Below are 57671 nucleotides of genomic sequence, written 5' to 3'. Positions count from 1 at the left end.
CCTGACCCGGGAGGAGAGCATGAGCCGGAAGGAGCGGCGCGAAACGGGAGAAGCGGCGCGAAACCACACCCATACACAAAAAAACGGACTTCGGTCCGTTTTTTTGTTTGCCGTCCGGCGCAGTATTGCAGTCCGACAACCGTTTACAGGAAAACTTCACACCTAAACCACCAAACGACCCATGAAAAAATGGCTGCTTCTGCTGATGACGCCTCTCGTATTGGGCGCCTGCGACAAGGACAACACATCGCGCACTGAAATCTGGACCATTGCCCCCGAAAAGGGCGTGGCAGGCATCACCATGGGCTTCGGTTACATACCGGCCTACATCGTCCAAAAAGGGGCCAACGCCTCATGGGAGATCGTTCCCGGTCCCATCGAAGGCTTCTCGTTCGAGGAGGGCTGGCAGACGACCCTGCGCGTACGAATCGACCGGATCGCCAACCCGCCGGCCGACGGCAGCAGTGAACGCTACACGATGGAGGAGCAGCTCGCTCGCACAGAAACCACATCCCCCGTCGATCCGCTGACCTTCAGCCCCGAACTGGAGATCCGCGTCGCCTCGCGGCGGGCCGATGCGCAGATAGCCGCCTACTGGATCCAGGACCTGCGTTACGACACGCCGCAATGGCAGGCCTTTCCGTCGGAGATCGAGGGTTTCGACTTCAAGCCCGGACACGAATACCGCCTGCGCATCCAGCCTGTCGCCGTGTATGACGAAGCGAAAAGCGACTGGATCGACAACGATTCGTGGTCGGTGAAATACCGTTTGCGGGAGCTGCTCTCCGACGAGGTGAAGGAGTCCGAAGGGCTGCCGGAATAGAACCGGAATAGAAGGTCCGCAGGAATAGAAGCGCAGAACGAAAAGGGCCCGGAGCGCGGCCGACGGTTCCGGACGCGCCTCCTACCGGCGCAGCGTAGCAAACGAAAGGATGTGCCACGTCACCCCGACGGCCACGGCCAGCAGCAGGAGCTGCGCCCACCACAGCCGGTCGACCACCGTCACGATGCAATAGAGCAGCGTGGCCCAGAGCAGCGCAACGGAGATCACCTTGGCTCGGAGCGGAATGGCGCGGTACTCGCGGAACTGGCGGATGTAGGGTCCCAGCCGGCGATGCGAGACCAGCCAGCCGTAGAGCCGCGGCGAAGAGCGTACCCAGAGGGCTGCGGCCAACAGCAGAAAGGGGGTCGTCGGAAGCAGCGGAACAAAGATTCCGACCAGTCCCAACACAAGGGCCACGGCACCGAGGAGCATGAAAAGTGTCTTCACGCCGCAAAAATAGGCAAATCCGACGCTTTGAAACAAGGCCGAGACGAATATTTCGTTAACTTTGTCTTCCGAAACGAAGTCGGAGACGACAAAAACCTCAAAAACACAGGATACGATGACGAAAATCGGTATCGCCAGCGACCACGCCGGCTATGAAATGAAAGAATTTCTCGTAGGCTACCTCGACGCCATGGGTTACGAGGTGCTGGATTTCGGAACGGACTCTCCCGAGAGTGTCGACTATCCGGACTTTGCCCATCCGCTGGCCGAGGCTGTCGAGCAGGGAGAAGTGGCCTTCGGCGTAGGTCTCTGCGGCTCGGGCGAAGGGATGGCCATCACGCTCAACAAACACCAGGGTGTCCGGGCCGGGTTGTGCTGGGATCCGGAGATCGCCTCGCTGATCCGCCGTCACAACGACGCCAACATCATCGTCTTTCCGGCGCGCTTCATCACCAACGACGAGGCGGTGCAGATGCTCGACGCCTTCTTTGCGGCCGAGTTCGAGGGAGGCCGCCACGCAAAGCGGGTTGCCAAGATTCCGGTTCCTGCCGCCCAGAGCAGCCAGAGCGAAAAATAGCCCAAAGGGGCTGCAAGGGCCGGGAAAGGGGTCCGAAGGCTTCCGGGAGGCGCCGCAGAGGCCGTCAACCGGATGGGGGGGGGCGTAAAGGTCTCCCGGATTTCCGGAAGGCACTGCAGGACATCTGCCGGGAGCCGACGGGGCCGACAAGGCAAGACCGGGACAAGCGGATTCCCGGAAGGCCGGAGGGTTTCGGCTCCGACCGGATCAGAGTTGGAAGACAAAGGGCGAGAGAGCACGCAGCTCCTCGCCTTTTTCGTGCCCGGCGAAGAGGCCGAAGACGGCCGAACCGCTTCCCGACATCGAAGCGTAGAGCGCCCCCTCTGCAAGAAGCCGCTCCTTGACAGCGCGAATGGCGGGATGGGCGGCAAAGACCGACTCCTCGAAGTCGTTGGTCACCAGCCCCTGCCACTCGGTTACCGGGCGCCGCAACCGCTCGGCAAGCGGCACGTCCGGCACCCGCGGCCGCACGCCGGCATAGGCCTCGCGCGTCGAGACCCCCTCGTCGGGCTTCACCACCACGAGCGTCAGCCCCAACAGATCCAGCGGGAAGGGGATCATCACCTCACCGCGGCCCGTGCACAACTGCGGGGTGTTCCGCACGAAGAAGGCCGTATCGCTGCCCAGCTCGGCGGCCCGGTCGATGAGCTCCGCCTCCGAAAGACCGAGCGCAAAGAGCCGGTCGAGCGCCACAACCACCGCCGTGGCATCGGCCGATCCGCCCCCCAGCCCCGCGCCGAACGGCACGTGCTTCGCAAGACGGATCCGCACGCCGTCCACACCGTAGCGGTCGCGCATCAGGCGAAAGGCCTTCAGACAGAGGTTCGACTCGTCGGGGCAGTCCACCACAAGTCCCTCGGAGCGGAATGACGCGCCGGGAGCGTCGGTGCGTTCGACCTCCACCTCGTCGTAAAGCCCCCGCACGGGAAACATCACCGTCTCCAGATCGTGGTAACCGTCGGCCCGGCGGCGGAGGATGTCCAGGCCCAGATTTATTTTGCAGTTTGCGCGCAGTATCATGCAACAAAGATACGAAGGATTTTCGTATTTTTACGGCATGAAATTCCGCACCGAAATCGAACCCCTCCGCACCGACCTGACGATCGGCTACCGCAACCACATCCTGAGCCTCGGATCGTGCTTCGCCACACAGATGGCCGAACGGCTCGAAGCGGCGAAGTTCCACGTCGTGAAGAACCCCTCGGGCATCCTCTTCAACCCGCTGTCGATCGCCGGGGCCATCCGCAGCTACGCCGACCCCCGGCCCGTCACCGCCGACGAACTGGGCTTCGACGGCGAACTCTGGTACCACTTCGACTTCCACGGCGACCTCTCGGCCCCGACCCTCGACGAGGCTTTGCAGCGCATGAACCGCGCCCGGCAGCTGGGTGCCGAGGCGCTCCGCCGCTCCGACCGCGTGATCCTGACCCTCGGCACGGCCTGGGTCTACGAACACCGGGGACGCGTGGTGGCCAACTGCCACCGGCAGCCGGCATCGGAATTCATGAGACGGCGACTGAGCGTCGAGGAGATTGTCGGCACCCTTGCCGAACTCTTCGACGGACCGCTGGCCGGCAAGCGGATCCTGCTGACGGTGAGCCCCGTACGGCACCTGGGCGACGGACTCGCCGGAAATGCCGTCAGCAAGGCTACGCTGCGCGTGGCGGTCGAGGAGCTCACCGAACGCTTTCCGCAGGCGCTCTACTTCCCCGCCTTCGAGATCCTCACGGACGACCTGCGCGACTACCGCTTCTATGCCGACGATCTGGTCCACCCCGCGCCGAAGGCCGTCGACTACATCTGGGAACGTTTCACCGAGGCGCTGCTCGACGACGAGGCCCGGCGGCTGCTCCCCGAGGTCGAGTCGATCGTTGCGGCGGCGGCCCACCGTCCCCGCAACCCCCGCAGCGAAGCCCACCGCGCCTTCTGCCGCCGCCAGCTCGAACGGATTGCCGCCCTCCCCGGGCTCGATTTTCGGACCGAAAGCGCGCTTTTCAGACAATGTATCGAAATAAATTCGTAAATTTGCGCTCATACGAACCGCAACCATGAACAAGCGTCTTATTCTGCTCGCCATAGCCGCCCTGACGGCCTTCGCACCCGCCGCCGCACAGCCCCGTCTGATCGTTCAGATCGTCGTCGGATCGATGCGCGCCGGCGATCTGGACCGCTACGCCGTCAATTTCGACGAGGGCGGATTCCTCCGTCTTACGGAACGCGGCACGGTCTATTCGGATGCCCGCTACGACTACCTGCAGACCACGACCCCCGTCTCGCTGGCCACGCTCGTCACCGGAGCCATGCCCTCGACCCACGGCGTGATCGGCCCCCGCTGGGTCGACTACACCACCAACCGCACGGTCAGCCTGATCGACGGCCGCCGCGGCCCCGGAGCCTATCACCGCATCGCCCCGACGCTGGCCGAGACGCTCCTCGACCAGTCTCCCGAGAGCCAGGCCGTGACGATTGCCGCCGAAGCCATGTCGGCCGTCGTGATGGCCGGACGCGGCGGCGAAGTCTTCTGGCTCGACTCCACGCGCTGCGACTGGGTCTCGTCGCCCTATTACACCGAGCAGCTCCCCGAATGGATCGAGCGCAGCAACCGCGAACGCTACAACCTCTCCTACATCGGTCTCGAATGGCGGTCGCTGCTCGAAAAGAGTCGCTATCTGAACACCCGTCAGCACGACATCGTCCTCTTGGGCCGCAACAAAAAGGAGGACACCAACGGACAAGGGCGTCTGAAACTGACAAGCGACTACGAACGGCTGCTCTACACGCCGGCCGGGAATACCGCCGTGCTGGGGCTGGCCAAACAGGCTATCGCCCAATACCGTCTGGGCGCCGACCGGACGCCCGATCTGCTGAACATCTGCCTCGACTCGCCGCGCCGCATCGCCGAGGCCTACGGTCCCGAGTCGATCGAGGTCGAGGACATGTACTACCGGCTGGACCGCGATCTGGCCGACTTCCTGACCTTCCTCTTCGCACAGGTCAAGGATGGAAACGTGCTGGTGGTCGTCACCTCCGACCACGGCACAAGCCCTTCGTACGACGCCGGGCAGCAGGAGGTCGAACGCTTCAACAGCCGCCAGTTCGAGGTGATTGTCAACGGCTTTCTGAACGTCCGCTACGGCACGGGCGACTGGGTGGTGGCCTACGGCGACAAGTCGCTCTGGCTGAACCACAACCTCATCTACGAACGCGGACTGAATCTGGCCGAGGTGCAGAACGAGGTGGCCATCTTCGCCATGCAGTTCAGCGGCGTGTCGCACGCTCTGGCCGCCACGGCCATGCGCACGAGCTACTTCGGCAGCGGATACGCCCGCAAGATGCAGAACAGCTTCTACCCGCGCCGTTCGGGCGACGTGATTCTCAATCTGATGCCCGGCTGGATCGAGGAGCAGGAGCGCTGCTGGTCGATGTCGGGCTCGATGTACGGCTACGACACCGAGGTGCCGCTGATCTTCTACGGACAGGGGGCCGGACCGTTGCGCGTCAACCGCCGCGTGGAGATGACCGCCGTGACCCCGACACTGGCCCGCGTGGCCGGTGTGCGCGAACCCGCCGCCGCGGAGGGCACGGTCCTCGAAGAGATCGTCGACCTGTAGGGGCCGGCGTACGGATGGCTGCGAAAATGACGTTAAATACCATACGAACATGGACAAGATACAGGAGGAAATCATTGAGGAGTTCTCGGTTTTCGACGACTGGCTCGACAAATACGACTATCTGATCGGTCTGAGCGAAACGCTCCCCCCGATCGCCCCGGAACACCGCACCGAACAGTACCTCATTCAGGGGTGCCAGTCGCGGGTGTGGGTCGACGCCCGGCTGGAAAACGGCCGCGTCTACTACTCGGCCGACAGCGACGCCATAATAACCAAGGGGATTATCGCGTTACTGATCCGGGTGCTCAACGGCCGGACCCCGAAGGAGATCCTCGATACGGAGCTCTACTTCGTCGACCGCATCGGTCTGAGCGCCAACCTCTCGCCCACACGGGCCAACGGACTGGTGGCGATGATCAAGCAGATGAGACTCTACGCCCTGGCCTTCGAGACCAAGGTCGAGGCCGAAGAGAAAGAAGAGAAAACAAAAACGGAAAACAGCGGCAACGGGGCGAACTGACCGCCCCGGCCGGCTAAATGGCCCGGCCGGCAGGATGTGCAGGTGCGAAGAGGCCGATGCTGCCGCACGACCGGCACGAAACAGGATGGAAACACAGAAAACAATGACACCCGAAGAGATTCTTGAGGTTGAAAAGGAGATCGTCGCGACGCTCAAGAACATATACGACCCGGAAATCCCGGTCAACATCTACGATCTCGGTCTGGTCTACGAAATCGACTACACGCCCGACGGCGTGGCCACGATCCGCATGACCCTCACCGCCCCCAACTGCCCGATGGCCGACATGCTCGTCGAGGATGTCAACCAGCAGGTCGCCAAGGTCAAGGGCGTCAAGTCGGTGAACGTCATCCTCACGTTCGACCCCGTGTGGGACAAGAGCATGATGTCCGAGGAGGCGCTGCTGGAACTCAACATGCTGTAGGAATGGCGGAGGCTAAGGGTGCAAACACGGAGCAGAGGTCCCGCACGATCGAACGGCTCGAAGCCCGGGCCGGCGAACACGCCTGCGGCGGATTCTTCGCGGCACTCGACGATCTGCAGCGCACGGAGCTCTTCACGACGCTGATCTTCGACCGGCTGCAACGCAAGATGCGCACCGTCGAGGCTCTGCGCCGCGAGGCCGCCGACAACTGGAACCAGACCTTCTACCTGCTCTACTTCCGCACGCTGGGCGACCGCCGCAACCAGGAGGCCTATCTCGAACTGGCGCGGAGGGTCCCCTACCGTGTCGTGTTGCGCGAACGTCGGGTGCCCCACGCCATCGAGGCGATGCTCTTCGGCGCCTCGGGACTGCTCGACCTCTACCGCAACGACGAATATACGCTCAATCTGCGCCGCAACTTCGAACACCTGGCGGCCAAATACGATATCCGCCCGATGGAGGCCGCAGTGTGGGAACTCGCCGAAATCCGTCCGGCCAACCACCCCGTGCTGCGGCTGGCGCAGGCCGCGGAGTTCTTCGCCCAGGACGAATTCGTCATGGACCGCACGATGGCCTGCCGCAGCGAGGAGGATGTCCGCCGTCTGTTCGGTATCGAAGCCGCCGACTACTGGCGCACCCACTTCGTCCCCGCTGCCGAAAGCGACTCGCGGCCCAAGCGCATCGGCGCCTTCAAGGCCAACATCATCGGCATCAATCTGGTCGTCGTGCTGCAGTTCGCCTACGGCAGCTTCATGGCCAACGAACGATTGCGCGACAGCGCCCTCTCGCTGCTCGAAAGACTCCCGGCCGAGGACAACCGCTACATGCGTGACTGGGCGGCAGCCGGCGTGCGCCCGCGCAACGCCTTCGAAAGTCAGGCCCTGCTGCAACTCGCGACCGAATACTGTCCGGAGCGGCGCTGCGCGGAGTGTCCCGTCGGACGCCGGATCGCAAAATCGATCCCGGAAATGCAATAGCTCCCCAAAAAGAGTAACTTTGCCGGAAACCGCTCACAGCCCAAGAGCGCACAACCCTTCCCGCCATGGAAAACAGCTCCAAACGCCCCCTGATCAGCGTTGTCATGCCGCTCTACAACGCAGAGCGATTCGTCGGCGAAAGCATCGAAAGCCTGATGGCTCAGACGCTCTCCGATTTCGAACTGATCGTCATCGACGACTGCTCAACCGACGGCTCGGCGGCCGTGGTCGAGCAGCTCCAACGACGCGACCCGCGGATCGTCCTGCTGCGCAACGAACACAATGCCGGTGCGGCCGAAACCCGGAATCACGGAATGGATGCGGCCCGCGGCGAATTCATCGCCTTCCTCGATGCCGACGACATCTGCGTCCCGAGGCGTTTCGAAAAGCAGATCGCCTTTCTGAAAGCCCACCCCGAAGTGGATGTCTGCGGCAGCTACTATCTGATTTTCAACGACCGTGACGGTCGCAATCACGGCCATTACGGCCATCTTCCGCTCACCCCGGAGGAGATTCGCTGCCAGGTCTTCTTTTTCAATCCGCTGGGCATGTCCACCATCATGCTGCGGGCCAATGCCCTCCGGAAAACCGGAATTCGGTTCCGGAACTGCGTCTGCGAAGACTACAAGCTGTGGGCCGATCTCTCGGACCGGCTCGCCATGGCCAACATCCCCGAGTGTCTGATCCTCTACCGCCAATGGGAGGAGCAGACTTCAGCCCGGCACCAGCAGCGTCAGGTGGAGAGTGCCCTGGAGATTCAACGCGAACTGCTCGCTCGAAGAACGGGCATCGTCCTCTCGGACGACGAAGCCCGAAGGCTGTCCCGCTTCGTCCACCAGTCCGAACTGGTCGAACGCAGCGACCTCCCCTTCTTCCGGCAATTCCTGTTCCGCTTCCACCATGCCTACCGACAACGGGAACCCTACAGGCCGAAACACTTCGAACGGATGCTGCGCAACCGCTTCATCTACTTCTACCGGCGTTTCAACCCTTCGTGGAAGGTCTGGCTGCAAAAGCGCCTCTTCCGGATCGCTCTGCTGTTCCATTGATCCGCCAAGCGGCATTCATCCGCCCGAAAACACCCCTCGGCACCCGTTTCCGAAGGCCCGACACACCCGCCAATCCCCATCCCGTGGAAAAGTTCGCGGGTTTGGGCACCATTTTTTGCGTAATTCACGGAAAAATGCCTATCTTTGTAGGCTTTACAACCAAAACCCGAAAATCACGACAGACCGTATGGATATAGTTGCCAGCATCATCAAAGCCCTCTTCGGCTCGAAAGCCGACAAGGACCGCAAACTGATCGAGCCCTATCTGCAGAAGATCAAGGCCGTATACCCGTCGATCGAGGCCCTTTCGAACGACGAACTCCGCGCCCGCAGCGAGGATCTCAAAAAACAGATCGCCGACTACATCGCCCAGGACGAGGCCCGCATCGTCGAACTCAAGGCCCAGCTCGAAAAACCCGAAACGTCGCTCGAAGAGAAGGAGAAGATCTCCAAGGAGATCGACTCCACCACCAAGCGTATCGACGACCGCATCGAGGAGATCCTCGACCGCATCCTCCCCGAGGCCTTCGCCATCATGAAGGATACGGCACGACGCTTCGCCCAGAACGACACCGTCGTCGTCACGGCCAACGACTTCGACCGCGAACTCGCTGCTACGAAGGACTTCGTCACCATCGACGGCGACAAGGCCGTCTATGCCACCCACTGGATGGCCGGCGGCAACGACGTCAAGTGGGACATGATCCACTACGACGTCCAGCTCTTCGGCGGCGTGGTGCTCCATCAGGGCAAGATCGCCGAAATGGCAACGGGTGAAGGCAAAACCCTCGTGGCAACGCTCCCCGTATTCCTCAACGCCCTGGCCAAGAAGGGCGTGCACATGGTCACGGTGAACAACTACCTGGCCAAGCGTGACTCCGAATGGATGGGCCCGATGTACGAGTTCCACGGACTGTCGGTCGCCTGCATCGACGACACGCAGCCCAACTCCGAAGCCCGCCGCAAAGCCTACATGGCCGACATCACCTTCGGCACGAACAACGAGTACGGTTTCGACTACCTGCGCGACAACATGGCTTCGTCGCCCAAGGACCTCGTCCAGCGCAAGCACCACTTCGCCATCGTCGACGAGGTCGACTCCGTGCTGATCGACGACGCCCGTACGCCGCTCATCATCTCGGGCCCCGTTCCCAAGGGCGACGACCAGATGTTCGAGCAGTACAACCCCGCCATCGAGCACCTCTACAACCTGCAGAAAAACCTCGTCACGCAGCTGCTGGCCGAGGCCCGGCAGCTGATCTCGGCCGGCAAGACCGACGAGGGCGGCATCAAGCTCTACCGCGCGCACAAGGGCCTTCCGAAATACAAGCCGCTGATCAAGTACCTCTCCGAGCAGGGCGTCAAGGCGCTGATGCAGAAGACCGAGAACATCTACATGCAGGACAACAACCGCCGCATGCCCGAGATCACGGACGACCTCTTCTTCGTCATCGACGAGAAGCTCAATTCGGTCGAACTCACGGACAAGGGTCATGAGGTGCTCTCGAAATACTTCAACGAGGACGGTTTCTTCGTCCTGCCGGACATTGGCGCCGAGGTGGCCGAACTCGAAAAGAGCCAGCTCGAGCCCGATGAGAAGGCAAAAAAGCGCGACGAGGTGATCAACGACTACGCCATCAAGTCGGAGCGTGTCCACACGGTCAACCAGCTGCTCAAGGCCTATGCCATGTTCGAGAAGGACATCGAGTACGTGGTGATGGACAACAAGGTGAAGATCGTCGACGAGCAGACCGGCCGTATCCTCGAAGGTCGCCGCTATTCGGACGGCCTGCACCAGGCCATCGAGGCCAAGGAGCACGTCAAGGTCGAGGCCGCCACGCAGACCTTCGCCACCATCACGTTGCAGAACTACTTCCGCATGTACCACAAGCTGGCCGGTATGACCGGTACGGCCGAAACCGAGGCCTCGGAGTTCTGGAGCATCTACAAACTCGACGTGGTGGTGATCCCGACGAACCGTCCCGTCATCCGCGACGACCGCCAGGACCTCATCTACAAAACCAAGCGCGAAAAGTACAACGCCGTCATCGAAGAGATCGTCCGCCTGGTCGGCGAGGGCCGTCCGGTGCTGGTCGGCACGACGTCGGTCGAGATCTCCGAACTGCTAAGCCGCATGCTCAAGCTGCGCGGAATCAAGCACAACGTCCTCAACGCCAAGCAGCACGCCCTGGAGGCTCAGGTCGTGGCCGAAGCCGGACGTTCGGGTCAGGTGACCATCGCCACCAACATGGCCGGCCGTGGTACCGACATCAAGCTCACGCCCGAAGTGAAGGAGGCCGGCGGTCTGGCCATCATCGGTACGGAGCGCCACGAAAGCCGCCGCGTCGACCGTCAGCTGAGAGGTCGTGCCGGACGTCAGGGCGACCCCGGATCGTCGCAGTTCTTCGTCTCGCTCGAAGATGACCTGATGCGTCTGTTCGGTTCGGGGCGGATCGCCACGATGATGGACCGCATGGGTCTGAAGGACGGCGAGGTGATCCAGTCCAAGATGATGACCAAGGCCATCGAGCGCGCCCAGAAGAAGGTCGAGGAGAACAACTTCGGCATCCGCAAGCGGCTGCTCGAGTACGACGACGTGATGAACTCACAGCGCGAGGTGATCTACACGCGCCGCCGCCACGCCCTCTACGGCGAACGGATCGAAATCGACCTGAACAACATCATGTACGACTTCGCCGACAACTTCGTCGAGGAGAACCGCGGCATCGAATACGAGGATTTCCGCATGGAGCTGATCCGTCAGGTGGCCGTCGAGCTGCCGATGGACGAGGCAACGTACAAGAATGCAAAAACCGCCGAACTGGTCGAGGCCATCGTCAAGGCCCTCAAGGAGGCCTACGCCCGCCGCGCCAAGGCTGTGGCCGACACCGTGCGTCCCGTCATGGAGCGCATCTATGAGGATCGCAAGGACCAGCTCGACTCGAACATCTACTTCCCGATCACGGACGGCCACCTCGGATACAACGTCCCGGTCAACCTGCGCCGGTGCAAGGAGTCGGACGGAGCCGAAATCTACAAGGTCTTCTCGAAGATCGTCATGTTCACGACCATCGACGATGCCTGGCGGGAGCATCTGCGCGAGATGGACGACCTGCGCCAGAGCGTGCAGAACGCTACCTACGAGCAGAAGGACCCGTTGCTGATCTACAAGTTCGAATCCTTCGGGCTCTTCTCGAAGATGCTCATCAAGGTCAACCGCGAGGTGCTCTCGATCCTCGACCGCGCCTACATCCCCGTGCGCGAGCAGAGCGCCGAAGAGGCCCAGCGGCTGCAGCAGGAGCGGGAACGCCGGGCCAAGGTCGATGTCAACAAGCTGCAGGCTTCGCGCATGCAGGCTGCCGCCCAGGCCGGCCAGCAGGAGCGTCAGAAGCCCATGCCGCTGCACGTCGAAAAGAAGGTCGGCCGCAACGATCCCTGCCCCTGCGGTTCGGGCAAGAAGTACAAGAACTGCCACGGCAAAGGGCTCTAAGGGTTTTAAGAAAGCCCTCTATGGGGGGGGTCGGTGGAGAGCAACGGCAGCTGCCCTGCAACCCGAGGACTCCGGAAGTTCTCCCTTGGGAGATGGCAGTAGCTTGGAGAGGATCCGACCCGGACACTGCCCTGCCAAGGAACCTCAAGCCTCCCTATGAAGGACGGCTACCGGGACGGGATTTAGACCCGGCTGCGGCCCTTCAACCCAGGCAAGTACGGTCCGGAATGTCTCGGTAAACGGCACATTCCGGGCCTCTTCATAAAAACGACAAACCGAACACCATGGGCTATCAGGAAGAAAAACAGCACCAACTCGATCTGCGCTATCTGCGCATGGCACGTATCTGGGCCGAAAATTCCTACTGCGTACGACGCAAGGTCGGGGCACTGATCGTCAAGGACAAGATGATCATTTCGGACGGCTACAACGGAACCCCCTCGGGTTTCGAGAACATCTGCGAGGATGAAAACGGGAAGACCAAGTCCTACGTCCTCCATGCCGAAGCCAATGCCATCACGAAGGTCGCCAAGTCGGCCAACAACTGCGACGGTTCGACCCTCTACATCACGGCGGCCCCCTGCATCGAATGTTCGAAACTCATCATTCAGGCCGGTATCAAACGCGTCGTCTACTCCGAAGATTACCGTTCGGAAGAAGGGCTCGATCTGCTGCGCCGCGTCGGCATCGAATGTGTCCAATACAAATTCGAGGAGATCGGGGTGATCGGTTAGCCCCGGTGCGCAAACCCGGCAGGAGGTCGTACACTGCCGCCGAAAAACCCTGAAAAACGAAGTGTGAGATGAAACGCATCGTCATCGTCGGAGCCACCTCGGGCATAGGGTTCGCGACCGCCCGAGCCTGCATCCGCGAAGGGTGGCGCTTAGGGGCTGCCGGGCGTCGGCTGGAAGCCCTCGAAGCCCTGCGGGCCGAAGCCCCCGAACAGGTCGAGATCGAACCGCTGGATGTCACACGCGACGATGCCCCGGAACACCTCGACAGACTCATCCAACGTCTCGGAGGCATGGACACCTACCTTCATGTCTCGGGCATCGGAAGCCGCAACTTCGAACTGAAGCCCGACATCGAGGTGGAGACCCTGCGCACCAATGGCGAAGGGTTCGTCCGCATGGTGACCGCGGCCTACGCCTGCTTCCGCAAACAAGGTGGCGGACATCTGGCCGTCATCAGTTCGATTGCCGGCACACGCGGACTCGGCGCCGCACCCGCCTACTCGGCCACCAAACGCATGCAGAACACCTACATCGACGCCCTCGCCCAGCTGGCCCGCATGGAGGGACACGACCGAATTCGCTTCACGGACATCCGCCCGGGATTCATCGCCACCCCGCTGCTGGCCCGCGAGCCCCGCTATCCGATGCTGATGCAGACCGAAAAGGTAGTGCGCCGCATCATGCAGGTGCTGCGCAACCCCCGCCGAAGGGTCGTCATCGACCGTCGTTACGCCCTGCTGGTGCTCCTCTGGAGGCTGATTCCGCAGGGGATATGGGAACGCCTGAAAATCCGACCCCGCGAAAAATAGATGCAACGCAAGAGACATACCTCGCGCGAACGGCTGTTCGTCACGGGCGGCGTGCTGCTTCTGCTGCTGGCCGCCGGAGTCATTGTCTCCGGACGCATCATCAACCGCCGGGCCGCTCAGATGAGCGACCGCATCGTCACGCAGATCAGCGAATCGCACTGCCTGCTGCTGCAGAACGAAGTCGATCGCACCGAGGGGATTCTCACCGCGGCAACTCGCTTCCTGCAGCGGCACGACACCCCCTCCGGACCGGAGTTGCAGACACTGGCAACTACGCTGCTGGATGTCGACTCGAAGGCCCGCGAGATCTGGTTCTCACGAGAGGGGGATGCGAAGAGAAGACGTTGTCTGCGCAACGGCACGCTGCTCATGGAGCCAACAGCGGCCATCTGCCCGGCCAAAGAGGACTCGGTCGTGAGTACGATCGTCTCTGAAGAGGGTACGCCCGTCTGGGTGCTCGCCTGCACGGTCCGCGATCCGGCCGGCAAGCGTTGTCTCTGCGGCATCGACTATCCGCTGCCGGAGCTCTACACCTACATGAGCGAGCAGAATCCACACAGCCGCAGTTCGGCCATCCTGCTCAACCCCGAAGGGGTGATCGTCTACCACCCCGACAGTCTGAAACTGGGACAGCGGATCGGATCGGAACACGGCTCAGACGGCAAGAGCGGAGACTTCACTGGCTCCGAGACCGAGGCCTTCCGGCGGGTCCTTGCCACAGGGCAGAGCGTCATCATGGAGACCTTCTCCGACTACCTCGGCATGGAGGAGCAACGCATCTACTATCCGATCCAGCTGGCCGGGCAGCGATGGGTCGCCGGAATCGGAATCCCGCGGCTGGTGATCGAGCAGGAGATCGACGACTTCCACCTCTACACGATTCTGACGGCGGCCATCTCGGTGCTGCTCTTCGCCACGCTGCTCGTTGCGGCCCAACGGCGCTGGCGCCGCGAATACGCCCTGAGGCGTCTCTCCGAACGCGAATCGGCCCAGTTGCAACTGCAGCAGGTGATCGATCAGATCGACCCCCACTTCCTCTTCAATTCGCTCAACTCGCTCTACGCCCTGATCCGCTGCAACCCGGAGCAGGCCCGTGAATTCACACTCACCCTCTCGCGCGTCTACCGCCGTGTGCTCGAACGCCGCAAGCAGATCCTCGCCTCGCTGGCCGAAGAGATCGACTTCACGTGGCAGTACCACACGTTGCAGCAGATCCGCTTCGGCGAGAACCTGACGCTCACCACAACCATCGACACCTCGCTGCGCCGACACCGCATTCCGGCCATGAGTCTGCAGACGCTGGTCGAGAATGCCGTCAAGCACAACCGCGTCTCGACACGCACCCCCCTGCATATCGACATCCGCACCGAGGGCGACTCGCTCGTGATCGAGAACAACCGCACACCCCACGAAAACGAAAACACCGAGTCGCTGGGCGTCGGACTGGAACGCATCCGTTCGATCTACCGCTTCTACACCGACCGCAACCTCGAAATCACGATCGACCCGATGACTTTCCGCTGCTCGCTACCGCTGCTTCCGCCCGAAAAATAATCCGCCTTTTTCCGCCATTCATACCCCCGATTCGGGCATTCGTTCCCGATGGTTTCCCTGAGTTCCCAAAAAAATTTATTATTGCATCGTGCGGGATTCCGTACCCGCACGAAAAAAGACAATAAAAGATGAGAAATACGAAAGGATTCATCGGGTCGGCACTCCTGGCCGCAGCACTCCTGCTGGCGGCACCATCGGCCGAAGCCCGGAAGCGCCCTTCGCGCAAGGCAAAAGAGGCCGCTGCCGTCGAACAGACGGATTCGACCCGGAACGCGACGAAGGCATACGACAAAATCCTCGACGGTGCATCGGCCGACGAGGGATTCTTCCGCGTCCTGCGCAAGGGAACCGACCTCTGGTTCGAGATCCCCGATTCGCTGCTCGACCGCGACATGCTGGTCGTCAACAAGATATCGGGGGTTCCCTATGCACTCAACGATGCCGGGATCAACAAGGGAATGGGATTCGGCGAGAAACTCATCCGCTTCCACAAGGATACGCTTTATAAAAAGGTGTGGGTCACAACCCGTGATCCGCGCATCTCTGCCCCGGCGACCGACCGGATCGCCCGTTCGGTGAAGGACAACTACCGCGAAACGGTCATCGAACAGTTCCCGATCGAGGCCTACAATGCCGATTCAACCACGGCCGTCATTCGCGTCAACAAGGTCTTCGACGGCAGCGAAAAGAGCTTCAACAACCTCTTCGGCGAACTCCGCTCGGGAAGCGTCAACCGCAGCCTCTCGAAGATCGGGCAGGTGAAGGCCTTCCCGCGCAACATCCTCGTCAAGTCGCTCCTCTCGGGGAGCCGTTCGGGCGAGGAGGGCGGCGCAACACCCCTGACGGTCGAGATCACCTCGAACCTCGTGCTGCTCGACCGGGAACCGATGCGTCCGCGTTTCTCCGACGATCGCGTCGGGTATTTCGAGATCGGCCACCTCTACTTCAACGACACGCAGCAGAAGGCCGAAGAGCGAGGGCTGATCAACCGCTGGCGTCTGGAGCCCCGCCCCGAAGACCGCGAACGCTACCTGCGCGGTGAACTCGTCGTGCCGGCCAAACCCATCGTGCTGTGGATCGACCCCGCGACGCCGCCCGTCTGGGTCCCCTACATCAAAAAGGGAATCGAGGAGTGGCAGGAGGCCTTCGAGGCCGCCGGTTTCAAGCAGGCGATCGTCGCCCGCGAGGTCGGACCCGACGACGAGGCCGACTTCGACATCGACGACGTCCGCTACTCGGTGGTCACCTACGCCGCCTCGGAGCTGGCCAACGCCATGGGCCCTTCGGTCATCGATCCCCGCAGCGGCGAGATCATCGAGGCCGACATCATCTGGTGGCACAACGTGATGAGCATCCTCCACTCGTGGATCCGTCTGCAGACCGGCGCCGTCGATCCGGCGGCCCGCGCCAACGTCCTGCCCACAGAGCTGATGGGCAACGCCGTGCGCTTCGTCTCGTCGCACGAGCTGGGCCACAGCCTCGGGCTGAAGCACAACTTCGCCGCCTCGTACTCCGTACCGGTCGACTCGCTGCGCTCGAAGCACTACACCGACCGCCACGGCACGGCCAGCTCGATCATGGACTACGCCCGCTTCAACTATGTCGCACAACCCGGGGACGGCGTTACGCAGCTCACCCCCAAGATCGGAGCCTACGACCTCCACGCCATCCGCTGGGGCTACCGCTGGCTCGACGTCAAGGATCCCCACGAAGAGCTGCCGACGCTGAATAGCTGGCTGCGCGAACACGAGGACGATCCCGTCTACCGCTACGGCGAGCAGACGCGCGAGGGTGTCGACCCCCGGGCACAGTCGGAGGATCTGGGCGATGACGCCGTGCGCGCCGGCCGCTACGGGTTGGCCAACCTGCGGCGGATCATCCCCTACGTCGAGGAGTGGACCGACCAGGAGGGCGAGCTGCAGTACGAAGCCGGACGCTTCCTGATGTCGATCCTCTTCCAGTGGCTGACCTATGCCGACCACGTAAAGACCAACGTCGGCGGTTTCTACCTCAACCAGGTCGTCGCCGGCCACCGGATCGACCGCTACATCCCCGTCCCGGCCGAGATGCAGCGCCGCAGCGTCGACTTCCTGATCGAGGAGGTCTTCCAGCTGCCCGAGTGGCTCTTCGGCGCCGAGGCCTGGAAGCGGAGCTACCCCCACCGCACGTCGCCCGTCGGGCAGATGGAGTACTCGCCCTACAACTTCGCCCGCGAACTCCAGTACAAGGTCTACTACGAACTGCTCGACGACCGCCGCATGGTCCGCATGTACGAGGTCGAGGCCCGGCAGGGACGCGGCGAAGAGACCTTCTCGCCTGAGGAGATGCTCGACCGCATTACGCGTGCCGTGTTCATCCGTCCGGGCAGCTGCACCCTCTCGCTCTACGAGCGGATGAGTCAGAAGAACTACGTCGACGCGCTGATCGTCTCGTCGAACATCACCATGGTCAAGACCACCAAGATGGGCGCAGCGCTGCACGACCACGCGGCGCATCTTGCCGGCGGCTGCAGCTGTCAGCTGATGCACGAGGCCCCGGAGCTCAACCTCGAACCGCTGCCCCGCCCCGAGGATCTGAAGCTGCAGACACAGCGCAACTACGAACTGATGCAGCGCGTGAGCGAGACGCCGTCGGCCAAGCGCGCCGAGATGAGGCGGCTGCTCACGATCGTCCAGGGCCGCCTCCAAAGCGGCGACACAGCCACCCGGAACCACTACCGGGATCTCGAACTCCGGCTCAGGGAGGCCCTGAGGATGTTGTAGAACAAAAGCCGCAAAGCCGTCTTCCACCCGCTGGAAAGACGGCTTTGCCCGACTTCAGGGGTCGTCCCGACCGCTTACAATCCGAAACCGAAAACCCGAAATCGATTTCGAATCCAAACCGAATCACAACACATACTTATAGTTTCACAAGCCATGAACAGATTCCTTACGTTACTGCTGCTGATCGCCCCGGCGCTGGTTTTCGCCCAGACGACCCGCAGGATCACGGGCCAGGTGCTCGATCGGGCCACCGGTGAACCGCTCGTCGGCGCTACCGTCTTCATCGCCCCCGAGGAGACCCAGGCCAAAGACTACAATCCGCAGGGAACCATCGCCTACGACGAGGGGCGTTTCGAATTCACCCTCCCGACCTCGGTCCGTCGTGTGGTCGTCAGCTACCTCGGCTATGAGGCCCAGACCGTCGACATCGAGGGCAAAAGCCTCTTTACGATCCGTCTCGACGCTTCGTCGAACCAGGTCGATGCCGTCGTCGTGACGGGATACCAGCGCATCGAGAAGCGAAAGCTCACCTCCTCGATCGCAAGCGTCAAGATGGCCGACATCTCGCGCGACGGTGTGGCCAGCGTCGACGGCATGCTCTCGGGCTCGATCGCCGGTCTGACCTCCACGCCCACCTCCGGAGCCCCGGGCGGCGCCAACAAGATCAAGATCCGAAGCACGGTCACGCTGAACGGAAACACCGATCCGCTGTGGGTGCTCGACGGCATTCCGCTCGAGGGCAACGATATCCCCTCCGACTGGTCGTCGAAGGAGAACATCGACAACCTCTACAACATGTCGATCGCCGGTCTGAACCCCGCCGACATCGAGGATATCACCGTGCTGAAGGATGCCGCCGCCACGGCCATCTACGGCGCACGGGCCGCCAACGGCGTGATCGTCATCACCACCAAGAAGGGGGCCCGTAACCAGCCGACGCGCGTCAACGTCACGGCGTCGCTCTTCGTCACGGACCGTCCCGATCTCGGAAAACTCAATCTGATGAACGCCTCGCAGAAGGTCGACTTCGAGCTGGCGCTGGCCGCAAACGGCCGCCTGAACTACCTCTCGGGGATGGGCGGCGTAGCCCGCATTCTGGACCGGGCCGGCGAGCGCAGTGCGCTGGTCAGCGGCGGGCTGGCGGCCCTCAGCCCCGAAACCCGCACGGCGATCGACGCCCTGCGGCAGGATGCCACCGACTGGGGCCGCGAGATCTACCGCGTAGCCCTCAACCAGCAGTACAGCTTCAGCGTCTCGGGCGGCGGAAACCGCGCCAGCTACTACCTCTCGGGCGGTTACTACAACGAACAGGGTACGACCGTCGGCACCGGGTTCGAGCGTCTGAACCTCACGATGAAGACCGACTACGATCTGCTGAAGAACCTCCGCTTCGGGGCTTCGCTCTTCGTCGGCCAGAACCGCAACGACTCCTACGTTTCGGACACCGACGTCTTTGCCAACCCCTCGCGCTACACACGCACCGTCAACCCCTACTTCGAGGCCCGGAACCCCGACGGCAGCTACGCCTACGACCCCGACATGAACACCTATCAGGGCAACAACGACAACGTCCTCGACTTCAACATCCTCGAGGAGCGCGCCAACACGGATTACATGTTGCGCACGCGGTCGATGAAGACGATCTTCGACCTCGACTACCGTCCCGTCAGGGGGCTGCGCCTCTACACGCAGTTCGGTCTGCAGGTCGACAACTCGGCCACCGAAAAGATGGCCTCCGAAGAGACCTACTTCACCCGCAAGTATGCCCTCTATTCGGTGGTCGACGGCGTGACCTACATGCCCAAGGGCGGCGTGATCCAGAACTGGAACGCCGACATGTCGCAGTACACCTGGAAGGCCCAGGCCGAGTATTCGGGCTCGTTCGCCGAGCGTCACGAGGTCGACCTGATGGCCGGTCTCGAGATGCGCGGGACGACCAACACCTCGATCCACACCAAGGGTTTCGGCTACGACCCCCGCACGATGACCAACGAACCGATGGTCTTCCCGGACGGCGACAGCGGATCGAATCTGGCCAACAGCCCCTACTTCACGCAGTATCAGAAGTCGTTCTACGAGAACCGCTACCTCTCCTACTTCCTCACCGCCTCGTACACCTTCGACAACCGCTACACGCTCTTCGGCTCGATGCGCTACGACGGCACGAACCTCTTCGGCGTCGATCCGAAGTACAAGTTCAACCCCATGTGGTCGATCTCCGGCGCCTGGAACATCAACCGCGAACGGGGGCTGCGTGACCTGCGCTGGCTCGACAACCTGCGCCTGCGCCTCTCCTACGGTGCGCAGGGCAACATCGACCGCACCACCTCGCCCTACATCCTCGGGTCGTGGGTCATCCGCAACCCGGGCGGCGTGAACGAGGACGGCATCAACGTCAGCTCGCCCCCCAACCAGAACCTCCGCTGGGAGACCACCTACACGTGGAACACCGCGCTGGATTTCGCCGCCCTGGACAACCGCATCGGCTTTACGTTCGAGATCTACGGCCGCCGCAGCAAGGACCTCATCACCACGCGCATGATCCCCACGGAGACCGGCTTCAACACCACGTCGAGCAACTACGGCGAGATATCGAGCCGCGGTATCGAGTTCTCGCTCAACACCGTCAACATCCGCACGCGCAACTTCCGCTGGGAGACCCAGTTCAACATCGCTCGAAACACCGACCGCGTCGAGCGCGTGCTGATCGACGAGAACGCCTGGACCCCCTCGCTCGAGGGACACTCCTCGGCCGGCATCTTCGCCCTGCGCACCGCCGGGCTGGACGAAAACGGCATCCCGATGTTCTGGAGCGGCGGCGAACGCGTCTCGCTGCAGCAGCTGGTCAACTTCCGCATCGAACAGACCGACCCCTGGGGACTCGGCATTCCCGAATATTTCGAGTACGGGCCCGTCATGGATCAGTCGCAGAGCGACGTGCGCAACCGCCTCTCCTACATCGGTTCACTCAATCCCGATCTGACGGGCGGGTTCAACAACCGCTTCCTCTTCAAGGGATTCGATCTGACCGTATCGTGCAACTTCGTCATCGGCCAGCTGGTCAAGGAGACCCCCTTCTACACCCCTCACAAGACCAGCCCCGGACAGAACACCACCACGGCCGTGCAGCAGATCTGGTCGCCGGAGAACCCCGCAGGCCTCTATCCCGCGCTGGCCGGAAGCCGTCAGGCCGACGGTTCGGAGTGGGGCGACTGGGATGCCAATCCCGACCCCTACCGCGTCTACTACTGGATCCTCGACCAGAGCGACGCGTGGGGCGCCAGCTCGCTCTTCGAGAACCTCGACATCTGGTACCACAAGATCAGCTACCTGCGCGTGAACAGCATCCGCCTGGGCTACACATTCCCCGAACGCATTGCGCGCAAACTCCGCATGGCGTCGCTGCGCCTGCACTTCGAGGCCCGCAACCCGCTGGTCCTCGCCTCGAACTACGACGGATACTTCGACCCCGAGACCTACGGAAACATCTACGCACAGCCGCTGTCCCGCAGTTACTCCGTCGGTCTGAACATCACCTTCTAACACGTTCCCCACGATGAAAAAACGAGCATATATCCTTCTGGCAGCCCTCGCCGCGAGCGGCTGCAACTACCTCGAGATCGAGCCCGTCGGGCAGGTCATCCCCCACAAGACCTCCGAGTTCCGGGCGCTGCTGACCAGCGGCTACAACGCCTACCCCTTCGGATCGGCCCGTTCGTTCACGGCGCTGCTCTCCGACGAGGTCGGAGCCATCGACGCCAGCGCCTTCTGGAACGCCAGCGAGGTCGTCCCGCTGGGCTACAACTACACGTGGCAGTACGGCGGGCAGATGCAGGAGTATCCCTACCAGTACTTCTACCAGTCGATCTTCTACGCCAACGCCGTCATCGAGAACATCGGCGCTGCCGATGTCGACGACGCCGGCGAACCGAGCGATCAGATTCTCGGCGAGGCCTACGCCCTGCGCGCCTACAACCACTTCGAGCTGGTGAACCTCTACGGCCGCCCCTACAACCCCGCCACGGCGTCGTCGGACCGCGGAATCGTCCTCTCCGACCACATCGACATCGAACAGCAGTACCGGCCCTCGACCGTCGAGGCCGCCTACCGCTCGATTCTCGACGACATCTCCCGTGCCGAAGCGTTGATGAGTGTCGAAAAACAGCCCGATGCCACGCACAACTACCGCTTCTCGCTCAATGCGCTGGCCGCCTTCAAGGCCCGCGTCCTGCTCTACACCCGGCAGTGGCAGCAGGCCTACGAGCTGGCCGTCGGGTTGTTGCCGAAGTATGAGCTGCTCGACCTGAACGCCCTCGGCGACGCAACCACGCGCCCCTGGAAGGCCGACTCTTCGGAGGCCATTCTGGCACTCGACCGTCCCTTCTCCTACTCGGGAGGCGATCTGGTGCGCGGAGCGCTCCTCTCCGAGAGTCTCCTTGCGCTCTTCGATCCGGCAAACGACTGCCGCCGCACCTACCTCAAGGAGATCAAGTCCGGAGAAGGCGAATCGGCTCTCTCGGGATACGGCGTCGACCGCACGTCGTCGGACCGCATCTCGATCCGTGTGGCCGAGATGTATCTCATCGCTGCCGAGGCCGGGTCGTACCTCCCCTCGGAACTGGAACAGGCCCGGAACCTGTTGCTCGAGCTGCAGTCCAAACGGATGAAGCACGAGGCCATGGAGGCCCAACGGGCCCGCGTCGAGTCGATGGATGCCGAGGCGCTGCGCCAGGAGGTGGCCGATGAACGGGCCCGCGAATTCCCGCTCGAAGGGCACCGCTGGTTCGACCTGCGGCGCACGACGCGTCCCGCGATCACCCACCGCTACGAAGGCTCTTCCTACACCCTGCAGGCCGGGGATTCGCGCTACACGCTCCCCTTCCCGCAGTCGGCAGTCAACAGCAACCCCGATCTGAACAACTGATCGGTGCGGTCCCGACACGAAAAAGAGTCCGGTTTTTGCTCCGGACTCTTTTTTTTGTAATTTTACGTCCCATGAAAGCCATCATCATCGAAGACGAGCCCCTGTCGGTTGCCGAACTGCGCAATACGCTCTCCGAAGTTGCCCCGCATATCGAAATTGTCGCTACGGCCTCCTCGGTGGCCGAAGCCGTGGAGTTGCTGCCCCGCATCGACCACGACCTGCTCTTCATGGACATCCATCTGGGCGACGGCAACGGATTCGACATCTTCCGCCGCACACCGGTCAACGTCCCGGTGATCTTCATCACCGCCTACGACACCTATGCCATGCGAGCCTTCGAAAACAAGGGGATCGACTACCTGCTCAAGCCCTTCGGCCGCGAGGATCTCCGACGCGCCATCGACAAGCTCGGGTTGCTGGCACGCGTCGGCGCAGGCCCGACGGCCGGCAGCTCCGATCCGGCCTCGGCGCCCGAGGAGGCCTGGCAGGAGCGTTTCCTCGTCCAGATCGGGGCCCGGATGCGCTCGGTAACCACCGCCGAGATCGCCTACTTCATGGCCGACGGAAAGTACCTCCATCTGGTGACACATGACGGCAAGGACTACCTCCTCGACCGTACGCTCACCGAGGTGGGCGAAAAGCTCTCGCCCCGGTATTTCTTCCGCATCAACCGCCGCCTGATCATCTCCTTCGAGTCGATCCGCGAGATGGTCCGCTACTCGGGAAGCCGCATCAAGGTGGTGCTCCAGCCTCCGCTGCCCGAAGGGGAGGAGGCGCTGGTCAGCACCGACCGCGTGCAGGAGTTCCGCCAGTGGCTCAACCGCTGACGCGCCCCGCAACCCGATAACACGCCCCCTACAACAGCAGGGACAGGCCCCGGGCCCCGGCAACAACAGGCACAGAATCCCGACCCCGGCAACAGCAGATCACAAGGCCCCGGGCCCGGCAGCAACGGGCACAAAATCCGGCCCCGGCATCGGACTCTGCACCGTTTCTATCGCCGTCGACAGCTCCCGTCCTCTCCACGGATCTGCCTCCACACACGAAAGCACCCCCGGACCGAAAGGGCCCGGGGGTGCTGATTTGCGGATCACGGCCGGCCGATCAGAACGGCAGATCGTCCGGATCATCGGCCGGAGCAGCCGGCGTCGAGGCTGCGGCCGGCTGCGGCTGCTGGTAGGAAGCGCCCGAAGAGGCCGGTTGCGAATATCCGCCCGTCGAGGCGCCCGCCTGATGCGAGCCGCCCTGCTGATACCCCCCTTGCTGGTAGCCGCCCTGCTGGTAGCCCGTCTGGGAGTTGTCGGTCGCCGGATTGTCCGAACGACGACCCAGCAGATTCATCACGTCGGCCAGAATCTCCGTCGTATAGCGTTTGTTGTTGTCCTTGTCCATCCATTCGCGCGTGCGCAGACGCCCCTCGATATAGATCTGTGAGCCCTTGCGCACGTAGCGGTCCACCACATCGGCCAGACCCCGCCACAGCGTGATCGTATGCCATTCGGTGTGCTCCTTCGTCTCGTTCGACTGACGGTCATAGAGCCGCTCGGTCGTGGCCAGGCGGATACGGGCCACCTTTGCGCCGCCCTCCAGCGTGCGCACCTCGGGGTCCATGCCCACGTTGCCGATCAGGATTACCTTGTTTACCATCTTCTTATTTCAGATTTTTGATCATGCGTTTAAACAGCAGCTCCATCCTCGCGCCGGCCTTCCGACCCTGAAGCTGCACATCCTCGTGGTCGCCCACTTCGTCCGAAAGGCCGCAGTTCGTAATCACCGAAACCCCGAAGACCGGAATCGACATATGTCGTGCCACGATTACCTCCGGGACGGTCGACATGCCCGCCGCATCGCCCCCGATGGCCTTATAGAAGCGGTACTCGGCCTGCGTCTCAAACGTCGGGCCCGTACCGCCCACATAGACGCCGTACTGCAGTTTGATGTGCTCCTCCTCGGCAATGCGCGTCGCCGCGGCCACCAGTTCGCGGTCGTAGCAGTTGTGCATGTCCGGGAAGCGGGGGCCCAGTTCGTCCAGATTGCGTCCGATGAGCGGATTGGGCAGCAGGTTGATGTGGTCCGTGATGACCATCAGGTCACCCACGCGGAACGTCGGGTTGATGCCCCCCGAGGCGTTCGACACGAAAAGCCAGCGGATGCCCAGCTGCTGCATCACCCGGATCGGGAAGGTCACCTGCTGCATCGTGTAGCCCTCGTAGTAGTGGAAGCGGCCCTGCATGGCCACCACCCGGCGACCCTCGACCTCACCGAAGATCAATCGTCCCTTGTGCCCCTCGACCGTCGAGACCGGGAAGCCCGGGATATCCTTGTATTCGAGCGTCCAGGCCGTGTCGATCGTGTCGGCGAAGCCGCCCAGACCCGTACCCAGGACAATGCCCACTTCGGGGGTGAAACCCTCCGTATGTGCCTTGATGAAGGCTGCGGTTTTCTTAATTTCCTCTAACATCTTGTTCCAGTTTTTGCAGAAAATCCGTTGCCGAATCCTCTATGAATGAAATATTGATCGGTTGGTAGTAGAGCGCCCGGCGAACTTCGGCGGGAACCTTCGCCCGGTTGGTCATCTTCACGGCATCCTTCTCGGTGGTGACGATCACCGCCCCGGGATGCTTCGCAAGCAGCGCCTGCAGCGCGTGCATGTCCCGCACGCGGTAGATGTGGTGGTCGTCGAGCGTCATCTCCTCGACCACTCGGTAGCGTTCGCGCAGCGACCGCACGAAGGGTCCCGGGTTGCCGATCCCCGACAGAGCGATCACCTCGCGGCCATGAGCCAGCGGCTCCGGATCGGCATCCTCCGTGTAGAGCGGCTGGGGCATGAAGCTCTCGAAACGCGTGAAATAGACCCGCTGGTAGGCCACCTGAATCAGCACCTTGCGCAGAATCCGACGGTCGATCGGCGCCATGTGTTCGGGGCACTTCGTGACGATGAAATAGTGGGCGCGGTGCAGCTCCTCCGGAAGGTCGCGCAGCGTCCCCGCGGGCAGCATCCGGTCGTGCTGGACCGGTCGCGTGGCGTCGATCATCACCACGTTGATCTTCGGCTCCACGTAACGGTGCTGGAAGCCGTCGTCCATGATGATCAGATCCACCTCGGGGTGTTCGGTCCGGATGCGGCGGATGGCGTCGGCCCGCTTCTCGCACACCACCACCAGCGTATCGGGAAACTTCAGCTTGATCTGCAGGGGTTCGTCCCCCACGTCGCGGTAGTGTGAATCGCACTGCACCTCGAGGTAGCCCCGCGTACGGCGGCCGTAGCCCCGCGACAACAGCGCCACGCGGTGCATCTGCGACATGTAGGCGATCAGCATCTCGGCCATCGGGGTCTTGCCCGTGCCGCCCACGGTGATGTTGCCGATGCAGATGATCGGGATGTCGAACTTCTCGCTCTTGAGGATGCCCCAGTCGAAGAGGCGGTGACGCAGGGTCACCCCCATTTTATAGAGGAAGGCTGCAGGTGCGAGCAGGCTTTTGAGCATCTTTCTACCGGTTTGAACAGACAACCTTCAAAGATAACAATTATTCTCCGGATCGCCAAACCCGGAGCCGCAATTCTGGCTTCACCCACCCAAATACGGGTCGAGCCCGCCGCTCCGGATACCAAAACCCCTCCGCAACCCGTTTGTATGAATCCGGCAAACGGTTTTTCGGCGAAGCGACCCGAAAAGCGGTCGAAACGGCGACTCCCGTACCGTTTTTTTTACTATCTTTGCTTCGATTATGAAGAATCTGAAAACACTCCTCTGTGCCCTGCTCCTGGTCGGGGCCACAGCCTGCGGCCGCCAGTCGGCCAATACCGGGGAGGCGGAGCCCGAAGCCCCCGAAAACCTTCTCTACGGTATCAACGTCGACGACTATCGCACCGAAACCGGTGAGGTCGGCAACGGCGAAACCATGGGCGGCATCCTCAACCGATACGGCATCTCGGCGCTGGTGGTCGACCGCCTGGACAAGGCCTCCAGGGAGGTCTTCCCCCTGCGGAACATCCGCGCCGGACACAAATACACGGCCTTCATCCACGAAGACTCGCTCTACGCCCCGCACCTCGACTGGCTCGTCTACGAGACTTCGGTCACCGACTACGTCGTCTTCGGATTCCACGACAACGACTCCGTCTCGGTGCGCAAGGACTGCAAGCAGTACACCCTGCGCCGTACGAAGAAGAGCGCCGTGATCAACTCCTCGCTCTGGGGTGCCATCATGGAGCAGAACCTCCCCTACGCCCTGGCCGCCGATCTGGAGGATATCTACCAGTGGACGGTCGATTTCTTCGGCATCCAGAAGGGCGACAGCTTCACGGTCATCTACGACGAACGATTCATCGACGATACGGTCTCGGCCGGCATCGGACGTATCTGGGGCGCCAAGTTCACCCAGAGCGGCAAGGAGTTCTATGCCATTCCGTTCCGCCAGGGCGGCAAGATCCAGTACTGGGAGGCCGACGGCGGAAGCCTGCGCAAACAGCTGCTCAAGGCCCCGCTCAAGTATTCGCGCATCAGTTCGCGCTTCACCTACGCCCGCAAGCACCCTATTTATAAGGTCTACCGTCCGCACACCGGCGTCGACTACGCCGCGCCGAAGGGTACGCCCGTACATGCTGTGGCCGACGGCGTGGTGATCTTCAAGGGCTGGGGCGGCGGTGGCGGAAACACCCTCAAGATCAAGCATGCCGGCAACCTGCAGACCGGGTATCTCCACCTGAGCCGCTTTGCCAAGGGCATCTCGAAGGGTTCACGCGTCTCGCAGGGACAGTTGATCGGATACGTCGGTTCGACGGGCGCCTCGACGGGGCCCCACCTCGACTACCGCATCTGGAAAAACGGCACGCCGATCGATCCGCTGAAGATCCCCTCGGAGCCCGCCGAGCCCATCTCGAAGGAGAACCGCGCCCTCTTCGAGTTCGTCCGTGACCGCATCATCGCCGAACTCAACGGCGACGTAAAACCCGAGGAGCGCATCACGCAGCTCGATTCGCTGCAGCTGCCAGCCGCAACGGCAGTCTCCGCCGCTCCCGCCACCGAAGAGAAGAAGAGCGAAAAATAACACCCCGAACCGGAAAATTCCGAACAGTCGGCCCGGCCGCAAGCCATCGCCGGCAGAAAACATCCGCAATCCATAACCATTTCGCAGCCAAAAGAGACACTTCCCATGGAACGCATCGGAGTCATTATCGTAGCCGGAGGAAGCGGCCGCCGCATGGGCGGCTCCATTCCCAAGCAGTTCCGGCTGCTGGGCGGACAGCCCGTACTGGCCCGCACGATCGGCAACTTCGCCGCCGCGTGGCCCGGAGCGGAGATCGTCGTCGTCCTCCCCGAGAGCCACATCGCCTTCTGGAAGGATTTCGCAGCCCGCTTCGAAGTGGCCCGCCACCAGGTTGTGGCCGGTGGCGCGGAACGGTTCGACTCGGTGCGCTGCGGACTCTCCGCCCTGCGGAGCGATCCCGATCTGATCGCCGTACAGGATGGCGTACGCCCTCTGGGATCGGTGGAGATGATCCGCCGCGTGGCCCAGACCGCCCTCCGGTACGGTGCCGCCATACCCGTCGTGGAGCCGGCTGATTCGTTCCGGGAGGTAGAAGCCGCCGAAACGGCAACGAATCCGACCAGTCCGGCCAACGCCAACAGCAACTCGGAGGATCCCCGATCACATCCCCTGGATCGCAGCCGGTTGCGCATCGTCCAGACCCCGCAGATCTTCCGCAGCTGGCTGCTGCGAGAAGCCTACGCGCAATCCTACCGGCGGGAGTTCACCGACGATGCCTCGGTGGTGGAGGCCGCCGGATATCCCGTTTCGCTGGCCCGGGGCGAACGCTCGAATCTCAAGCTCACCACCCCCGAGGATTTCATCATCGCCGAAGCGCTGCTCTCCGCCCGCGAAGAGGAAGAGGCCCAACGCAGGGAGGGGTCGACACAGCACGGGGAGGAGGCGGACGATCCGACAAGGGGTAAGGCTCCGACAGGAGAGGTCGACAGGAGCGATCCTCACCTCCGGACATAAACGGCCACGATACACCCACGCAGACAAACAGCAGCCCCCCCAAAAAAGACAATAAACCGACGACGCACTCCGTTCGAATCCCGTTTAGAACCGCAGAAATTAGAGCCGCAGAAAAGCGATGCAAAGCATCTACAAATACCGATTCTCCCGCCATACGATCTACGTTTCGATCGTCTATCTGATCGTATTCGTACTGCTCGGATGGGCCCTCTACCACCTCTACGAGGGCGGATATCTCTCGGCATGGTTCACTTCGTTCATCGTCGCACTGATTGCCCTGATGGCCCTCTCGATCCCGCGAAAGATCGTCGTCATGGACGACCGCGTCGAGATCCGCTGTCTGCTCGACATCACCGAGATCCGCCGCGACGAAATCGCCTCGGTGCGCCGCGTCGAAAACCGCCGCATGAAGTGGCTCATCCCAATCTTCGGAGGGTACGGTTTCTTCGGATACTACGGCCACTTCCTCGACCTGCGACGCCTGGACCGCGTGCGGATCTACGCCTCCGAATGGCGCAACTTCGTCGAGATCACCGACATCTACGAAGATCGGCTCTATGTCTCCTGCTCGGAGGCCGACCGGCTCGTCGCCGAGCTGATGCCCCCCGGTGGGAACCGGCTCGATGAGGAGGATGAGGAGGATGAGGAGGATGAGGGAGGCGCGGCGGCTGCAAACGAGAAGGCCCGCAACGAGACGGTCGGAGACCTGAAGCCATGGAACGGGGTCGCCGGAGCAGCTGAAACGGCCGGCTGTATCGAAAGAGCCAAAGGTGACACGCAGGACAAACAGCCGGAGTAGTTCCGGCAATCAATTTGCATATCAAACCTTTATTCACCCTAAAAAAAGACGAAGAAAAAGATGAAAAAGTATCGTTGTGAAGTCTGCGACTGGGTATATGACCCCGCAGTCGGCGATCCCGATGGCGGCATCGCCCCCGGAACCCCCTTTGAGGAGATTCCCGAAGATTGGGTTTGCCCCGTCTGTGGCGTCGGCAAGGACCAGTTCGTAGAGGTGGCCGAGTAATTCCTCGTGCCACAAGGCGAAGAGGCGCATCCCCGGTCGGGGTGCGCCTCTTCTGTTTGCCATCCGCCACCGGATTTCTGCAGGGAGGGGCCGCAGCTCCGTCCCGACTCTATGCCGCAACCCGACAACGCCACAAAAAAAGAGGGCAGACTCAAAGTCTGCCCTCTCACAATGTGTTCGTTGCCGGATCATGCGCCACGACCCGGAGTCCGAATCCAAGGTCAGTTGACGTTCGGCAGGAAGGAGTAGTTCTTCGAATAGTTGAGCATCTGCTCCACGTAGTTGGCCGGATAGCTGATCTTCACGTCGACCACCTTGCCCTCCTTCTCGACCAGCTTGTATTCGGGATTGACGAAGCCGCCGTAGGGTTCGATGTGCAGCGCCGCATAGCGCTCCAGCACCTCGTTGTGAAGCGTCGGATCGACCTGCACGCCGTAGCGCTCGACGAGCTCCCTGCCCGCTTCGTAGTCACCCTCCGACTTGATGCGCTGCACCTCGCGGAGCAGTTCGCCGAAGAGCGCGCGCAGCTTCCCGAAGTCGTTGACCACCACGTAGGTCTTGCCGTCCTGCCGGACCAGTTCGATCACGTTGTCGGCCTTGCCGTGCTCGTAGCACCACTCCGAAATCAGCTTGCGGTTGCGCATGTGCGACTCCTCGATGTTCTTGCCCGGCTCGATGCGCGCCAGCTGCGTCATCAGACCATTCATCACGTAGTTGGCATAACCGGCCTTCGCCACGTCGAACGACGGAACGAGCCCCAGTTCGACGAGCTTCTCATCGCCCAGGTAGTAGAGGCCGAACAGATCGGCACGCGCCTCCTCGAGCGTCGAGCCGTAGCTGCGCAGCTCGGAGCCCGTCACACCCGGTGCCAGCTGGCCCGAGCCGTGGCCCAGGCACTCGTGCAGGTCGGTATGCAGGTCGTCGGCCAGTTTGCCGTACTTGTCCATCCGCTCGCGGTCCTCGGCCCGCAGCACGAACTCCTCGTTGAAGCCGTTACCGTGTGCCGCCTGGTCGTAGGCGTAGGTGATGTTGTCGATCGTTACGGATTTCGAGCCATACTCCTTGCGGATCCAGTCGGCATTCGGCAAGTTGATACCGATGGGCGTCGCGGGGTAGCAGTCACCACCCAGCATCGCCACCGTAATGACCTTGGCCGAGACGCCCTTGACCTTTGCCTTGCGGTACTGCGGATCAACGGGCGAGTGGTCCTCGAACCACTGCGCGTTCGACGAGATGGCCTCCGTGCGGTGGCAGGCCGCCGAATCGACGAAATTCACGTTGGCCTCCCACGACGCCTTGAAACCCAGCGGGTCGCCGTAGGTCTCGATGAAGCCGTTGACGAAATCGACGTTCGAAACCGTATCGCGCACCCAGCCGATGTTGTAGCGGTCGAACTCCTTCAGGTCACCCGTGCGGTAGTAGGCGATCAGCGCCGCGATGTTCGACTTCTGCGGCTCGCGGGCTACGGCCTCGGCCTTCTCCAGCCAGTAGACGATCCGCTCGATGGCCGCCGAATACATGCCGCCGACCATCCACGTCCGCTCGAAGAGTTTCCCCTCGTCGTCCTTCGTCAGCTGGCTGTTCAGACCGTAGGAGACCGGTTCGGGATCCGCGGCATCGGCCGCCGCCATCCCGGCGTAGAAACTCTCGGCCTCGGCCTGCGAAACACCCTTATAATAGTTGCTCGACGAGGTGAGCAGCAGATCGTCGCCCGCGCGCTGGTTCAACCGCGTGGGATACATCGACGGATCGAAGATCGCCAGGCAGACATCCCGCCGCAGAGCGTTCAGCTCGCCGAACTTCTCCTCGGGGATCGTCTCGATGACGTCCAGCAGGTAGCCCTCCGAGAATTCGGGCGTGAACTTGTCGTTCGAATAGTGATGGTGGATGCCGTTGGCGAACCAGACTTTCTTGAGGTACTTCTCCAGCGCCTTCCACTCGGGCGTCGTACGGTCACCGGCGTAGTTCTCGTAGACCACCTCGAGGGTCCGCCGCACCGGCAGGTTCATCACGCAGTTCTGGTCGAAGAGAATGTCCCGACCGCACTTGGCCGCCTCCGAAAGGTAGTAGATCAGCTCCTTCTGCTCGAGCGGAAGCGTCTCGAAGCCCGGAACTTCATAACGAATGACCTTGATGTCGTCGAAACGGTCGACGATCCACGGTGCGGCAGCCTTCTGCGAGGCGTCGCCGCACGAGGTCATGACGGGTAGAACAACTGTCATGGATGCAATGGTAAAAAGCCTTTTCATGCGCTATATGGCGTTAGTTTCCGCCAAAGATAGTGCATTTTTTGAAATTTTCCTTCGTTATGTCTGCGGGAATTTCTACCTTTGCCCCGCAATCCGTTTCAGAGTGAAACGAATTCATTTTCTGAGTGAGACCATTCATTCGAAAGAGATGAAAGTATTTACCAGTGTCAAAGAGCTTCGCGCCGAACTCGATCGCACGGAGCAGTCCGGGATCGGATTCGTTCCCACGATGGGTGCCCTCCACGCAGGTCACCGCTCGCTGGTCGAACGAGCCCGGCGTGAAAACAAGACCGTTGTCGTCAGCGTTTTCGTCAACCCCACGCAGTTCAACGACAAAAACGATCTGAAACACTACCCCCGCACCCCGGAGGCCGACGAGGCGCTGCTGCGCGACGCAGGCGCCGACTTCGTCCTGATGCCCTCGGTCGAGGAGATCTACCCCGAACCCGATACCCGCCAGTTCGATTTCGGTCAGATCGACAAGGTCATGGAGGGCGCCACGCGTCCCGGACACTTCAACGGCGTGGCCCAGGTCGTCAGCCGCCTGTTCGACATCGTACGCCCGACCCGCGCCTACTTCGGCGAAAAGGACTTCCAGCAGATCGCCGTCATCCGCGCCATGGTCGAGCAGCTCCGTCTGCCCGTTCAGATCGTCGAGTGCCCCATCGTCCGCGGTGAGGACGGACTGGCCCTCTCGTCGCGCAACCAGCTGCTCGATGCCCCCCACCGCGCCGCGGCCCCCCATATCTACGCCACGCTCCGCAAGGCCGTCGAGATGTCGAAGACGCTCGACCCCCAGGCCCTCAAGGAGTGGGTCGTGCATGAGGTCGAGAGCAATCCCCTGCTCAAGGTCATCTACTACCAGTCGGTCGACGCCCGCACGATGCAGGAGGTCCACAGCTGGAACGACTGCGACCGCATTCAGGGCTGCATCGCCGTACAGGCCGGTGATATCCGTTTAATCGACAACATCCGTATCCGATAATGAAATTCCAGATCGAAGTCATCAAATCGAAGATCCACCGTGTGACGGTCACGCAGGCCGATCTCAACTACGTGGGCAGTATCACCATCGACGAGGCGCTGCTCGAGGCCGCCAACATGATCGAGGGTGAAAAGGTCCAGATCATGGACAACAACAACGGCGAACGATTCGAAACCTACATCATCAAGGGCCCCCGCAACAGCGGCTGCATCTGCCTGAACGGCGCCGCAGCCCGCCGCGTACAGGTCGGCGACATCATCATCATCGCCTCCTACGCCCTGATGGATTTCGAGGATGCCAAGCAGTTCCGTCCCTGGGTCATCTTCCCCGACACGGCAACCAACCGGCTCGTCGAATAGTCCGACATACGGCAAAACGGACTCCAGCGCCGCCAAAATTCGAAAAATCTCCCTCGAATGGGAGATTTTTCCATTTTTAGTCCTATCTTTGTCTCCATCGGACTACCCGCCTCCTACCATGGATATTACCTTGTCGATAAGCGCCTTCGTACTGGCCATCCTGGGCATCGCCGGATGTATCGTCCCGGCCCTGCCGGGAACCATCCTCTCCTACGCGGGGCTGCTCTGCGCCTACTTCACCTCCTGGTCGCAGATGGGGGCCGCCGCCATCTGGATCTGGCTCGCCGTCTGCGTGGCCGTCAGCGCGGCCGACTACTTCCTCCCCGCCTGGATGACCAAACGTTTCGGCGGTTCGCGCGCCGGATCGATCGGCGCCACGGTCGGCATCTTTGTCGGATTCTTCCTCCTGCCCCCCATCGGGATCATCCTCGGCCCCTTCCTCGGCGCCGTCGTCGGCGAGCTGATCAACGACCGCCGGGACTTCGCCAAGGCACTGGTCGTCGGCTGCGGGTCGTTCCTCTCGTTCATCGTCGGAACCGGGCTGAAGCTCATCGCCTCGATCGGCATCTTCATCCATATCCTGGTCGACACGTGGCCCACGCTGCGAAACTGGGTTGCTAACGCTTTCTAAATCAAATATTATGAAAAAACTACTGGCTCTGACCGTCGTCATCCTGACGCTGCTCGCCGCGTCGTGCAGCAAGTACAAGTACGAAACGGTCGAAGGAGATCCGATGAACACCCGGATCTACACCCTCCCCAACGGTCTGAAGGTCTACATGAGCGTCAACAAGGAGACGCCCCGTATCCAGACCTACATCGCCGTGCGCGTCGGCGGCAAGAACGACCCCGCCGAAACCACCGGTCTGGCCCACTACTTCGAACACCTCATGTTCAAGGGCACGCCCAACTTCGGAACCTCGGACTACGCCGCCGAGAAGCCGATGCTCGACGAGATCGAACAGCTCTTCGAGGTCTACCGCCAGACCGAGGACGAAGTCGAACGGGAGACCATCTACCGCCGCATCGACTCGATCAGCTACGAAGCCTCGAAACTCGCCATCCCGAACGAGTACGACAAGTTGATGGCCGCCATCGGCGCCAACGGAACCAACGCCTACACGTCGCAGGATATGACCGTCTACGTCGAGGATATCCCCTCGAACGAGGTCGAAAACTGGGCAAAGATCGAGGCCGACCGCTTCCGCAACCCCGTGATCCGCGGCTTCCACACCGAGCTGGAGACCATCTACGAGGAGAAGAACATGTCCCTGACGAAGGATAACCGCAAGGTCTGGGAGGCGCTCGATGCCGCATTGTTCCCCCACCATCCCTACGGTACGCAGACCGTGCTCGGTACGCAGGAGCACCTGAAGAACCCCTCGATCACCAACGTCAAGAATTACCACAAGACCTACTACGTCCCGAACAACATGGCGATCTGTCTGTCGGGTGATCTGAATCCCGACGAGGTGATCGCCACCATCGACAAGTACTTCGGCGACATGCAGCCCAACGAGAATCTGCCCAAGCTGGAGTTCCAGCCCGAAGAGCCCATTACGGAACCCATCGTGCGCGAGGTCTACGGGATGGAGGCGGCCAACGTCCTGATGGGTTGGCGGCTGCCGGGCACGTCGTCCGACCCGAACGACGTGGCCCAGATTGCCAGCGCCATTCTCAACAACGGACAGGCCGGCCTGATCGACCTGGATCTCAACCAGCAGCAGAAGGTCCTCTCCGCTTACGGCGGCTACTCGAGCCAGCCCGACTACAGTTCCTTCCTGCTCGGCGGAAGCCCCAAGGCCGGACAGTCACTCGAAGAGGTCCGCGACCTGCTGCTGGGCGAAGTGGCCAAGCTCCGCTCGGGCGATTTCGACGAGGAGCTCATCCAGGCCTCGATCAACAACTTCAAGCTCTACATGATGCGCGCCTTTGAGAACAACGACTCGCGCGCCGACATGTACGTACAGTCGTTCATCGCCGGGACCGACTGGGCCGACGAGGTGGCACAACTCGACCGCATGGCCCGGATCACCAAGCAGGACGTCGTCGACTGGGCCAACAAGTACCTCGGCCCCGAAAGCTATGCCATCGTCTACAAGCGTGAGGGCGAGGACAAGAGCGTACAGAAGATCGCCGCCCCGAAGATCACCCCCATCGTCACGAACCGTGACAAGCAGAGCGCCTTCCTGACCGAGATCCAGAATACCCCCGTGAAGCCCATCGAGCCGGTATTCGTCGACTATCAGAAGGAGATGTCGCAGTTCGACCTGCGCGAGGGAATCCACGTCCTCTACAAGAAGAACGAGTTGAACGATATCTTCGAACTGCAGTATGTCTTCAACAAGGGAACCGAGAACGATCCCGCCCTCGGACTGGCCTTCGACTACCTGAGCTACCTCGGAACCGAAGCCATGTCGGCCGAGCAGATCGCCTCAGAGATGTACGACATCGCCTGCTCCTTCAAGATGTACGCCGGCGGCAACCTGAGCACCATCACGATCGCTGGTCTGAGCGAAAACATGCCCAAGGCCATACAGATCGTCGAGGGGCTGATCGCCGGTGCCGAGGCCGACGAGGCCATCCTCGAGAACCTCAAGCAGGACATGATCAAGTCGCGCGCCGACGCCAAACTCAGCCAGTCGAAGAACTTCGCCGCCCTGCAGCGCTACATGTTCTACGGCAAGGAGTACATCCGCCGCACGACGCTGACCAACGAACAGTTGCAGGCCCTCAGCTCGGAGGAACTCATCGCCAGCGTTCAGGAGCTGTTGAACAAGAGCCACGAGATTCACTACTACGGCCCGATGACCGAGCCCGACACCAAAAAATGTCTGGCCGACTACCACAAGGCGGCCGACGTACTCGAGCCTCTAGAGGAGAACCACGCGCAGATGCTGCGTACGGACAAGAGCAGCGTCGTGCTGGCCCAGTACGATGCCAACCAGCTCTACTACCTGCAGTACTCGAACCGCGGCGAGGCCTTCGACGTGAAGACCGATCCCGAGATCACGCTCTACAATGAATATTTCGGCGGCAGCATGAACTCGATCTGCTTCCAGGAGATGCGCGAAGCCCGCGGTCTGGCCTACACGGCCCAGGCTTTCCTCTCGACGCCCGCTTTCGCCGACGCGAGCTACAACTACATCGCCTTCATCGCCACGCAGAACGACAAGATGAAGACCGCCATCGAGGCCTTCGACGAGATCATCAACCAGATGCCCGAATCGCAGGCCGCCTTCCAGATCGCCAAGGATGCCATCCTGACCCGTCTGCGCACCGATCGCACCACGGGGGGCCATGTGCTGAACTCCTACGTTGCCCTGCGCCGTCTGGGACTTACGGAGGACCGCAACCGGCAGATCTTCGAGAAGGTGCAGTCGATGACGCTCGACGACGTGAAGGCTGCCCAGCAGAAGTGGGTCAAGGATCGCCCCTACACCTACGGCATTCTGGGCAACATTCAGGATCTCGACCTGAACTTCCTCAAGACGCTCGGCCCCATCACCACCGTTTCGCAGGAGGAGCTCTTCGGATATTGATCCGCAGGGCATCATTCCGACGGCCGGCACCAAGCCGCTCCGTCACCAACTTACGGAAAATCCCCGAAGGCTGCAGCCTCCGGGGATTTTTCATCTCCCGTTCGGAACAGAAAACGGCGCAAACCCTGTCTGAGGATCTGCGCCGTCCCGTATGCTGCGGATCGCTCCGCCGCCACATCAATAGCGGTAGTGCTCGGCCTTGTAGGGGCCCTCGACCGGTACGCCGATGTAGTCGGCCTGCTTCTGCGTCAGGTGGGTCAGCTCGACTCCCAGGTTGTCCAGGTGGAGGCGCGCCACCTCCTCGTCGAGGTGTTTCGGCAGGCGGTAGACATCCACCTTCAGATCCTCCTGCCACAGCTCCATCTGGGCCAGGCACTGGTTCGTGAAGGAGTTCGACATGACGAACGACGGGTGCCCCGTGGCGCAACCCAGGTTGACCAGTCGTCCCTCGGCCAGGATGAAGATCGAGTGGCCGTCGGGGAAGGTGTACTTGTCGACCTGCGGCTTGATGTTCATCTTCACGGCATCGGACTTCTCCAGTCGCGCCATCTGGATCTCGTTGTCGAAGTGGCCGATGTTGCAGACGATCGCCTGGTCACGCATCCGCTCCATGTGTTCGAGCGTGATGATGTCGCAGTTGCCCGTGCAGGTGACGTAGATGTTGCCCTCGGCCAGGGCGCTCTCGACGGTCTTCACCTCGAAGCCCTCCATGGCGGCCTGCAGTGCGCAGATCGGGTCGATCTCCGTGACGATTACCCGTGCGCCGTACGAGCGCATCGAGCGTGCGCAACCCTTGCCCACGTCGCCGTAGCCACACACGACTACCACCTTGCCGGCGATCATGACGTCCGTGGCGCGCTTGATGCCGTCGGCCAGCGATTCACGGCAGCCATAGAGGTTGTCGAACTTCGACTTGGTGCACGAATCGTTGACGTTGATGGCCGGAACAAGCAGTTCGCCGGCAGCCTGCATCTGGTAGAGGCGGTGTACACCCGTCGTGGTCTCCTCGCTCACGCCCTTCCACTCGGCCACCGTGCGGTGCCATTTCTGCGGATCCTCGGCCAGTACCTGCCGGAGCGTCGAGAGGATCACCTCCTCCTCATAGGACGAGGGGGCACAGTCAAGCGTCGAGGCGTCGTTTTCGGCCTTGAAGCCCTTGTGGATCAGCAGCGTGGCATCGCCTCCGTCGTCGACAACCAGCTGCGGGCCCTTGCCGCCCGGGAACGACATCGCCATGGCCGTGCACCACCAGTACTCGGGCAAGGTCTCGCCCTTCCAGGCGAAGACCGGAATCCCCTCCTTGGCGATGGCCGCCGCGGCGTGGTCCTGCGTCGAGAAGATGTTGCACGAGCACCAGCGCACCTCGGCGCCCAGTTCGACGAGCGTCTCGATCAGCACCGCCGTCTGGATCGTCATGTGTAGCGAGCCCATGATGCGGACCCCTTTCAGCGGTTTCTTGGGGCCATATTTGCGTCGTACGGCCATCAGGCCCGGCATTTCGTGCTCGGAGATCTCGATCTCCTTGCGTCCCCACTCGGCCAGCGACAGGTCGGCTACCTTATAGGGAAGCGTTGTGTCCAAAAACATATCGTTTCAATTTTAAGTGTTGTATCCGTTTCGGTCGCCGTACCGCAGCCTCCGCCGCAGTCGCAACCGCATTATTTCTCCTTCGTCTCCACCCCGCAGCGGCTATTCAACTTCTTCGGTCATCCCCCACGGCAGCCCCCAGGCGGCCATTCAAACCCTCTCGGCGGCCCCCTCGGCGGCGATCAGCTCGCGGATCCGCTCCCGGTCGCGGGCGATCTGTTCGCGGAGCTCCTCCACCGTGGCAAAACGCCGTTCGTCGCGGATCTTCTCCACGAGTTCGACCCGCAGGCGGCGTCCGTAGAGCGACTCCGTCAGGTCGAAGACATGGGTCTCGAGGCGGCGTTCCGATCCCCCCACCGAAGGGTTGCAGCCCAGGTTCGACATGGCGTCGTACCAGCGGCCGTCGATCTCGACCCGCGAGCGATAGACCCCATCCGTCAGCGGAAGGTCCGCCGCCACGGCCAGATTGGCCGTCGGAAAGCCCAACTCCCGGCCCAGGCGCCGTCCATGCTCCACCACCCCCTCGATCACCACCCGTTCCATCAGATCTTTTCGGTCAGTTTGCGCACCAGGCTGAACTGCGAGAAGAACTCCTTGGCGAAGACCCGCAGCACCGTATACGAGGGGATGGCCAGCAGCATGCCCAGAATCCCGGCCAGCGATCCGGCGATCAGGATCACCAGAAAGACCTCCAGCGGATGGGCCTTGACCCGTTTCGAGTAGAGCGTCGGCTGGAGGATGAAGTCATCCATTCCCTTGATGACCAGCAGCGTGCAGACAATCACCAGCACCGTATGCCCGACGGGCATCCCCTCGATCGGTGTCACGATACCCACCAGTACCGACAGGATGCCGCCGATCAGCGGTCCGGCGTAGGGCACGACATTCATCACCCCCATGATCAGCCCGATGAAGGCCGCATCGGCCGTCGTCATCCCAAAGGCCATCATCACCAGCGAGACGGCGATCATCAGCAACAGGCTCTCCGTAAGGATACCCGTGAAGTAACGGCCCAGCAGCAGCGTCACCGAATCCAGTGCGCGGGTGATGTTTTCGTGGTAGTGTTCGGGGAAGACCGCCGTGACCATGGCGTAGAAGAGTCCCTCCTCCTTGAGGAAGAAGAAGGTGATGAACGAGATCGAGAAGATGGCGATGACCGACGAGACCACCACGCCGATGACCGACGAGAAGAGACGGTTCAACGAATCGAGGTCGATGATCTGACGCATGGCCGTCGTCAGCTCCTCGGAGAGCGAGAAGGTGCTCTCGGGCAAGGCGAAGAGGCGTTGCAAATCATGCTGTGCCCGCGCTACGGGTTCGCTGATGCTCGACATGACGGCCGTGAAGTCCACATGGGCAAACTGGTTGATCTTGTTGAAGACCAGCGGCACGAAGAGCGAAAAGCAGGCCGCGAAGATCGCCCAGATCACCACGAGCGTCACCAGCGCCGCCAGCCAGCGCGGAACCCGCCAGCCCCGGATGTGAAGATCCGACAGCCGCTTCACCAGCGGTCGCCCCATGACGGCCAGAACGGCCGATACCAGAATGTAGACGACGATCGACGAGAAGTACCACACCAGAAAGAGCACGGCCGTGGCGATGGCCGCACCCACGATGAACTTCAGAACCGTCTGTGGCGTCGTCTTCATGGCTCTACTCCTCCACCTTGCGCAGACGGGCGATCGGCGTCTGCGAACCGATTGTCGGATCGCCGATCTCCACCAGCAGTTCGCTGTCCTTCGGAACCAGCACGTCGATGCGCGATCCGAACTTGATGAAGCCGCAGACGCTGTTCTGCTCCACCTGATGGCCCACCTTCATGTAGGAGACGATCCGCCGTGCGATGAGCCCCGCAATCTGGCGGAACAGCACCCGCTGGCCCGAGGGCATCCGCACCACCGTGGTCGTCCGTTCGTTCTCGGTCGACGACTTCGGGTGCCACGCCACCAGAAAACGGCCCGGATGGTATTTGAAATACTCCACCTCGCCCCCGACGGGCACCCAGTTCATGTGGACATTGGTGATCGACATGAAGATCGAGATCTGCATCATCTCCTCCTGGAGGTACTCGTTCTCGCGCACCACCTCGGTCACCACCACACGGCCGTCGCACGGTGCGAAGACCAGATCGTTGTCGTGGATGCGGACCCGACGCGGCTCGCGGAAAAAGGCCACGATGAAGAACCAGAAGAGCAGCAGGAAGATCGTTCCGCCCCACAGCAGAGCCGTGCCCGACTCGTTGACCAGCATCCGGTAGAAGAGCCACCAGATCAGCAGGCACACGGCGCCCGAAACTCCGATGATCTTGTATCCTTCCTTGTTGATTCTCATATTTCGGTACGATTTGGAGTTACATCACATAAAGCATATAGACGAAGACGAACGGCGCCGAAAGCAGTTCGGCATCGAAACGGTCGAGCACACCGCCGTGGCCGGGGATCAGCCGACCGGAATCCTTGACGCCGGCCGCCCGCTTGAACATCGACTCCACCAGATCGCCCAATACGCCGGTGATCGAGGCCACGAAGGCCAGTCCTGCCCATGCCGCATAGTTGCCCTTGAGCGCCCATGCGGCAACCAGTCCCATAGCCACGGCACCGATGACTCCACCGAAGAAGCCTTCCCACGACTTCTTGGGCGAGAGGCGTTCGCAAAGCCGGTGACGTCCCAGACTCATCCCCACCAGATAGGCGAAGACGTCGTTGGCCCAGATGATGAAGATGTAGAACATCATCACGCCGGGACTCCACTCCTCGCTGGCGATGATCGGGAAGTAGCACATCAGCGAGAAGGGAAGCGCCACGTAGATCACCCCCAGCAATGTGGTGGCGATATTGACCGCGGGATTCTCCCGGCGGCGGAAGAGTTCGCAGATGAACATCACCGGAAGCAGCAACAGCAGAAAGGCCATGCCGAAGGCAAAGGTCCGGTTGGCACTCCCCAGAATCTGGATGTCGTCGCACACGACGGCGAAATTCAGCGCCAGCAGCACCAACCCCACAACCAGACCGACGATCCGTTGCGGAGCCGCTCCCCGCGCCTCGGTCAGGGTGTAGAATTCACGCATTCCCACGATCAGCAACAGCGCCAGCAACGCGCCGAAGCTCCATTGTGACCACGCAATGGCCCCCAAGACAACCACGGCAAGGACCGCTCCGCTCAACGTTCGGACCAGCAGATTCTTCAGTTTTTCGTTCATCGGTTTCAGTAGTCAGGTCGTTACAGGTTGTTCCGCTTATTTCTCCCCCGAGGCCGGATGCTCCGGATCGTCCGTCGCGGCATCCGATGCCGCGGTGTCGGTCGCGGCGGTCGAATCCGTCGCAGCAGCCGGAGCCGATCCCTCCGCAGCCTTGGGTTTGGCCTTGGCCTCCGCCTCACGACGTTCGCGCTCGATATCCTTCTTCCGCTTGCCAAAGATCCGCTCCACATCCTCCGTGAAGACCACCTCGCGCTGCAACAGCAGTTCGGCCAGCTCCTTCAACCCCTCCTTGTGCTCCTTGAGCACCTTCTCGGCCATGCGGTAGGCCTCGCTGATCACCCGGCGCGCCTCGGCGTCGATCTGCCGGGCCGTCTCCTCGGAGTAGGGTTTCGTGAAAGACATGTCGCTCTGGCCCGTCGAATCGTAGTAGGAGAGCGTCCCCACCTGGTCGCTCATGCCGTAGTAGGCCACCATGGCGTAGGCCTGTTTGGTCACGCGCTCCAGATCGTTCAGCGCACCGGTCGACACTTCGCCGAAGGTCAGCTGCTCCGAGACGCGGCCGCCCAGCGTGGCGGCCAGTTCGTCCATCATCTGCTCGCGCGTGGTGATCTGACGCTCCTCGGGCAGGTACCACGCCGCTCCGAGCGCCTTGCCGCGCGGGATGATCGTCACCTTGATCAGCGGGCTGGCGTTCTCCAGAATCCAGCTCACCGTGGCGTGGCCCGCCTCGTGGTAGGCGATCACGCGCTTCTCGTCGTCGGTGATGATCTTGTTCTTGCGCTCCAGACCGCCCACGATGCGGTCGATGGCAGCCAGGAAGTCCTCCTTCGAGATGAATTTCTTGTTGTGACGGGCCGCAATCAGCGCCGCCTCGTTGCAGACGTTGGCGATGTCGGCACCCGAGAAGCCCGGGGTCTGGCGCGCCAGGAACGAGCGGTCGAGCTGCGGATCGAGTTTCAGCGGACGCAGGTGCACGTTGAAGATCTCCTCACGCTCCTTCACGTCGGGGAGACCCACCTCAATCTGACGGTCGAAACGTCCGGCGCGCATCAGTGCCTTGTCCAGAATATCGGCACGGTTCGTCGCCGCCAGCACGATGACGCCCGTATTGGTTTGGAAGCCATCCATCTCCGTAAGCAGCTGGTTCAGCGTATTTTCGCGTTCGTCGTTACCCGAGAAGCCGGCATTCTTGCCGCGGGCCCGGCCGATGGCGTCGATCTCGTCGATGAAGACGATGCACGGAGCCTTCTGCTTGGCCTGTTCGAAGAGGTCACGCACGCGCGAGGCGCCCACCCCGACGAACATCTCCACGAAGTCCGAACCCGAAATCGAAAGGAACGGCACATTGGCCTCACCGGCCACGGCCTTCGCCAGGAGCGTCTTGCCCGTTCCCGGAGGGCCCACCAGCAGCGCTCCCTTCGGAATCTTGGCGCCCAGCTCCTTGTATTTGTCGGCCTTCTTCAGGAAGTCGACGATCTCCATGATCTCGACCTTGGCCTCCTCCAGTCCGGCCACATCCTTGAATGTCACCCGTTTGGAGTTGTCCTTGTCGAATACCTGCGCCTTGGCCTTGCCGACATTCATGATGCCGCCTCCGCCCCCGGCGCCCGCACCGCGCGCCATCGAACGCATGACGAAGATCCATACGCCGATGATGAGGATCCACGGCAGCAGGTTGACCAGCAGAGACGTCCAGTCGTTGCGCTCGTTCTGATAGACGACCGGAACATCCTGTCCCGACTGCGCCTCGGCAGCCTGCAGATCCTCGCGGAACGAATCCACCGAGCCGATCGTAAAGGTCAGCTGCGCACCCGATTCGGGCAGTCGGCGGAAGCGTTTGTCCACCGAGTCGTTCCGGTAACGGTCGGCGGCCTCCTTCGAAAGGAAGACCTGCGCCTCGTCGCGGTTGATGACCTGGATTTTCGTCACGTCGCCCCGCTCGACCATCTCCCGGACCGTCGACCAGTCGCTCTCGAGCGGCCGGTCGTTCGACGGATTGAACAGGTAATAGCCGACGATCAGCGCCGCAATCACGCCGTAAACCCACAGCAGCGAGGGCCGCGGCATGTTCATTTTCGGATTATTGTTGCGTTTGTTCTGATTCTGTGCCATATTACTCCTCGTATTCGTATTTCACCATCGGGGCGTCGGCCCACAGCTCTTCGAGCCGGTAGAAGCTGCGAAGCTCCGTCTGGAAGATGTGAACCACTACATCCACATAGTCCATGGCAATCCATACGGCGTTCTGTTGACCCTCGATGCGCCAGACCTTTTCACCCAGCGTCTCAAGCACCTTCTCTTCAATACCGTCGGCGATGGCCGCCACCTGCGTCGTGGAATCGGCGTTGCAGACCACGAAGTACGAACAGATTGCACCGTCGAATCCCCGAAGGTCCAACGATACAATATTCTTTCCCTTCTTATCTTCAATCGCGCTGACGATCGTTTCGATCAGTTTGTCCATAATTTCCAATAGATGTCTATAACCTTGCAAAGGTATGAAAAGAGAATGAGATTTGAAAATTACCGGTTAAAAATCGCGTAATGAGGCCCCTTTTCCACCCCGACACCCGATTCTCCGGAATTTTAGTGCACGCAACGGATCGGACCGGTTCACGGTCGATTACGATGAAGGCCCCGTCGCCGAAGTGGTCAGCAAAGGATCGTTGACGGTCTCCCGTAACGGCGATCGCTTCGACATCGGGATCTCGCTGAACTGTGCGGATGGAAACAGCCTGCAGGTCGAGTGGGCCGGAACGGCCGTCAGGAGACCGCACCCTGAGCCGCCAACCGACATAATCTCCCTCCTTCGCACCCGGCCGGAGATTATGTCTGCGGCCAAATGCCCCCTCGGGACCATGCCTGCAGCCGGCCTTCGGAACCATACCTGCAGCCGGCTCCCGGAACTATGCCTGAGGATGCACCCCGACGCTCGCCAGAATCGTGTCGGTCAGTGCCTTGATGATCGAACTCTTCACGTAGGTGCGCCGGACGGCAATGGCGATCTTGCGCGAAGTGGCCCCCTTGCAGAGGGTCTTCAACTGGTCGCGATGTTCGGCCGGAATGTACTCGACAGCCATCTCGGGAATGATCGTCAGACACGGCGTACAGTCGACGATGCGCATCAGCGTATCGAGCGACCCCGACTCGAACGAGTAGTGCGAAGGCATCGACCGCCGAGCCTGGCACAGTTCGATGATCTGGTCACGCATGCAGTTGCCCGGGCTCAGAATCACCAGATCCTTCAGGTCGATATCCTCGATGCGGATATTCTGCCGTTCGTAGAGCGGATTCTCGGGCGAAACGTAGACGTAGAAGCGGTCGTTGAAGAGCTCCTGCTCGAGGATCCCCTCGCCGCACGTCCCGCTGGCCACCAGCGCCGCATCGATCCGGTCCCGCTTCAAAGCCTCGACGATATCCGAGGTGATCATCTCCGAAATCTCCAGTTCCACCTTCGGGTAGTCGTGCACGAACGACGGAATGAACTTGTGCAGCAAATAGGGCGCAATGGTCGGAATCACGCCCAGACGCAGTTTGCCGGCCGTCTCGCCCTTGAGTTCGGCCACCGCCTCGCGGATGCAGTTGTAGGCCTTGATCGTCTCCTGGGCCCGGTCCAAAACCACAGCCCCCGCTTCGGTCGGAATCACCGGCTTCTTCGACCGGTCAAGCAGCACAACCCCCAACTCCTCCTCCAGCGACTTGATCTGCATGCTCAACGACGGCTGCGTGACGAAGCAATGTTCGGCAGCCTGCGAAAAACTGCCGCAGTTGGCCACCGCCAACAGATACTCGAGTTGGATGATTGTCATAACAGGTATTTTTTATAACAGACATTTATTTCTCAGAACGAAGATATAAAATTAATCTATATCCTACAACTTTTTTTGAAGCCCCGCGCTGTTTTTCGTATGTTTGTCTCCCAAATACCATTCAGAACAGTTATACCGCTATGGCAAAAATCATCCTCACCGGCGACCGTCCCACGGGCCGCCTCCATCTGGGACACTTCGTGGGCTCGCTGCGCCGCCGCGTGGAGCTGCAGAACTCCGGACTCTTCGACCGCATATTCATCATGATCGCCGACGCCCAGGCCCTGACCGACAACGCCGACAACCCCGAAAAGGTGCGCCAGAACATCATCGAGGTGGCGTTGGACTACCTCTCCGTAGGCCTCGATCCCGAAAAGTCGACCCTCTTCATCCAGTCGCAGGTCCCCGAACTGTGCGAACTGTCGTTCTACTACATGAATCTGGTCACCGTGCAGCGCCTGCAGCGGAACCCCACCGTCAAGGCCGAAATCCAGCTGCGCGGATTCGCCGAAGGGGCCGTCGAGGGCGACACCACCCAGCGGCAGGGCATCCCCGTCGGATTCTTCACCTACCCGATCAGCCAGGCCTCGGACATCACCGCCTTCAAGGCCACGACCGTCCCCGTGGGCGAGGACCAGGAGCCGATGATCGAACAGACGCGCGAAATCGTCCACAAATTCAACTCGGTCTACGGCCAGACGCTCACCATGCCCGAAATCCTGCTGCCGGACAACGCCGCCTGCCTGCGCCTGCCCGGAACGGACGGCAAGGCCAAGATGTCCAAGTCGCTGGGCAACTGCATCTACCTTTCCGATACGGCCGACGAGGTCAAGAAAAAGGTCATGGGCATGTACACCGATCCCGACCACCTGCGCGTCGAGGATCCCGGCAAGGTCGAGGGCAACACGGTCTTCACCTACCTCGACGCCTTCAGCCGCCCGGAACACTTCGCCAAATACCTCCCCGAATACGCCTCGCTCGACGAGTTGAAGGCTCATTACCGCCGCGGCGGTCTGGGCGACGTGAAGGTCAAACGGCTGCTCATCGCGATCCTCAACGAGACGCTCAACCCCATCCGCGAACGTCGCCACTACTACGAGGCCCGCATCGGCGAGGTCTACGACGTGCTGCGCAAAGGGTCGGAAACGGCACGTGCCGCTGCGGCCGAAACCCTGGCCGAGGTGCGCCGCGCTATGAAGATCAACTACTTCGAGGACCAGCAGCTCATCGACGAGCAGGCCCGCCAGTACGCCGAGAAACTCAAACACTGATCCTGCCGTGCGCCGCATGGAACTCCGCGCCGACCGTATCTACGCCGCCTTTCTCAAACTGACACGGCGTCTTTCAAACCGCCAGATGATGATGCTGCTGGCGGTGGTGGTCGGTGCGCTCGCCGGACTGGGCACCTATCTCTTCGAGATGCTGCTCTACGCCATCAAAACCGGTCTGACAAACTGGTTCCCGGTCGACAGCGCCCACTTCCTCTTCCTGATCTACCCCGCCGTGGGTATCATCCTGGCCACGCTGTTCGTCCGTTACATCGTGCGCGACAACATCTCCGAAGGCGTTACGCGCGTCCTCTACGCCATGTCGAGCCGCAACTCCCGCATCGCCGCCCACAACTGCTGGACCTCGATCGTCGGAGGTGCCACGACCATCGGATTCGGCGGTTCGGTCGGTCCTGAGGCCCCGATCGTGCTGACCGGAGCCGCCATCGGCTCGAACATCAGCCGGCTGGTGCACCTCAACTACAAACACTCCACGCTGCTGCTCTGCTGCGGCGCCGGTGCCGCCCTGGCCGCCATCTTCAAGGCCCCGATCACCGGTGTGGTCTTCGTGCTGGAGATCCTCATGCTCGACATCACCGCCGCATCGGTCATCCCGCTGCTCATCGCCTCGATCACCGCCACGACGATCGCCTTCACGTTCCGCGGGTTTGACCCCATTCTGGCCGTGACGCTGGCGCCCGAGGATGCCTTCGAACTGTGGCAGATCCCGCTCTTCATCCTCCTCGGCGTGCTGTGCGGTCTGATGGCCTGGTACTTCACCTCGATGAACGCCCGCATCGGCGACTTCTTCAAACGCATCGACAGGCAATACAAGAAGTGGATCCTGGGCGGCGCCATCCTCGGCATCCTGATCTTCGTCTTCCCGCCCCTCTACGGCGAAGGCTACGAAGGATTTACCTCACTCATGCACGGCAACGAGCAGGAACTGTTCGACAACTCGCTCTTCTACCGCTTCCGCGACATCGACTGGGTCGTCGTCCTCTTCGTCATCGCCACGATGTTCTTCAAGGTCATCGCCATGGCCTCGACCAACGCTGCAGGCGGTGTCGGCGGTACGTTCGCCCCTTCGCTTTTCGTCGGGGCCTTCACCGGAGCCTCGCTGGCGCTCATCTGCAATCTGCTGTTCCACTGGGAGGTCTCGATCGTCTCGTTCACACTCGTGGGCATGGCCGGCGTCATGTCCGGCGTGATGAACGCCCCGCTGACCTCGATCTTCCTGATCGCCGAGCTCTCGAACGGTTACGGCCTCTTCATCCCGCTGATGATCACGGCCTGCATCTCGTTTGCCGTCGACTACTACCTCGACCCCGATTCGATCTACACCAAGCAGCTGCGCAAGAAGGGCGAACTGCTGACCCACGACAAGGACCAGTCAGTCTTCGTCTTCCTGAAGCTGGAGGATCTGATGGAGACCGATTTCCTGCGCATCAAGGAGAACATGACACTGGGCGACATCGTCCACATCATCTCCACGGCCCGGCGCAACATCTTCCCCGTGATCGACAACTTCGGACGCCTGCTGGGCGTCGTACAGCTCGACGACCTGCGTGAGGACATGTTCAAGCCCCAGAAATACGGCCGTCCGATCTCCGACTACATGATCCCGCCCCCGGACAAGATTCTCGAACACGAGGCCATTCAGAGTGTCATGGAGAAGTTCGAGGACAAGCACACCTGGATGCTGCCCGTCGTCGACAAACAGAACCACTATCTGGGATTCATCTCCAAGTCGCGGATCCTGAACGCCTACCGCGAACAGCTGGTCAAGATCCAGCAGTAGGAAGGAGCCGACGGAGGAGAAGCCCGTCGGGCGGATGGGGAGACGCGGAAAGCCGGAGCTCGGAAGGAGCCAACGGAGAAGAGGCCCGTCGGACGGATGGGGTAGACACGGAAGGCCGAAGCACCGCGGCCGGTGGCATTCACCGCCTCCGATACACTCGAAAACCCAAAACCAACACAATACACCATGATCTCTTTTGACAGCCCCTCGTGGGCCGATGCGCTCGACTGCGCCGTCACGCTCTGCGACACGCAAGGGATGGTCTGCTACCAGAACCGCCGCTCCGTGGAGGTCAACGGCGACGTGAGGGGCCGCTCGCTCCTCCCCTGCCACAACGACCGTTCGCGGGAGATCATCCGACGGCTGCTCGACGACGGCGGCCGAAACGTCTACACCATTCATAAAAAGGGCATCCGCAAGCTGATCTACCAGACCGTCTGGTACGACGAGGAACGGATCGGCGGACTCGTGGAGTTCTCGATGGAGCTCCCCGACGAGATGCCCCACTACGTCCGGTCATGACAAAAACACTTAAAGTAAGAAGAAGATGCTGCATTTCGATTGCGACTACATGGAGGGGGCCCACCCCGAGGTGATGCGCCGCCTGCTGGAGACCAACCTCGAACAGACTCCCGGATATGGCTGCGACCCCCATACGGAGCGGGCCCGCGAACTCATCCGGCAGGCATGCGGCGCCCCGCAGGCCGAGGTTCATTTTCTGGTCGGCGGCACGCAGACCAACGCCACCGTCATCGACGGTCTGCTGCGCCGGCACGAAGGGGTGCTGGCCGCCGAATCGGGTCACATCAACGTCCACGAGGCCGGAGCCATCGAAGCTGCCGGCCACAAGGTCCTGACGCTCCCCTCGCACGAAGGCAAGATCCGCGCCGAGGAGATCGACCGCTGGATCGAGGAATTCTACCGCGACGAAACGTGGCCCCATATGGTCGCCCCCGGGATGCTCTACCTCTCGCACCCGACCGAATTCGGGACACTCTACACGCTCAGTGAGATGGAGGCGATCCATGCCGTCTGCCAACGCTACTCGATCCCGCTCTACCTCGACGGTGCACGGCTCAGCTACGCCCTGGCCTCGGAGGAGAATACCCTCACGCTCCGCGACATCGCCCGGCTGTGCGAGGTCTTCTACATCGGCGGCACCAAGACCGGCCTGCTCTTCGGCGAGGCGGTCGTCATCACGCGGCCCGAGCTGCTGCCGCACTTCTTCACCCTCGTCAAGCAGCACGGCGCCCTGCTGGCCAAGGGTCGGCTGCTGGGGGTGCAGTTCGAGACGCTCTTCACCGAAGAGCTCTACCTGCGGATTGCCCGACAGGCCATCTCGACAGCCAGGCGGCTGAAAGAGGCCCTGCTCGCAAAAGGATACCGGCTCCACATCGACTCGCCGACCAACCAACAGTTCTTCGTCCTGCCGAACCGCGAGATCGACCGGCTCAGTCAGTACGCCACCTTCGAGTTGTGGGGGCCGCGCGGCAAGGAGGAGTCCGTCGTAAGGTTCGTCACCAGCTGGGCCACCACCGACGAGCAGATCGACGCGCTGACAGCCCGGCTCTGACCCCAGCCGAACGGTAGCTGGAAGGCAGTACGTTCGTTTTTTTGTCGCGTTTACTTGCTATTTTGTAAAGTTTATTTTACATTTGCGACAGCAGTCGGGAGAAGTGCGCACCTCCGACAGGCTGCCTGACCGACAAAAACGAACAACCATGAATCGAATGCTGCTGCTTCCCCACCCGTTCAAACGGATCGGATGGATGCTGTTCATCCCGACCGCACTCTTCGGCCTGCTGATGGCCATCGACGGATTCAACGGATTCCCCTCGTTTCTGCTGCCCGGTTCGGCCGTGGCCGGCGACATCGCCAACCGGATCAGCAACAACGTCGCGCTGATCGGCGTACTGCTCGGATCGCTCCTGATCACCTGTTCACGCGAACGCGTCGAGGACGAACTCATCGCCCGAATCCGCCTCAATGCCCTGCTGGCCGCCCTCTACACAACGACCGGTATCGCCGTGATAGCCGCTCTCGTGCTCTACGACTTCACCTATCTCTACTTCATGATTTTCAATCTCTGTCTGTTGCCCGTACTCTTCCTCGTGATCGAACGAATGATGTTGTGGCGGTTGAGAAAGGAGGCCTCGCATGAAGAATAGACTCCGTGTCGAACGGGCCGAACGGCGCTTGACCCAGCAGCAGCTGGCCGATGCCGTCGGGGTGAGCCGCCAGACGATCCATGCGATCGAAGCGGGACGCTTCATCCCCTCGACGCTGCTGGCGCTGAAGATCGCCCGCCAGTTTGCCAAGCCCGTCGAAGAGCTCTTCCAGTTGGAGCCAGGCGAATAAAAAAAGGGAGCGGCCTCACAGAGGTCTCTCCCCTTAACCGGCTCCGGAGTATCGGCTTCCGGCCGCCCCCCGGTCAGAGCTTGATGTCGTAGATCTGGATCACGCCCACAAGCTTGCCCGACTCGTCCGTAACGAGCAGCGAGGTCACCTTGTTGCGCGTCATCATCTTCTCGGCTTCGATCAGCTTCTCGGTCGGAGCAATCGTCTTCGGGTGCGGCGTGGCGATATCTTTTGCCTTGATATTGAAGAACTCACCCCGCAGCCGCTCCATGGCCCGACGCACGTCACCATCCGTGACGATGCCCTCGATGCGGTCGCCCTCGCAGATGACGATCAGTCCCAGCCCGCCCTTCGAGATGGCGTGGATCATCTCCGTGGCCGGGCAGTCGGGAGCCACCACCGGCAGGTCGTGGTCACGCATGACGTTGCCCACGGTCATCAGCAGGCGCCGTCCCAGGCTGCCGCCCGGATGCAGGCGTGCGAAATCGACGCTCGTGAAGCCCCGCAGCTGCATCAGCGAGACGGCCAGCGCATCGCCCATGGCGATCTGTGCCGTCGTAGACGACGTGGGGGCCAGGTGCAGGATGCAGGCCTCTTTCTGGACCCGCACGTTCAGGTGCACGTCCGAATTCTTGGCCAGCGCCGAGTCGGGGTTACCCGTCATCGAGATCAGGCGGTTGCCGTTCGAGTGGATGAAGGGGACGATCTTCAGAATCTCGTCCGTCTCGCCCGAATAGGAGAGTGCCAGGATGATATCCTCCTTCGAGATCATGCCCAAGTCACCGTGGAAGGCCTCGCCCGGGTGGAGGAAGAAGCTCGGCGTGCCGGTCGAGGCGAGCGTCGCGGCGATCTTGCGCCCCACGAGGCCCGATTTGCCCATACCCGTCACGATGCACTTGCCGTGACTCGAAAGAATCATCTCCACGGCCTCGACAAACGAGTCGTCCAGCGACTCCTCCAGATGCCGGAGCGTCAACATCTCGGTATGCACCGCCTTGCGGGCCACCTCCAAAATTTGCTCTTTAGCTGTATCGATCATATTGTTGCTCAAAGCAGAGTTTCGATCAAAGGTTCCAGATCATCGAGCCGCAGCATGTTGGCCGCATCGCTCAGACCCCGGTCCGGATCGGGGTGCACCTCGAAGAAGTAGCCCGTAGCGCCGAAGGCCTTCGCGGCCCGGGCCATCGCCGGAACGAATTCGCGGTTGCCGCCCGTCTTGCCCCCCGCCGCACCGGGACGCTGCACCGAGTGGGTGCAGTCCATGATCACCGTCGGCGCGATCTGCAGCATGTCCGGGATATTGCGGAAATCGACCACCAGGTTGTTGTAGCCGAACGAGTTGCCGCGTTCGGTGAGCCACACTTCGCGGGCCCCGGCATCGAGTGCCTTCTCGTAGGGATAGCGCATGTCGGCCCCCGAAAGGAACTGCGCCTTCTTGATGTTCACGGTGCGTCCGGTCTTCGCGGCGGCCACCACCAGGTCGGTCTGCCGGCACAGGAAGGCCGGGATCTGGATCACGTCCACCACCTCGCCCACCGGCGCAGCCTGCCACGACTCGTGGATGTCCGTAAGGAGCTTCAACCCCCACTTCGCGCGCACGTCGGCAAGCATCTGCAGCCCCTTCTCGAGACCCGGGCCCCGGAACGAGGCTATCGACGTGCGGTTGGCCTTGTCGAACGAGGCCTTGAAGAGGATCTGCGTGCCCAGGCGGCGGTTGATGGCCACAAGGCGTTCGGCCACCGTGTCCAGCAGTTCGGCGGATTCGATGACGCAGGGTCCGGCAATCAGTATCATAACGTTATCGGTTGAATTCGGGGTGTTGTTTCAAAAACTCCTCGGCGCGCACCAGATCCTCCGGCGTGTCGATCCCCACGGTCTCGACCGGCGTGATGCCCACACCTATTTTGTAGCCGTTCTCCAGCCAGCGCAGCTGTTCGAGCGATTCGGCCAGCTCGAGCGGCGACTGCGGCAGCGCGGTCACCGCACGCAGCACCTCCGTGCGGAAGGCATAGAGGCCGATGTGCTTGTAGAAGGTATGCCGCGAGAGCCACTCCTCGCGCGGAACGTTGCGCAGGTAGGGGATCACCGACCGCGAAAAGTACAGCGCCCGCGACTGCGCGTCGAGCACCACCTTCGGCGAGTTGGGATTCTCCAGCGCCTCAAGGCCGTCGGACTCCGCAAAGGGCTTCACCAGCGTGGCGATGTCGGTCGAGGGGTCATCGAAGCAGCGCTTCACCGCCTCGAGCTGCTCGCGGCGGATGAAGGGTTCGTCGCCCTGCACGTTGACCACCACGTCGTACGTCCGGCCCTGCTTGCAGTAGGCCTCCCAGCAGCGGTCCGTACCGCTGCGGTGCGCCGTCGAGGTCATCTCGACCCGCCCGCCGAACGACCGCACGGCCTCGTAGATCCGCTCGTCGTCCGTAGCCACCACGGCGTCGTCCAGCACGCCGGCCACCTGTTCGTAGACCCGCTGGATGACGGGTTTGCCCCCCAGCCGGGCCAGCGGCTTGGCCGGGAAACGCGTCGACGCGTAGCGCGCCGGAATGATTGCGATGAATTTCATACCTTCACTGCTATTCGGTTGCATCCGCCTCGAGCCCGCGGCGCTGACGTGCCGTCAGTTTCGCCTTCGCAAGCCCGTACGATTTTTTTACCAGGTCGAGAATCTCCTCCGCCGGAATATCCCCGTCGAAACGAACGCTGATCCAGTGGTGCTTGTCCATGTGCCAACCCGGGGTGATTCCCTCGTAGCGATCGATCAGCACGGGAATCTCCTCCGGAGCACAGCGGATCGTACAGAAGTCGAACGCTTCGGCATTCACAAAGCAGAACCACTTGTCCACCACGTAAAAGACCAGCAGATTGCGGTCGTATTCGGAGGTGGCCTTCCCGAAGGCGAAGTCGTCATGCACGCCCGGCAGCGACAGACAATAGCGACGGAAATCCTCGATATTCATTTTCCCGGATATTTACTCCTTAACGGTCGTTGCGTCGGAGGCCGGCTTCGGCTCCAGCGCCAGCGCCAGCACCTCGTCGTTCGTGCGCACGTAGTGGAACGTCAGACCCTCGACGTATTCGGGCTTGATCTCGGCGATGTCCTTGCGGTTTTCGTCCGAAAGGATCAGCTCCGTGATGCCGGCCCGCTTGGCCGCCAGAATCTTCTCCCTGACGCCGCCTACGGGCATCACCCGTCCGCGGAGGGTCGTCTCGCCCGTCATGGCGATCCGCTCCTTCACCTTGCGGCCCGTGTAGGTCGAGACGATCGAGGTGACCATCGTGATGCCCGACGAGGGGCCGTCCTTCGGGATCGCACCCTCCGGAACGTGGATGTTGATGTCGTTCGTCTCGAACATCTTCGGGTCGATGCCCAACTCCTTGTAGTGGGCCATCACCCACTCGTGGGCAATCGTCGCCGACTCCTTCATCACGTCGCCCAGGTTGCCCGTCAGGCTGATGCGCCCCTTGCCGGGCGTCAGGCACGACTCGATGTAGAGGATGTCACCACCCACTTCGGTCCATGCCAGACCCGTCACGACACCCGTCATGCCGCCCACCTCGTACTCCTCGCGCAGGAACTTCGGCATGCCGAGGATCTTCGCGACATCCTCGGCCGTGATCTCCGGCCGGGGCTCCTCGTCGAAGGCGATCTGCTTGGCACGTGCCCGGGCGATCTTGGCCAGATGCTTGTCCAGCGAGCGGACGCCCGCCTCACGCGTATAGTCCGAGATGACCTGTTCGATCACCGCGTCGCTCATCGTCAGCTCGTCGGGCTTGATGCCGTGGGCCTCGCGCAGCTTCGGCAGCAGGTGATCCTGGGCGATGCGCACCTTCTCCTCGATCAGGTAGCCCGGGATGTTGATCATCTCCATACGGTCGCGCAGCGCCGGGGCGATGTTGCCCACGTTGTTGGCCGTAGCGATGAAGAGCACCTTCGAGAGGTCGTACTCCATGTCGATGTAGTTGTCGTGGAAGGTGGTGTTCTGCTCCGGGTCGAGCACCTCGAGCAGCGCGCTCGAGGGGTCGCCGTGGTTCGAGACCGTCACCTTGTCCACCTCGTCGAGGATGATCACCGGATTGGACGAACCGCACCGCTTGATCGTCTGGATGATCCGGCCCGGCATGGCGCCGATGTAGGTACGACGGTGTCCGCGGATCTCCGACTCGTCGTGCAGTCCGCCCAGCGAGATACGGCCGAACTTGCGGCCCAAGGCCGTGGCCACCGACTTGCCCAGCGAGGTTTTGCCCACGCCCGGAGGTCCGTACAGGCAGAGGATCGGGGACTTCAGGTCGCCCTTCAGCTTGATGACGGCCAGGTGTTCCAAGATACGCTCCTTGACCTCGTCCAGTCCGAAATGGTCGTGGTCCAGCTGTTCGCGGGCCTGCTTCAGGTCGAGGTTGTCCTTCGTCACGTCGTTCCAAGGCAGCTCCAGCAACAGCTGCAGGTAGGTCATCTGCACCGAATACTCCGCCACGGCGGGGTTCAGCCGCTCGACCTTCTGCAACTCCTTTTCGAAGGTCTCGCCGACCTCCTTCGGCCAGTTCTTCTTCCTGGCCTCCTCGCGCATCTTTTCGATGTCGGCATCGGGGCCGTCGCCCAGTTCGTCCTGGATCGTGCGCATCTGCTGCTGCAGGTAGTAGTCGCGCTGCTGCTTGTCGATCTCCTGCTTGACGCGCTCCTGGATCTGGTTCTTCAACTCGGCAAGCTGCTGTTCGCGGATCAGGATCTCGAGCAGCTTGCGCGCACGGGCCAGCAGGCCGGGGGCTTCGAGCAGCGACTGCCGGTCCTCGTCCGTGAGCTCCATGTTCGAGCAGATGAAGTTGATGAAGCCGCGTTTCGAGTCGATGTTCTTGATGGCGAAGGCCGCCTCCTTGGGCATCGACGGCGAGATGTTGATGATTCCCAGCGCCACGTCGCGGATCGAGTCCACGAGGGCTTCGAACTCGATGCTCTTCAGATCGGGCGTCGAGTCGCGCAGCGCCACCACGCGGGCCTTGAAATAGGGCTCCGTGGCGACATATTCCGTGATTTCGATCTTCTCCAGACCATTCAGGATCACCGTCAGGTTGCCGTTGGGCATCTCCAGGATCTTGATGATCCGGGCTGCCGTGCCGACCTTGTACATGTCGTCCGGCGAAGGGTCCTCCACCTCGCTCTCGCGCTGCAGCACGGCTCCCAGCAGCCCGCCCTCGGCATTCACCGCGCGGACCAGCGAGATGCTCTTGTCACGCCCGACCGTAATGGGGGTGATGGCGCCCGGAAAGAGCACCGACGAACGCAGCGTAAGAATCGGAAGAATCTCCGGGACTTCGACCTCCTCGACCGGTTCGTCACCGCCCGTCACGATGGGGATCACGCGGTGTTTGCCGTCGAGAAGCTCGGGGACGAGGCTCACGTCGTCCACTTCTACAGTTTCGATCTTATCTTTTTTGCTCATATTTTTCCTATATACAATGCGCAAAGGTAACGTTTTTTCGCAGAATTTATTTCATCTTTGACAGATTGTTGATAACTTTGCCCCCTCGGAAACAACGTTTAATTATCTACCAGCCATGCAAATCGCTGACAAATACGCACCCAAGCAGATCGAAGCCAAATGGTACGACTACTGGATCAACCACAAGCTCTTCCATTCGGAACCCGACCAGCGCCAACCCTATACGATCGTCATCCCGCCCCCCAACGTCACCGGCATGCTCCACATGGGCCACATGCTCAACAACACGTTGCAGGACGTGCTGGTGCGCCGCGCCCGCATGTCGGGCAAGAACGCATGCTGGGTCCCCGGCATGGACCACGCCTCGATCGCCACCGAGGCAAAGGTCGTCGCCATGCTCCGCGAAAAGGGCATCGAGAAGTCCTCGCTCACGCGTGAGGAGTTCCTCAAATACGCCTGGGAGTGGAAGGAGAAGTACGGCGGCGTGATCCTTCAACAGCTGCGCAAGCTCGGCGCCTCGTGCGACTGGGACCGCACCTGCTTCACGATGGACGACATCCGCACCGAAGGCGTCCTGCGCGTCTTCTGCGACCTCTACGACAAGGGCAAGATCTACCGCGGCGTGCGCATGGTCAACTGGGACCCCGCCGCACAGACCGCCCTCTCGGACGAGGAGGTCGTCTTCAAGGAGTCGCACGGAAAGCTCTACTACCTGCGCTACCGTGTTGAAGGTTCCGACCGCGTCATCGTCGTCGCCACGACCCGTCCCGAGACCATCCTCGGCGATACGGCCCTCTGCGTCAACCCCGATGACCCGCGTTATCAGGATCTGCCCGCCGACGCCCGCGTCATCGTGCCGCTCGTCGGCCGCTCGATCCCCGTCATCCGCGACACGTACGTCGACATCGAGTTCGGTACGGGTGCCCTGAAGGTCACCCCGGCCCACGACGTGAACGACTACATGCTGGGCGAGAAATACGGCCTGGAGACCATCGACATCTTCAACGACGACGGCACGATCAACGACAAGGTCGGCATGTATGTCGGCATGGACCGTTTCGACGTCCGCCGCCAGATCGAGAAGGATCTCGACGAGGCCGGCCTGCTCGAGAAGGTCGAGGCCTACACGAACAACGTCGGCTACTCGGAGCGTACGGGCGTGGCCATCGAACCGAAACTCTCGATGCAGTGGTTCCTCTCGATGAAGGAGCTGGCCGAGCCCGCCACGAAGGCCGTCATGGAGGACGAGATCCGCTTCGTCCCCGAAAAGTACAAGAACACCTACCGCTACTGGATGGAGAACATCAAGGACTGGTGCATCTCGCGTCAGTTGTGGTGGGGACACCGC

50 protein-coding genes are annotated in these 57671 nt (G+C 61.7%); 31 read left to right on the top strand and 19 right to left on the bottom strand.

All coding sequences use genetic code 11. The annotated features are described in order from the left end of the window. Positions 1–181 precede the first annotated feature (181 nt). Complete coding sequence (locus tag PUQ42_RS02405; RefSeq protein WP_273370624.1) at positions 182–823, top strand: DUF4377 domain-containing protein; 642 nt, start codon at positions 182–184, stop codon at positions 821–823. A gap of 81 nt (positions 824–904) precedes the next feature. On the opposite strand, the gene PUQ42_RS02400 is transcribed toward PUQ42_RS02405, so the two are convergent. Beyond that, positions 905–1270 (bottom strand): YbaN family protein, encoded by a 366-nt coding sequence (locus tag PUQ42_RS02400; protein ID WP_273370622.1) that lies wholly within the window; start codon positions 1268–1270, stop codon positions 905–907. A 115-nt stretch (positions 1271–1385) separates the two neighbouring features. Here PUQ42_RS02400 and rpiB point away from each other — a divergent pair, with 115 nt between their 5' ends. Beyond that, on the top strand, positions 1386–1847 hold the full coding sequence (gene rpiB / locus PUQ42_RS02395) for a ribose 5-phosphate isomerase B (protein WP_273370619.1): 462 nt from the start codon (positions 1386–1388) through the stop codon (positions 1845–1847). Between the two features lie 207 nt (positions 1848–2054). Here the strand turns inward: rpiB and ispE are convergent, their stop codons facing one another. After that, positions 2055–2867 (bottom strand): 4-(cytidine 5'-diphospho)-2-C-methyl-D-erythritol kinase, encoded by an 813-nt coding sequence (ispE, locus tag PUQ42_RS02390; RefSeq protein WP_273370617.1) that lies wholly within the window; start codon positions 2865–2867, stop codon positions 2055–2057. 37 nt (positions 2868–2904) lie between these two features. Between ispE and PUQ42_RS02385 the strand changes: the two genes are divergently transcribed. The 14 genes from PUQ42_RS02385 (at position 2905) to PUQ42_RS02320 (ending at position 23528) form a co-directional block, all read left to right on the top strand. Beyond that, positions 2905–3870 (top strand): GSCFA domain-containing protein, encoded by a 966-nt coding sequence (locus PUQ42_RS02385; RefSeq protein ID WP_273370614.1) that lies wholly within the window; start codon positions 2905–2907, stop codon positions 3868–3870. A 25-nt stretch (positions 3871–3895) separates the two neighbouring features. Next, a complete protein-coding gene (locus PUQ42_RS02380; RefSeq protein WP_273370611.1) occupies positions 3896–5458 on the top strand; it encodes an alkaline phosphatase family protein in 1563 nt (520 codons plus the stop codon). Positions 5459–5507: 49 nt separating this feature from the next. Further along, on the top strand, positions 5508–5978 hold the full coding sequence (locus tag PUQ42_RS02375; protein ID WP_122119511.1) for a SufE family protein: 471 nt from the start codon (positions 5508–5510) through the stop codon (positions 5976–5978). 103 nt (positions 5979–6081) lie between these two features. Continuing rightward, the gene (locus PUQ42_RS02370) at positions 6082–6402 is read left to right on the top strand and encodes a metal-sulfur cluster assembly factor (protein WP_087309068.1); all 321 of its coding nucleotides are present in this window, start codon (positions 6082–6084) and stop codon (positions 6400–6402) included. 2 nt (positions 6403–6404) lie between these two features. After that, positions 6405–7379: a DUF2851 family protein gene (locus PUQ42_RS02365; protein WP_122119512.1), complete on the top strand. Its 975-nt coding sequence runs from the start codon at positions 6405–6407 to the stop codon at positions 7377–7379. Between the two features lie 65 nt (positions 7380–7444). Continuing rightward, a complete protein-coding gene (locus tag PUQ42_RS02360; RefSeq protein ID WP_273370608.1) occupies positions 7445–8428 on the top strand; it encodes a glycosyltransferase family 2 protein in 984 nt (327 codons plus the stop codon). A 187-nt stretch (positions 8429–8615) separates the two neighbouring features. Further along, positions 8616–11918, top strand: a complete 3303-nt coding sequence (secA, locus tag PUQ42_RS02355) for a preprotein translocase subunit SecA (RefSeq protein ID WP_087308872.1) — start codon at positions 8616–8618, stop codon at positions 11916–11918. A 284-nt stretch (positions 11919–12202) separates the two neighbouring features. After that, entirely contained in the window at positions 12203–12652 is a 450-nt protein-coding gene (locus PUQ42_RS02350) for a deoxycytidylate deaminase (protein WP_087403646.1), read from the top strand. A gap of 68 nt (positions 12653–12720) precedes the next feature. Continuing rightward, positions 12721–13461, top strand: a complete 741-nt coding sequence (locus tag PUQ42_RS02345; RefSeq protein WP_273370606.1) for an SDR family NAD(P)-dependent oxidoreductase — start codon at positions 12721–12723, stop codon at positions 13459–13461. Beyond that, entirely contained in the window at positions 13462–15015 is a 1554-nt protein-coding gene (locus tag PUQ42_RS02340) for a histidine kinase (RefSeq protein ID WP_273370603.1), read from the top strand. A gap of 128 nt (positions 15016–15143) precedes the next feature. After that, positions 15144–17777, top strand: a complete 2634-nt coding sequence (locus tag PUQ42_RS02335; protein WP_273370600.1) for a zinc-dependent metalloprotease — start codon at positions 15144–15146, stop codon at positions 17775–17777. A gap of 153 nt (positions 17778–17930) precedes the next feature. Next, positions 17931–21320: a SusC/RagA family TonB-linked outer membrane protein gene (locus PUQ42_RS02330; protein WP_122119518.1), complete on the top strand. Its 3390-nt coding sequence runs from the start codon at positions 17931–17933 to the stop codon at positions 21318–21320. Between the two features lie 13 nt (positions 21321–21333). Next, positions 21334–22701: a RagB/SusD family nutrient uptake outer membrane protein gene (locus PUQ42_RS02325; protein WP_122119519.1), complete on the top strand. Its 1368-nt coding sequence runs from the start codon at positions 21334–21336 to the stop codon at positions 22699–22701. A 71-nt stretch (positions 22702–22772) separates the two neighbouring features. Next, positions 22773–23528 (top strand): LytR/AlgR family response regulator transcription factor, encoded by a 756-nt coding sequence (locus PUQ42_RS02320; protein WP_122119520.1) that lies wholly within the window; start codon positions 22773–22775, stop codon positions 23526–23528. 277 nt (positions 23529–23805) lie between these two features. On the opposite strand, the gene PUQ42_RS02315 is transcribed toward PUQ42_RS02320, so the two are convergent. From PUQ42_RS02315 to lpxK, 3 genes are read right to left on the bottom strand one after another with little or no spacing between them, the layout of a single operon-like run. Next, positions 23806–24348, bottom strand: coding sequence for a single-stranded DNA-binding protein (locus PUQ42_RS02315; protein ID WP_087403652.1), 543 nt, complete (start codon positions 24346–24348; stop codon positions 23806–23808). A 4-nt stretch (positions 24349–24352) separates the two neighbouring features. Beyond that, a complete protein-coding gene (locus PUQ42_RS02310) occupies positions 24353–25162 on the bottom strand; it encodes a purine-nucleoside phosphorylase (protein ID WP_087309067.1) in 810 nt (269 codons plus the stop codon). Next, the gene (gene lpxK / locus PUQ42_RS02305; RefSeq protein WP_122119522.1) at positions 25146–26189 is read right to left on the bottom strand and encodes a tetraacyldisaccharide 4'-kinase; all 1044 of its coding nucleotides are present in this window, start codon (positions 26187–26189) and stop codon (positions 25146–25148) included. Before lpxK ends, PUQ42_RS02310 begins: the two co-directional genes overlap by 17 nt. Positions 26190–26430: 241 nt before the next feature. Here lpxK and PUQ42_RS02300 point away from each other — a divergent pair, with 241 nt between their 5' ends. The 4 genes from PUQ42_RS02300 (at position 26431) to rd (ending at position 29731) form a co-directional block, all read left to right on the top strand. Further along, positions 26431–27753, top strand: coding sequence for a peptidoglycan DD-metalloendopeptidase family protein (locus tag PUQ42_RS02300; RefSeq protein WP_087308862.1), 1323 nt, complete (start codon positions 26431–26433; stop codon positions 27751–27753). A 105-nt stretch (positions 27754–27858) separates the two neighbouring features. Then, positions 27859–28707 (top strand): IspD/TarI family cytidylyltransferase, encoded by an 849-nt coding sequence (locus PUQ42_RS02295; RefSeq protein WP_273370591.1) that lies wholly within the window; start codon positions 27859–27861, stop codon positions 28705–28707. 118 nt (positions 28708–28825) lie between these two features. Next, on the top strand, positions 28826–29506 hold the full coding sequence (locus tag PUQ42_RS02290; protein ID WP_122119525.1) for a PH domain-containing protein: 681 nt from the start codon (positions 28826–28828) through the stop codon (positions 29504–29506). 60 nt (positions 29507–29566) lie between these two features. Further along, positions 29567–29731, top strand: coding sequence for a rubredoxin (gene rd / locus PUQ42_RS02285; RefSeq protein WP_087308860.1), 165 nt, complete (start codon positions 29567–29569; stop codon positions 29729–29731). Positions 29732–29952: 221 nt separating this feature from the next. Here the strand turns inward: rd and PUQ42_RS02280 are convergent, their stop codons facing one another. Then, entirely contained in the window at positions 29953–31980 is a 2028-nt protein-coding gene (locus tag PUQ42_RS02280; RefSeq protein ID WP_420534943.1) for a dipeptidyl-peptidase 3 family protein, read from the bottom strand. A gap of 148 nt (positions 31981–32128) precedes the next feature. On the opposite strand from PUQ42_RS02280, the gene panC reads away from it, so the two are divergent. The 4 genes from panC (at position 32129) to PUQ42_RS02260 (ending at position 36866) form a co-directional block, all read left to right on the top strand. Then, positions 32129–32965, top strand: coding sequence for a pantoate--beta-alanine ligase (gene panC / locus PUQ42_RS02275; protein ID WP_273370588.1), 837 nt, complete (start codon positions 32129–32131; stop codon positions 32963–32965). Then, a complete protein-coding gene (panD, locus tag PUQ42_RS02270) occupies positions 32965–33324 on the top strand; it encodes an aspartate 1-decarboxylase (protein ID WP_087308857.1) in 360 nt (119 codons plus the stop codon). The genes panC and panD overlap by 1 nt, the downstream gene beginning before the upstream one ends. Positions 33325–33442: 118 nt before the next feature. Next, positions 33443–33955 (top strand): DUF456 domain-containing protein, encoded by a 513-nt coding sequence (locus PUQ42_RS02265; protein ID WP_087403659.1) that lies wholly within the window; start codon positions 33443–33445, stop codon positions 33953–33955. Positions 33956–33965: 10 nt separating this feature from the next. Continuing rightward, the gene (locus PUQ42_RS02260; protein WP_273370584.1) at positions 33966–36866 is read left to right on the top strand and encodes a M16 family metallopeptidase; all 2901 of its coding nucleotides are present in this window, start codon (positions 33966–33968) and stop codon (positions 36864–36866) included. A 177-nt stretch (positions 36867–37043) separates the two neighbouring features. Here PUQ42_RS02260 and ahcY read toward each other — a convergent pair whose 3' ends face one another. The 8 genes from ahcY to PUQ42_RS02220 form a co-directional block, all read right to left on the bottom strand. Beyond that, a complete protein-coding gene (gene ahcY, locus PUQ42_RS02255; protein WP_122119541.1) occupies positions 37044–38453 on the bottom strand; it encodes an adenosylhomocysteinase in 1410 nt (469 codons plus the stop codon). A 150-nt stretch (positions 38454–38603) separates the two neighbouring features. Continuing rightward, positions 38604–38996 carry a riboflavin kinase gene (locus PUQ42_RS02250; RefSeq protein ID WP_273370582.1) on the bottom strand — a complete coding sequence of 131 codons (393 nt, stop codon included), beginning with the start codon at positions 38994–38996 and terminating at the stop codon, positions 38604–38606. Beyond that, positions 38996–40102, bottom strand: a complete 1107-nt coding sequence (locus PUQ42_RS02245) for an AI-2E family transporter (protein ID WP_273370581.1) — start codon at positions 40100–40102, stop codon at positions 38996–38998. The genes PUQ42_RS02250 and PUQ42_RS02245 overlap by 1 nt, the downstream gene beginning before the upstream one ends. 4 nt (positions 40103–40106) lie before the next feature. Then, entirely contained in the window at positions 40107–40784 is a 678-nt protein-coding gene (locus PUQ42_RS02240; RefSeq protein ID WP_087308852.1) for a phosphatidylserine decarboxylase family protein, read from the bottom strand. Positions 40785–40803: 19 nt separating this feature from the next. Then, positions 40804–41652 carry a phosphatidate cytidylyltransferase gene (locus PUQ42_RS02235; protein ID WP_273370580.1) on the bottom strand — a complete coding sequence of 283 codons (849 nt, stop codon included), beginning with the start codon at positions 41650–41652 and terminating at the stop codon, positions 40804–40806. A 36-nt stretch (positions 41653–41688) separates the two neighbouring features. Next, positions 41689–43764 carry an ATP-dependent zinc metalloprotease FtsH gene (gene ftsH, locus PUQ42_RS02230; protein WP_273370579.1) on the bottom strand — a complete coding sequence of 692 codons (2076 nt, stop codon included), beginning with the start codon at positions 43762–43764 and terminating at the stop codon, positions 41689–41691. A gap of 1 nt (position 43765) precedes the next feature. Beyond that, positions 43766–44116 carry a ribosome silencing factor gene (gene rsfS, locus PUQ42_RS02225; RefSeq protein ID WP_087308849.1) on the bottom strand — a complete coding sequence of 117 codons (351 nt, stop codon included), beginning with the start codon at positions 44114–44116 and terminating at the stop codon, positions 43766–43768. 442 nt (positions 44117–44558) lie between these two features. After that, complete coding sequence (locus PUQ42_RS02220) at positions 44559–45461, bottom strand: hydrogen peroxide-inducible genes activator (RefSeq protein WP_087403675.1); 903 nt, start codon at positions 45459–45461, stop codon at positions 44559–44561. Between the two features lie 140 nt (positions 45462–45601). On the opposite strand from PUQ42_RS02220, the gene trpS reads away from it, so the two are divergent. The 6 genes from trpS (at position 45602) to PUQ42_RS02190 (ending at position 50888) form a co-directional block, all read left to right on the top strand. Continuing rightward, on the top strand, positions 45602–46732 hold the full coding sequence (gene trpS, locus PUQ42_RS02215) for a tryptophan--tRNA ligase (protein WP_087308846.1): 1131 nt from the start codon (positions 45602–45604) through the stop codon (positions 46730–46732). A gap of 16 nt (positions 46733–46748) precedes the next feature. Further along, positions 46749–48530 carry a chloride channel protein gene (locus tag PUQ42_RS02210; RefSeq protein ID WP_273370687.1) on the top strand — a complete coding sequence of 594 codons (1782 nt, stop codon included), beginning with the start codon at positions 46749–46751 and terminating at the stop codon, positions 48528–48530. 186 nt (positions 48531–48716) lie between these two features. After that, positions 48717–49052, top strand: coding sequence for a PAS sensor protein (locus PUQ42_RS02205; protein WP_273370564.1), 336 nt, complete (start codon positions 48717–48719; stop codon positions 49050–49052). A gap of 25 nt (positions 49053–49077) precedes the next feature. After that, positions 49078–50103, top strand: a complete 1026-nt coding sequence (locus tag PUQ42_RS02200; RefSeq protein WP_273370562.1) for a threonine aldolase family protein — start codon at positions 49078–49080, stop codon at positions 50101–50103. A 148-nt stretch (positions 50104–50251) separates the two neighbouring features. Continuing rightward, positions 50252–50698: a hypothetical protein gene (locus PUQ42_RS02195; protein WP_273370560.1), complete on the top strand. Its 447-nt coding sequence runs from the start codon at positions 50252–50254 to the stop codon at positions 50696–50698. After that, positions 50688–50888, top strand: a complete 201-nt coding sequence (locus tag PUQ42_RS02190) for a helix-turn-helix transcriptional regulator (RefSeq protein WP_122119549.1) — start codon at positions 50688–50690, stop codon at positions 50886–50888. The genes PUQ42_RS02195 and PUQ42_RS02190 overlap by 11 nt, the downstream gene beginning before the upstream one ends. Before the next feature lie 73 nt (positions 50889–50961). On the opposite strand, the gene PUQ42_RS02185 is transcribed toward PUQ42_RS02190, so the two are convergent. From PUQ42_RS02185 to lon, 5 genes are read right to left on the bottom strand one after another with little or no spacing between them, the layout of a single operon-like run. Further along, positions 50962–51927, bottom strand: a complete 966-nt coding sequence (locus PUQ42_RS02185; RefSeq protein WP_122121453.1) for a KpsF/GutQ family sugar-phosphate isomerase — start codon at positions 51925–51927, stop codon at positions 50962–50964. 8 nt (positions 51928–51935) lie between these two features. After that, the gene (gene kdsA, locus PUQ42_RS02180; RefSeq protein ID WP_122119550.1) at positions 51936–52682 is read right to left on the bottom strand and encodes a 3-deoxy-8-phosphooctulonate synthase; all 747 of its coding nucleotides are present in this window, start codon (positions 52680–52682) and stop codon (positions 51936–51938) included. 4 nt (positions 52683–52686) lie between these two features. Next, the gene (gene kdsB / locus PUQ42_RS02175; RefSeq protein WP_087403681.1) at positions 52687–53451 is read right to left on the bottom strand and encodes a 3-deoxy-manno-octulosonate cytidylyltransferase; all 765 of its coding nucleotides are present in this window, start codon (positions 53449–53451) and stop codon (positions 52687–52689) included. Between the two features lie 10 nt (positions 53452–53461). Next, positions 53462–53845, bottom strand: coding sequence for an MmcQ/YjbR family DNA-binding protein (locus tag PUQ42_RS02170; RefSeq protein ID WP_087309498.1), 384 nt, complete (start codon positions 53843–53845; stop codon positions 53462–53464). 12 nt (positions 53846–53857) lie between these two features. Continuing rightward, positions 53858–56323 (bottom strand): endopeptidase La, encoded by a 2466-nt coding sequence (gene lon, locus PUQ42_RS02165; RefSeq protein ID WP_273370555.1) that lies wholly within the window; start codon positions 56321–56323, stop codon positions 53858–53860. 115 nt (positions 56324–56438) lie between these two features. On the opposite strand from lon, the gene PUQ42_RS02160 reads away from it, so the two are divergent. Further along, the coding region (locus tag PUQ42_RS02160) for a class I tRNA ligase family protein (protein ID WP_273370551.1) at positions 56439–57671 on the top strand (1233 nt) is incomplete at its 3' end.

Origin of the sequence: Alistipes megaguti, from assembly GCF_944320325.1 — a bacterium.
GTDB classification, from domain to species: Bacteria; Bacteroidota; Bacteroidia; order Bacteroidales; family Rikenellaceae; genus Alistipes; species Alistipes megaguti.
The sequence above is the reverse complement of the archived record's forward strand: the minus strand, read 5'-3'. Positions and strand labels throughout refer to the sequence as shown.

Bases quoted from the DNA above. Each gene is read 5' to 3' on its own strand.
- PUQ42_RS02315 (WP_087403652.1), bottom strand. From the start codon at position 24,348: ATGGTAAACAAGGTAATCCTGATCGGCAACGTGGGCATGGACCCCGAG.
- PUQ42_RS02385 (WP_273370614.1), top strand. From the start codon at position 2,905: ATGAAATTCCGCACCGAAATCGAACCCCTCCGCACCGACCTGACGATC.
- PUQ42_RS02205 (WP_273370564.1), top strand. From the start codon at position 48,717: ATGATCTCTTTTGACAGCCCCTCGTGGGCCGATGCGCTCGACTGCGCC.
- PUQ42_RS02320 (WP_122119520.1), top strand. From the start codon at position 22,773: ATGAAAGCCATCATCATCGAAGACGAGCCCCTGTCGGTTGCCGAACTG.
- PUQ42_RS02220 (WP_087403675.1), bottom strand. From the start codon at position 45,461: ATGACAATCATCCAACTCGAGTATCTGTTGGCGGTGGCCAACTGCGGC.
- PUQ42_RS02185 (WP_122121453.1), bottom strand. From the start codon at position 51,927: ATGATCGATACAGCTAAAGAGCAAATTTTGGAGGTGGCCCGCAAGGCG.
- PUQ42_RS02200 (WP_273370562.1), top strand. From the start codon at position 49,078: ATGCTGCATTTCGATTGCGACTACATGGAGGGGGCCCACCCCGAGGTG.
- trpS (WP_087308846.1), top strand. From the start codon at position 45,602: ATGGCAAAAATCATCCTCACCGGCGACCGTCCCACGGGCCGCCTCCAT.
- PUQ42_RS02310 (WP_087309067.1), bottom strand. From the start codon at position 25,162: ATGTTAGAGGAAATTAAGAAAACCGCAGCCTTCATCAAGGCACATACG.
- PUQ42_RS02245 (WP_273370581.1), bottom strand. From the start codon at position 40,102: ATGAAGACGACGCCACAGACGGTTCTGAAGTTCATCGTGGGTGCGGCC.
- secA (WP_087308872.1), top strand. From the start codon at position 8,616: ATGGATATAGTTGCCAGCATCATCAAAGCCCTCTTCGGCTCGAAAGCC.
- PUQ42_RS02210 (WP_273370687.1), top strand. From the start codon at position 46,749: ATGGAACTCCGCGCCGACCGTATCTACGCCGCCTTTCTCAAACTGACA.
- PUQ42_RS02340 (WP_273370603.1), top strand. From the start codon at position 13,462: ATGCAACGCAAGAGACATACCTCGCGCGAACGGCTGTTCGTCACGGGC.
- kdsA (WP_122119550.1), bottom strand. From the start codon at position 52,682: ATGATACTGATTGCCGGACCCTGCGTCATCGAATCCGCCGAACTGCTG.
- rsfS (WP_087308849.1), bottom strand. From the start codon at position 44,116: ATGGACAAACTGATCGAAACGATCGTCAGCGCGATTGAAGATAAGAAG.
- panD (WP_087308857.1), top strand. From the start codon at position 32,965: ATGAAATTCCAGATCGAAGTCATCAAATCGAAGATCCACCGTGTGACG.
- rd (WP_087308860.1), top strand. From the start codon at position 29,567: ATGAAAAAGTATCGTTGTGAAGTCTGCGACTGGGTATATGACCCCGCA.
- PUQ42_RS02405 (WP_273370624.1), top strand. From the start codon at position 182: ATGAAAAAATGGCTGCTTCTGCTGATGACGCCTCTCGTATTGGGCGCC.
- PUQ42_RS02345 (WP_273370606.1), top strand. From the start codon at position 12,721: ATGAAACGCATCGTCATCGTCGGAGCCACCTCGGGCATAGGGTTCGCG.
- PUQ42_RS02375 (WP_122119511.1), top strand. From the start codon at position 5,508: ATGGACAAGATACAGGAGGAAATCATTGAGGAGTTCTCGGTTTTCGAC.
- PUQ42_RS02265 (WP_087403659.1), top strand. From the start codon at position 33,443: ATGGATATTACCTTGTCGATAAGCGCCTTCGTACTGGCCATCCTGGGC.
- ahcY (WP_122119541.1), bottom strand. From the start codon at position 38,453: ATGTTTTTGGACACAACGCTTCCCTATAAGGTAGCCGACCTGTCGCTG.
- PUQ42_RS02290 (WP_122119525.1), top strand. From the start codon at position 28,826: ATGCAAAGCATCTACAAATACCGATTCTCCCGCCATACGATCTACGTT.
- panC (WP_273370588.1), top strand. From the start codon at position 32,129: ATGAAAGTATTTACCAGTGTCAAAGAGCTTCGCGCCGAACTCGATCGC.
- PUQ42_RS02190 (WP_122119549.1), top strand. From the start codon at position 50,688: ATGAAGAATAGACTCCGTGTCGAACGGGCCGAACGGCGCTTGACCCAG.
- PUQ42_RS02235 (WP_273370580.1), bottom strand. From the start codon at position 41,652: ATGAACGAAAAACTGAAGAATCTGCTGGTCCGAACGTTGAGCGGAGCG.
- kdsB (WP_087403681.1), bottom strand. From the start codon at position 53,451: ATGAAATTCATCGCAATCATTCCGGCGCGCTACGCGTCGACGCGTTTC.
- PUQ42_RS02350 (WP_087403646.1), top strand. From the start codon at position 12,203: ATGGGCTATCAGGAAGAAAAACAGCACCAACTCGATCTGCGCTATCTG.
- ftsH (WP_273370579.1), bottom strand. From the start codon at position 43,764: ATGGCACAGAATCAGAACAAACGCAACAATAATCCGAAAATGAACATG.
- PUQ42_RS02380 (WP_273370611.1), top strand. From the start codon at position 3,896: ATGAACAAGCGTCTTATTCTGCTCGCCATAGCCGCCCTGACGGCCTTC.
- lpxK (WP_122119522.1), bottom strand. From the start codon at position 26,189: ATGCTCAAAAGCCTGCTCGCACCTGCAGCCTTCCTCTATAAAATGGGG.
- PUQ42_RS02370 (WP_087309068.1), top strand. From the start codon at position 6,082: ATGACACCCGAAGAGATTCTTGAGGTTGAAAAGGAGATCGTCGCGACG.
- rpiB (WP_273370619.1), top strand. From the start codon at position 1,386: ATGACGAAAATCGGTATCGCCAGCGACCACGCCGGCTATGAAATGAAA.
- lon (WP_273370555.1), bottom strand. From the start codon at position 56,323: ATGAGCAAAAAAGATAAGATCGAAACTGTAGAAGTGGACGACGTGAGC.
- PUQ42_RS02170 (WP_087309498.1), bottom strand. From the start codon at position 53,845: ATGAATATCGAGGATTTCCGTCGCTATTGTCTGTCGCTGCCGGGCGTG.
- ispE (WP_273370617.1), bottom strand. From the start codon at position 2,867: ATGATACTGCGCGCAAACTGCAAAATAAATCTGGGCCTGGACATCCTC.
- PUQ42_RS02325 (WP_122119519.1), top strand. From the start codon at position 21,334: ATGAAAAAACGAGCATATATCCTTCTGGCAGCCCTCGCCGCGAGCGGC.
- PUQ42_RS02280 (WP_420534943.1), bottom strand. From the start codon at position 31,980: ATGAAAAGGCTTTTTACCATTGCATCCATGACAGTTGTTCTACCCGTC.
- PUQ42_RS02260 (WP_273370584.1), top strand. From the start codon at position 33,966: ATGAAAAAACTACTGGCTCTGACCGTCGTCATCCTGACGCTGCTCGCC.
- PUQ42_RS02365 (WP_122119512.1), top strand. From the start codon at position 6,405: ATGGCGGAGGCTAAGGGTGCAAACACGGAGCAGAGGTCCCGCACGATC.
- PUQ42_RS02195 (WP_273370560.1), top strand. From the start codon at position 50,252: ATGAATCGAATGCTGCTGCTTCCCCACCCGTTCAAACGGATCGGATGG.
- PUQ42_RS02335 (WP_273370600.1), top strand. From the start codon at position 15,144: ATGAGAAATACGAAAGGATTCATCGGGTCGGCACTCCTGGCCGCAGCA.
- PUQ42_RS02360 (WP_273370608.1), top strand. From the start codon at position 7,445: ATGGAAAACAGCTCCAAACGCCCCCTGATCAGCGTTGTCATGCCGCTC.
- PUQ42_RS02240 (WP_087308852.1), bottom strand. From the start codon at position 40,784: ATGAGAATCAACAAGGAAGGATACAAGATCATCGGAGTTTCGGGCGCC.
- PUQ42_RS02250 (WP_273370582.1), bottom strand. From the start codon at position 38,996: ATGGAACGGGTGGTGATCGAGGGGGTGGTGGAGCATGGACGGCGCCTG.
- PUQ42_RS02295 (WP_273370591.1), top strand. From the start codon at position 27,859: ATGGAACGCATCGGAGTCATTATCGTAGCCGGAGGAAGCGGCCGCCGC.
- PUQ42_RS02330 (WP_122119518.1), top strand. From the start codon at position 17,931: ATGAACAGATTCCTTACGTTACTGCTGCTGATCGCCCCGGCGCTGGTT.
- PUQ42_RS02300 (WP_087308862.1), top strand. From the start codon at position 26,431: ATGAAGAATCTGAAAACACTCCTCTGTGCCCTGCTCCTGGTCGGGGCC.